49 protein-coding genes and 1 pseudogene are annotated in these 54,997 nt (G+C 73.2%); 27 read left to right on the forward strand and 23 right to left on the reverse strand.

The window, feature by feature from the left end; translation table 11 throughout:
• A partial coding sequence (locus DKT69_RS21570; RefSeq protein ID WP_109803334.1) for an MFS transporter occupies window positions 1–1,134 on the forward strand: 1,134 nt, incomplete at its 5' end.
• Between the two features lie 82 nt (window positions 1,135–1,216).
• Here the strand turns inward: DKT69_RS21570 and DKT69_RS21575 are convergent.
• Complete coding sequence (locus tag DKT69_RS21575) at window positions 1,217–1,981, reverse strand: DUF427 domain-containing protein (RefSeq protein WP_109803335.1); 765 nt, start codon at window positions 1,979–1,981, stop codon at window positions 1,217–1,219.
• A gap of 17 nt (window positions 1,982–1,998) precedes the next feature.
• Complete coding sequence (locus tag DKT69_RS21580) at window positions 1,999–2,400, reverse strand: DUF2267 domain-containing protein (RefSeq protein ID WP_109803336.1); 402 nt, start codon at window positions 2,398–2,400, stop codon at window positions 1,999–2,001.
• Window positions 2,401–2,420: 20 nt separating this feature from the next.
• On the opposite strand from DKT69_RS21580, the gene DKT69_RS38450 reads away from it, so the two are divergent.
• Both DKT69_RS38450 and DKT69_RS21585 read left to right on the forward strand, forming a co-directional pair.
• Window positions 2,421–2,567 (forward strand): hypothetical protein, encoded by a 147-nt coding sequence (locus DKT69_RS38450; RefSeq protein WP_161557918.1) that lies wholly within the window; start codon window positions 2,421–2,423, stop codon window positions 2,565–2,567.
• Complete coding sequence (locus tag DKT69_RS21585) at window positions 2,564–3,745, forward strand: CaiB/BaiF CoA transferase family protein (protein WP_109803337.1); 1,182 nt, start codon at window positions 2,564–2,566, stop codon at window positions 3,743–3,745. Before DKT69_RS38450 ends, DKT69_RS21585 begins: the two co-directional genes overlap by 4 nt.
• A gap of 31 nt (window positions 3,746–3,776) precedes the next feature.
• Here DKT69_RS21585 and DKT69_RS21590 read toward each other — a convergent pair whose 3' ends face one another.
• A complete protein-coding gene (locus tag DKT69_RS21590) occupies window positions 3,777–4,520 on the reverse strand; it encodes a L,D-transpeptidase family protein (RefSeq protein ID WP_109803338.1) in 744 nt (247 codons plus the stop codon).
• 111 nt (window positions 4,521–4,631) lie between these two features.
• Window positions 4,632–5,027, reverse strand: a complete 396-nt coding sequence (locus DKT69_RS21595) for a winged helix-turn-helix domain-containing protein (RefSeq protein WP_161557919.1) — start codon at window positions 5,025–5,027, stop codon at window positions 4,632–4,634.
• A gap of 644 nt (window positions 5,028–5,671) precedes the next feature.
• Between DKT69_RS21595 and DKT69_RS21600 the strand changes: the two genes are divergently transcribed.
• A complete protein-coding gene (locus tag DKT69_RS21600; RefSeq protein ID WP_161557920.1) occupies window positions 5,672–9,934 on the forward strand; it encodes a carboxypeptidase regulatory-like domain-containing protein in 4,263 nt (1,420 codons plus the stop codon).
• Between the two features lie 127 nt (window positions 9,935–10,061).
• Here the strand turns inward: DKT69_RS21600 and DKT69_RS21605 are convergent, their stop codons facing one another.
• Window positions 10,062–10,433: a hypothetical protein gene (locus DKT69_RS21605; protein WP_109803341.1), complete on the reverse strand. Its 372-nt coding sequence runs from the start codon at window positions 10,431–10,433 to the stop codon at window positions 10,062–10,064.
• Window positions 10,434–10,483: 50 nt separating this feature from the next.
• On the reverse strand, window positions 10,484–11,008 hold the full coding sequence (locus DKT69_RS21610; RefSeq protein ID WP_109803374.1) for a GNAT family N-acetyltransferase: 525 nt from the start codon (window positions 11,006–11,008) through the stop codon (window positions 10,484–10,486).
• A 135-nt stretch (window positions 11,009–11,143) separates the two neighbouring features.
• Between DKT69_RS21610 and DKT69_RS21615 the strand changes: the two genes are divergently transcribed.
• The 3 genes from DKT69_RS21615 (at window position 11,144) to DKT69_RS21625 (ending at window position 14,173) form a co-directional block, all read left to right on the forward strand.
• Window positions 11,144–11,896: a dienelactone hydrolase family protein gene (locus tag DKT69_RS21615; protein ID WP_109803342.1), complete on the forward strand. Its 753-nt coding sequence runs from the start codon at window positions 11,144–11,146 to the stop codon at window positions 11,894–11,896.
• Window positions 11,897–11,980: 84 nt separating this feature from the next.
• Window positions 11,981–13,294, forward strand: a complete 1,314-nt coding sequence (locus DKT69_RS21620; RefSeq protein WP_109803343.1) for an FUSC family protein — start codon at window positions 11,981–11,983, stop codon at window positions 13,292–13,294.
• 45 nt (window positions 13,295–13,339) lie between these two features.
• Complete coding sequence (locus tag DKT69_RS21625) at window positions 13,340–14,173, forward strand: RraA family protein (RefSeq protein WP_146231169.1); 834 nt, start codon at window positions 13,340–13,342, stop codon at window positions 14,171–14,173.
• On the opposite strand, the gene DKT69_RS21630 is transcribed toward DKT69_RS21625, so the two are convergent.
• From DKT69_RS21630 to dinB, 3 genes are all read right to left on the reverse strand, one after another.
• The gene (locus DKT69_RS21630) at window positions 14,056–15,630 is read right to left on the reverse strand and encodes an FMN-binding glutamate synthase family protein (protein WP_109803344.1); all 1,575 of its coding nucleotides are present in this window, start codon (window positions 15,628–15,630) and stop codon (window positions 14,056–14,058) included. The two genes, DKT69_RS21625 and DKT69_RS21630, sit on opposite strands and share 118 nt — an antisense overlap.
• A 167-nt stretch (window positions 15,631–15,797) precedes the next feature.
• Window positions 15,798–16,187 carry a VOC family protein gene (locus DKT69_RS21635; RefSeq protein ID WP_236648149.1) on the reverse strand — a complete coding sequence of 130 codons (390 nt, stop codon included), beginning with the start codon at window positions 16,185–16,187 and terminating at the stop codon, window positions 15,798–15,800.
• 37 nt (window positions 16,188–16,224) lie between these two features.
• A complete protein-coding gene (gene dinB / locus DKT69_RS21640; RefSeq protein ID WP_109803375.1) occupies window positions 16,225–17,412 on the reverse strand; it encodes a DNA polymerase IV in 1,188 nt (395 codons plus the stop codon).
• A gap of 263 nt (window positions 17,413–17,675) precedes the next feature.
• Between dinB and DKT69_RS21645 the strand changes: the two genes are divergently transcribed.
• The 3 genes from DKT69_RS21645 to DKT69_RS21655 all read left to right on the forward strand — a co-directional run bounded on the left by DKT69_RS21645 (window position 17,676) and on the right by DKT69_RS21655 (window position 21,731).
• Entirely contained in the window at window positions 17,676–19,016 is a 1,341-nt protein-coding gene (locus DKT69_RS21645) for a nicotinate phosphoribosyltransferase (protein ID WP_109803346.1), read from the forward strand.
• A 79-nt stretch (window positions 19,017–19,095) separates the two neighbouring features.
• Window positions 19,096–20,703 (forward strand): FAD-dependent monooxygenase, encoded by a 1,608-nt coding sequence (locus DKT69_RS21650; protein ID WP_109803347.1) that lies wholly within the window; start codon window positions 19,096–19,098, stop codon window positions 20,701–20,703.
• Window positions 20,704–20,792: 89 nt separating this feature from the next.
• Window positions 20,793–21,731, forward strand: a complete 939-nt coding sequence (locus DKT69_RS21655; RefSeq protein WP_109803348.1) for a MerR family transcriptional regulator — start codon at window positions 20,793–20,795, stop codon at window positions 21,729–21,731.
• A gap of 5 nt (window positions 21,732–21,736) precedes the next feature.
• Here DKT69_RS21655 and DKT69_RS21660 read toward each other — a convergent pair whose 3' ends face one another.
• The 8 genes from DKT69_RS21660 to DKT69_RS21690 form a co-directional block, all read right to left on the reverse strand.
• A complete protein-coding gene (locus tag DKT69_RS21660) occupies window positions 21,737–22,243 on the reverse strand; it encodes a DUF2231 domain-containing protein (RefSeq protein WP_109803349.1) in 507 nt (168 codons plus the stop codon).
• Between the two features lie 121 nt (window positions 22,244–22,364).
• Window positions 22,365–24,515, reverse strand: a complete 2,151-nt coding sequence (locus DKT69_RS21665) for an amylo-alpha-1,6-glucosidase (protein WP_146231170.1) — start codon at window positions 24,513–24,515, stop codon at window positions 22,365–22,367.
• A gap of 92 nt (window positions 24,516–24,607) precedes the next feature.
• On the reverse strand, window positions 24,608–24,748 hold the full coding sequence (locus DKT69_RS41640; protein WP_236648140.1) for a hypothetical protein: 141 nt from the start codon (window positions 24,746–24,748) through the stop codon (window positions 24,608–24,610).
• On the reverse strand, window positions 24,697–25,353 hold the full coding sequence (locus tag DKT69_RS21670) for an ABC transporter permease (protein ID WP_236648142.1): 657 nt from the start codon (window positions 25,351–25,353) through the stop codon (window positions 24,697–24,699). The genes DKT69_RS41640 and DKT69_RS21670 overlap by 52 nt, the downstream gene beginning before the upstream one ends.
• Before the next feature lie 165 nt (window positions 25,354–25,518).
• Window positions 25,519–28,719: a penicillin acylase family protein gene (locus tag DKT69_RS21675; RefSeq protein ID WP_109803351.1), complete on the reverse strand. Its 3,201-nt coding sequence runs from the start codon at window positions 28,717–28,719 to the stop codon at window positions 25,519–25,521.
• Between the two features lie 195 nt (window positions 28,720–28,914).
• Window positions 28,915–30,000, reverse strand: a complete 1,086-nt coding sequence (locus DKT69_RS21680; RefSeq protein ID WP_109803352.1) for an endonuclease/exonuclease/phosphatase family protein — start codon at window positions 29,998–30,000, stop codon at window positions 28,915–28,917.
• Window positions 30,001–30,114: 114 nt separating this feature from the next.
• Window positions 30,115–30,528, reverse strand: coding sequence for a VOC family protein (locus DKT69_RS21685; RefSeq protein WP_109803353.1), 414 nt, complete (start codon window positions 30,526–30,528; stop codon window positions 30,115–30,117).
• A 150-nt stretch (window positions 30,529–30,678) separates the two neighbouring features.
• Complete coding sequence (locus tag DKT69_RS21690) at window positions 30,679–31,812, reverse strand: peptidoglycan recognition protein family protein (protein WP_109803354.1); 1,134 nt, start codon at window positions 31,810–31,812, stop codon at window positions 30,679–30,681.
• Between the two features lie 280 nt (window positions 31,813–32,092).
• Between DKT69_RS21690 and DKT69_RS21695 the strand changes: the two genes are divergently transcribed.
• Window positions 32,093–32,296 (forward strand): DUF8847 domain-containing protein, encoded by a 204-nt coding sequence (locus tag DKT69_RS21695; RefSeq protein ID WP_146231171.1) that lies wholly within the window; start codon window positions 32,093–32,095, stop codon window positions 32,294–32,296.
• Window positions 32,297–32,305: 9 nt separating this feature from the next.
• Here DKT69_RS21695 and DKT69_RS21700 read toward each other — a convergent pair whose 3' ends face one another.
• The gene (locus DKT69_RS21700; RefSeq protein WP_109803356.1) at window positions 32,306–32,731 is read right to left on the reverse strand and encodes an SRPBCC family protein; all 426 of its coding nucleotides are present in this window, start codon (window positions 32,729–32,731) and stop codon (window positions 32,306–32,308) included.
• Window positions 32,732–32,803: 72 nt separating this feature from the next.
• Between DKT69_RS21700 and DKT69_RS21705 the strand changes: the two genes are divergently transcribed.
• From DKT69_RS21705 to DKT69_RS21760, 12 genes are all read left to right on the forward strand, one after another.
• On the forward strand, window positions 32,804–33,640 hold the full coding sequence (locus DKT69_RS21705) for a sigma-70 family RNA polymerase sigma factor (RefSeq protein ID WP_255420219.1): 837 nt from the start codon (window positions 32,804–32,806) through the stop codon (window positions 33,638–33,640).
• Between the two features lie 101 nt (window positions 33,641–33,741).
• On the forward strand, window positions 33,742–34,905 hold the full coding sequence (locus tag DKT69_RS21710; protein ID WP_236648143.1) for a LacI family DNA-binding transcriptional regulator: 1,164 nt from the start codon (window positions 33,742–33,744) through the stop codon (window positions 34,903–34,905).
• Complete coding sequence (locus tag DKT69_RS21715; protein ID WP_109803358.1) at window positions 34,902–35,834, forward strand: carbohydrate ABC transporter permease; 933 nt, start codon at window positions 34,902–34,904, stop codon at window positions 35,832–35,834. The genes DKT69_RS21710 and DKT69_RS21715 overlap by 4 nt, the downstream gene beginning before the upstream one ends.
• 1 nt (window position 35,835) lies before the next feature.
• Window positions 35,836–36,675, forward strand: coding sequence for a carbohydrate ABC transporter permease (locus tag DKT69_RS21720; protein WP_109803359.1), 840 nt, complete (start codon window positions 35,836–35,838; stop codon window positions 36,673–36,675).
• A gap of 45 nt (window positions 36,676–36,720) precedes the next feature.
• A complete protein-coding gene (locus tag DKT69_RS21725; protein ID WP_109803360.1) occupies window positions 36,721–38,016 on the forward strand; it encodes an ABC transporter substrate-binding protein in 1,296 nt (431 codons plus the stop codon).
• 2 nt (window positions 38,017–38,018) lie between these two features.
• Entirely contained in the window at window positions 38,019–39,152 is a 1,134-nt protein-coding gene (locus DKT69_RS21730; protein ID WP_109803361.1) for an ADP-ribosylglycohydrolase family protein, read from the forward strand.
• Window positions 39,149–40,603, forward strand: coding sequence for an ADP-ribosylglycohydrolase family protein (locus DKT69_RS21735; RefSeq protein ID WP_236648145.1), 1,455 nt, complete (start codon window positions 39,149–39,151; stop codon window positions 40,601–40,603). The genes DKT69_RS21730 and DKT69_RS21735 overlap by 4 nt, the downstream gene beginning before the upstream one ends.
• Window positions 40,600–41,538 (forward strand): ribokinase, encoded by a 939-nt coding sequence (locus DKT69_RS21740; protein ID WP_109803362.1) that lies wholly within the window; start codon window positions 40,600–40,602, stop codon window positions 41,536–41,538. The genes DKT69_RS21735 and DKT69_RS21740 overlap by 4 nt, the downstream gene beginning before the upstream one ends.
• On the forward strand, window positions 41,535–43,484 hold the full coding sequence (locus DKT69_RS21745; RefSeq protein WP_109803363.1) for an SUMF1/EgtB/PvdO family nonheme iron enzyme: 1,950 nt from the start codon (window positions 41,535–41,537) through the stop codon (window positions 43,482–43,484). The genes DKT69_RS21740 and DKT69_RS21745 overlap by 4 nt, the downstream gene beginning before the upstream one ends.
• Window positions 43,481–44,668: a CaiB/BaiF CoA transferase family protein gene (locus DKT69_RS21750; RefSeq protein WP_109803364.1), complete on the forward strand. Its 1,188-nt coding sequence runs from the start codon at window positions 43,481–43,483 to the stop codon at window positions 44,666–44,668. The genes DKT69_RS21745 and DKT69_RS21750 overlap by 4 nt, the downstream gene beginning before the upstream one ends.
• On the forward strand, window positions 44,668–45,489 hold the full coding sequence (locus tag DKT69_RS21755; RefSeq protein WP_109803365.1) for an HpcH/HpaI aldolase/citrate lyase family protein: 822 nt from the start codon (window positions 44,668–44,670) through the stop codon (window positions 45,487–45,489). The genes DKT69_RS21750 and DKT69_RS21755 overlap by 1 nt, the downstream gene beginning before the upstream one ends.
• A 69-nt stretch (window positions 45,490–45,558) precedes the next feature.
• On the forward strand, window positions 45,559–47,349 hold the full coding sequence (locus tag DKT69_RS21760; RefSeq protein WP_109803366.1) for a CehA/McbA family metallohydrolase domain-containing protein: 1,791 nt from the start codon (window positions 45,559–45,561) through the stop codon (window positions 47,347–47,349).
• 6 nt (window positions 47,350–47,355) lie between these two features.
• Here DKT69_RS21760 and DKT69_RS39995 read toward each other — a convergent pair whose 3' ends face one another.
• On the reverse strand, window positions 47,356–47,730 hold the full coding sequence (locus DKT69_RS39995; protein ID WP_236648146.1) for a hypothetical protein: 375 nt from the start codon (window positions 47,728–47,730) through the stop codon (window positions 47,356–47,358).
• Complete coding sequence (locus tag DKT69_RS40000; RefSeq protein ID WP_236648148.1) at window positions 47,675–47,989, reverse strand: TMEM175 family protein; 315 nt, start codon at window positions 47,987–47,989, stop codon at window positions 47,675–47,677. The genes DKT69_RS39995 and DKT69_RS40000 overlap by 56 nt, the downstream gene beginning before the upstream one ends.
• A gap of 170 nt (window positions 47,990–48,159) precedes the next feature.
• Here DKT69_RS40000 and DKT69_RS21770 point away from each other — a divergent pair.
• A pseudogene (locus DKT69_RS21770) lies at window positions 48,160–49,002 on the forward strand (SPFH domain-containing protein); the annotation flags it as partial.
• A 160-nt stretch (window positions 49,003–49,162) separates the two neighbouring features.
• Here DKT69_RS21770 and DKT69_RS21775 read toward each other — a convergent pair.
• From DKT69_RS21775 to shbA, 3 genes are all read right to left on the reverse strand, one after another.
• Window positions 49,163–50,773: a sensor histidine kinase gene (locus DKT69_RS21775; protein ID WP_161557921.1), complete on the reverse strand. Its 1,611-nt coding sequence runs from the start codon at window positions 50,771–50,773 to the stop codon at window positions 49,163–49,165.
• Window positions 50,774–50,942: 169 nt separating this feature from the next.
• Window positions 50,943–51,791: an anti-sigma-D factor RsdA gene (locus DKT69_RS21780; protein WP_109803369.1), complete on the reverse strand. Its 849-nt coding sequence runs from the start codon at window positions 51,789–51,791 to the stop codon at window positions 50,943–50,945.
• On the reverse strand, window positions 51,788–52,366 hold the full coding sequence (gene shbA / locus DKT69_RS21785) for an RNA polymerase sigma factor ShbA (RefSeq protein ID WP_109803370.1): 579 nt from the start codon (window positions 52,364–52,366) through the stop codon (window positions 51,788–51,790). Before shbA ends, DKT69_RS21780 begins: the two co-directional genes overlap by 4 nt.
• Window positions 52,367–52,531: 165 nt before the next feature.
• On the opposite strand from shbA, the gene DKT69_RS21790 reads away from it, so the two are divergent.
• The 3 genes from DKT69_RS21790 to DKT69_RS21800 all read left to right on the forward strand — a co-directional run.
• Window positions 52,532–53,548: an ABC transporter ATP-binding protein gene (locus DKT69_RS21790; protein ID WP_109803371.1), complete on the forward strand. Its 1,017-nt coding sequence runs from the start codon at window positions 52,532–52,534 to the stop codon at window positions 53,546–53,548.
• Complete coding sequence (locus DKT69_RS21795; protein WP_109803372.1) at window positions 53,545–54,315, forward strand: MlaE family ABC transporter permease; 771 nt, start codon at window positions 53,545–53,547, stop codon at window positions 54,313–54,315. The genes DKT69_RS21790 and DKT69_RS21795 overlap by 4 nt, the downstream gene beginning before the upstream one ends.
• A 1-nt stretch (window position 54,316) precedes the next feature.
• Window positions 54,317–54,997, forward strand: a 681-nt coding sequence (locus tag DKT69_RS21800) for an MlaE family ABC transporter permease (protein WP_109803373.1), incomplete at its 3' end; no start/stop codon positions are given.

Genomic DNA, 54,997 nt, shown 5'->3' on the forward strand with positions numbered 1-54,997 from the left:
GTGCTGCACTCCGGGCCCACCGAGGTGGCGGTGCTGGCGGCCGCGGGGCTCGCGGTGGGGGCGGCGGTGGCGGTGCCGCTGGGCCCCTGGATGGAGTTCCGGCGCAAGCGGCCGGTGATGGTCGCGATGGACCTGACCCGGTTCGCGGCACTGATGAGCGTCCCCGTCGCGTTCGCGCTCGGCTGGCTCAGATTCGTCCAGCTCCTGGTCGTGTCGGTCGTCGTCGCCGCGGCCGACATCACGTTCACGGCGGCCGGCGGCGCCTACCTGAAGGCGCTCGTACCGCCGCGGGATCTGCTCGTCGCGAACGGGCGGTTCGAGGCCACCAACTGGACCGCGACCGTGCTCGGACCGCCGCTCGGCGGGGCCGCGATCGGGCTGTTCGGCCCGGTGATGACGGTGGTGGCCGACGCGGTCAGCTACCTGCTCTCCGCGGTGGGGATCCGGGCGATCGGCGGCCGGGAACCGCGCACCGTGCGAACCGAGGCACCGCCGCGGCTGCGCGCCGGCGACCTGCTCGACGGGTGGCGGCACATCCTCACCCACCCGGTGCTGCGCCCGCTGTTCTTCAACACGATCCTGGTCAGCAGCCTGATCATGGCGACCTCGCCACTGCTCGCCGTCCTCATGCTCGGCCACCTCGGGTTCGCCCCCTGGCAGTACGGCCTGGCCTTCGCGGTGCCCTGCCTCGGCGGTCTGGTCGGCGCCCGACTGGCCCACCGACTGGTCGCGCGGTTCGGGCGGCACAGGGTCATGCTCACCGCCGGGGCGCTGCGCGCCTGCTGGTCGCTCGGGTTGGCCTTCATCCGCCCGGGCGTTGCCGGTCTCGTGCTCGTCATTGCCGTCGAGCTCGGGCTGATCACCTGCATGGGCGTGTTCAACCCGGTGTTCGCCACCTACCGGCTCGACCAGACCGCGCCGGACCGGGTCGCCCGCGCCCTGTCGGCGTGGTCGGTCACCAGCAAGGCCACCATCGCGGCCATGACCGCCCTGTGGGGCCTGCTGGCCGGTCTCACCAGCCCCCGGACCGCGATCGCGATCGCCGGTCTCCTCATCCTGACGACCCCGCTCCTGCTGCCCCGACACGACCATGTGCCGCAGCACGAGCGGGAACTGGCCCGGAGTCACACCTGACACAGCGCAGCTCGCCGCCCCGGTCCGAAGTGGTCCGCCGGCCCCTCTGTGGACCAAACAGGCACACCGGCCGTCGTGGGCGTCAGGAGAAGTGCGTCTTCGGTCGGGCCAGCCGCTCCCCGTCGACGATCAGGTCGACCTTCTCGTTGTAGAAGGCGACCAGGCCGGCGATCGGCAGGAGCGCGCCGGTGGGGAAGTCGTACGACCAGGCCAGGTCCGGGTGGACCGTGCCGTCGGCGCGGACGGACCAGTAGCGGCCGGTCCGCCCCTTGTACGGGCAGGAGGTCGTCGTCGCCGACGGCACGAGGTGCCGGAAGTCCACGCTCGTGCGGTTGAGGTAGTACCGGGTCGGCAGCCCGGTCTCGAAGAGCAGCACGGGCGACGTCGACTCGGCCAGGACGGTCCCGTCGAGCTCCACCCGTACGGTGCGGGTGGAGCGCAGCGCGTCCGCCCGGGCGTACGGGTTGCGGGGGTGCACGAAGACCTCTTCGTCCTCCTCGAACCAGCCGTCCATCGCGGCCCAGTCGAACCGGATCGTGTCCCGCAACCCGGGCAGCGCGTCGTCTCCGTACCATCGCCCGCACGACGGACGGGAGGTGTCGCCGACCCGCAGCCCGTGCAGCCGGGCGGTGCCGCGCCGGGACTGCTCCGTGCGCTGTTCGTCGACCAGGAGAGCACGGGCCACGTCGGCGACCGGGATGTAGTACTGGGGGTAGAACTGCCACTCCCACACGTACCGCGCGCCGGTGGTGTCCAGCACCTGCTCGCCGGCGACGAACGCGCGGATCCGGCGGGGCGCCGGCTCGACGCGGTCGACCTCCGCGATCGCCTTCGGATAGCCCGGCATCTCGCCCTCCGCCCGCGCTAACCGCGGGTGCGCTGCACGAACGGCGCGGTCGGGTCGGCCACCTCAGCGAACTCCGCCGGGAGTTGGGACACGACGTCGTCGTACCCCTCGGGTGCGAGGGCCTCGCGGAGGACGTCGAACACCGTGGTGACCCCGTCCTTCGCCTGTGTCACGTCGACGTCGGCGCGTCCGCTGACCCGTTGCACGAAGACGTCGAGGCCGAACCGCTCGGCGGTCTCGCCGGAGGCGAAGGCGTACGCCCGCAGTCCCTCCGGAAGCTGGCCGGCGAGGTCACGCGCCTCGCCGCCGTCGATCCGTTCCGCCAGGGTCGTCAGCGTGGCCCGGGTGAGGGCGGTCGCCTGCTCCGGTGACGTCCCTGAGCGTTTCGCCACCAAGCCGATGAACTCGTTGTCGTCCACCTTCAGGGCCTCTCTCTCGGATGGTCAGCGGCGTCTTCCCGCGCACCGGCACGTCAAACGAGGAAGGGCTGGCGGCCGGCGTCGACCTGCTCACTAGGGTGAGCGACGACGACAGGCGGGCGTTGCCGGTGACGCACCACGTCGTCGTGAAGGAGTGGGCCGCATGACCGGGTCTCTCGACGGGGTGCTCGTCGCCGACTTCAGCCGGGTTCTCGCCGGGCCGTACGCCACCATGCTGCTGGCCGACCTCGGGGCCGACGTGGTGAAGGTGGAACGGCCCGGCGCGGGGGACGACACGCGTGCCTGGGGTCCGCCCTACGACCCTGACGGCACCGCTACCTACTACCTGTCCCTCAACCGCAACAAGCGGTCGGTGACGCTCGACCTGACCGATCCGGGCGACCTGACCGCCGCTCGTCACCTGGCGCACCGGGCGGACGTGATCGTGCAGAACTTCCGCCCCGGCACGATGGAACGCCACGGCCTGGGTTACGCCGACATCGCCGTCGCCAACCCGCGTGCCGTCTACTGCTCGATCACCGGTTTCGGCTCCGGCGCGGGCGCCGACCGACCCGGATACGACCTGCTCGTCCAAGCCGTCGGCGGCCTGATGAGTGTGACCGGAGCCCGACCGGGCGAGCCGGTCAAGGCCGGGGTCGCCCTGGTCGACGTGATCACCGGGCTGCACGCCACCGTCGGCATCCTGGCCGCCCTGCGCCACCGCGAAGCCACCGGCGCCGGCCAGCACGTCGAGGTCAACCTGCTGTCGTCGCTGCTGTCCGCGCTGGTCAACCAGGCATCCGGGTACGTCTCAGCCGGCGTGGTTCCGGGCATCCTGGGCAACGCGCACCCCAGCATCGTGCCGTACGAGCTGCTGCCCACCGCCGATCGGCCGCTCGCGGTGGCGGTCGGCACCGACGCGCAGTTCGGCGCCCTGTGCCGGACGCTGGGCATCCCCGCCGTCGCCGCGGACCCGCGCTACGCCGGCAACGCCGACCGGGTACGCCACCGCGAAGCGCTCATCGCCACGTTGTCCGAGCGGACGGCGCTGCGGTCCGCCGACGACCTGGCCGCGGCGCTCAGCCGCCGCGGCGTGCCGTGCGGGCCGGTCAACGACCTCGCCGGAGCCTTCAGCCTCGCCACGGAACTGGGGCTGGCGCCGGTCGTGGACATCGACGGGCCGGAACGGGGGCAACCGGCGCGCCAGGTCGCCAACCCGATCACGCTGTCGGGTGCGCCCCCGGCCTACCACCGGCCACCGCCCCGGCTCGGTGAGCACACCGCCGAGGTGCTGGCCTGGCTGGCCGCCGGCGGGCCAGACGCCGCAGGCACCGAGAACGGCTGAGCGCCCAACCCAACCGGCCGGGTCGGCGCGGTCAGCGGTAGACGTGCACCGGTACGCCGACCCCGATGACCGACCACAGCCGGTTCATGGCCGGGATCGGCACCCGGACGCAGCCGTGACTGGCCGGGTAGTTCGGGACGGACGTGGCGCCGTGCACCGCATAGCCGCGGTAGAAGTAGTTCGGCCGCCACAGCAGGCCGAGGTCGCTCTGCCGCCAGCCGTCGATGCGGCGTTGGATGGTGTAGTTGCCGGTGGGCGTCGGGGTGCTGGACTTCCCGCTCGAGGCGTCCAGGATGCGTACCACCGACCCGCCGCGCGCCAGGTACAGCACCTGCCTGGTCAGGTTCGCCTCCAGCGAGTACCCGGAGTGCGTGTACTTCGGCTTCGGAACCACCGGGTGGCCGAGGGCTGCCCACGTGCGCGGCCCGACGATCCCGTCCCGGGTCAGGCTGTTCACCTTCTGGAAGGCGACGACCGCGTGATGCGTCGAGGGTCCGAAGATCCCGTCGGCGGAGCCCACGTCGTAGTGCAGGGCCGCGAGCCGCCGCTGAAGGTTGACCACCGCCGTGCCGCGCGAACCCTGCCGCAGGACGGGCTGAGCCGTCGTGGCGAGCGTCTGGGCGGCGAACGACGTGCTGGCCGCTGCGGCGCTGCCTGCCGCCGCCGGCGTGGCGGGAACGAGCAGGCTGGTGGCGGCCGTGAGGGCGGCCAACCCGAGCGCAGTGCGTGCGCCGGGGCGGCGTTGGTGGATGGTGTGTGGCGAGATGGGAACCATCGTCCCTCCCTTCCGAACTCCTGCACTTCACGGTAGTTCGGGGAGGCGAGGGGCCGCTGCCCTTTGGCGACCCTTGATACCGATATCGTGACGGTCGCGGCGGGGGCGCGCTTACTGTCGGCTGTGCGACGTGGTGCCCACCAGGGAAAAACCCACTCCGCGCACCGAGTCCACGGCGATGGTGGCGCTGGCGTCGCGTAGCTTCGCGCGCAGTCGTTTGACGGTGGCCCGGACGGCCGAGGCGTCGTTCAGGTAGTCCGCGCGCCAGATCCGCTCGTAGAGCTGCCGGTAGGTCCAGACCCGCAGTGGCGGGCTGGCCAGCGCGACGAGGACCTCCCGCTCCAGGCGGGTCAGTGGGAGTACCTCACCGGCCCAGCTGACCTGTTGCAGGTGTTGGTCGACTGTCAGTCTGCCCAACGCGACCGCACCTTTCGCCGGGCCGGCGGTGGCGGATGTCGCCGTGCCGTCGAAGAGCACGGCGCGGACTGCCTTCAGATCGGGAAACATCAACACGACTCCGCGGCCGCTCATCAGGCGAGCCACCTGCGCCCGCTTGTTGCGGCTGGCGGTCACGCAGAGTATGACCGGCTGTTCGTCAAAATCCCCCGCAGAACTGCTCATGCCCTGAAGGAAAGCAACTTGCAGGAGGCACCGTCAATATGAACCGTTGATCGTTCAAACCTGCGGCCCAATCTTGAACCGATATTGCCCCATTCCTGCCCGCCTTTTGACCTTGAAGGAAGATCACAGCACATCGACGATGATCGCAGGACGCCGCCTACCAGCGGTTTCCGCGTCCTGCACCCTCGGCGGGCCGAGGCACCCTTGCCCGCCGCCAGCGAGGAGGTCATCGTCCGATGCGCGAAACGCGAAAAGGAATGCTGAGGGCGGGCCCGGTGGCCGCGTTGGCTGCCCTGGTCCTGCTCCTCAGTCCCCTTCCGGCGGTTGCCGAACCCGTCGACACCGAATCCCCCGCACCCGCGGCCGCGAAAGCGGAGGTGCGCCAAGCGGTCAAGCATGACCTATCTCGAAAACTGCGCGACATCTCACCCAAAAACAATCGTGCCCAGGACTCCAAAACTGCGGCGCAACCGGCTCGCTCGCTGGATCGCCAAGCGGCGGACCGGGCAGCCAAGGCCGGAAGCGACGCCGTGCAACAGGGCGTCACCGCCAGCCAAATACCCGAGTTCACCGCCAACTTCGAAGGCGTCGGCAACGTCGACGGGGTGCTGCCGCCGGACACCAACGGCGACGTGGGCCCCAACCACTACGTGCAGATGGTGAACCTGCACTACGCCGTCTACAGCAAGACCGGCAATCTGCTGCTCGGGCCCCTGCCCGGCAACGCGCTGTTCGCAGGCTTCGGCGGACCGTGCGAGACCAGGAACGACGGCGACCCCGTCGTGCTCTACGACGAGACTGCCGACCGGTGGATGATCACCCAGTTCGCCCTGCCCGGCGGATCGGCCGGCAACCACCAGTGCATGGCCATCTCCCAGACCCCGGACCCGACCGGCGCCTACTACCGGTACGACTTCCTCTACCACCAGACCCGGATGAACGACTACCCCAAGTACGGGATCTGGCCGGACGCCTACTACATGACGACCAACGAGTTCGCGCCGTCCTTCGTCGGCGCCGGCGCGGTGGCGTTCGAGCGGGAGAAGATGCTCGCCGGGCAACCGGCCCGGATGGTCTACTTCCACCTCGGCCCGGACTTCGGCGGCCTGCTGCCCGCCGACTCCGAAGGGCTCGCCCCACCGGCCGGCGCACCGAACCCGTTCGTCATGTTCGACGACGACGCGTGGGGCATCTCGCCCACCGACCGGCTGTTGATGTGGGACTTCGCGGTCGACTGGGCCAACCCGGCGAACTCCACCTTCGGCAACAACCTCGCCCCCAGCCGCTACCTGGAGACCGCACCGTTCGACTCGAACATGTGCAACTACGCCCGCACCTGCATCCCACAGCAGGGCACCTCGGCGCGGCTGGACTCCATCGCCGACCGGCTGATGTACCGGGCCGCGTACCGCAACTTCGGCGACCACGCCTCGATCGTGCTCAACCACACCGTGGACACCGACGGCACCGACCACGCCGGCGTGCGCTGGTACGAACTGCAGAGCACCTCGCCCACCAACTGGCGGATCAACCAGCAGGGCACCTACGCCCCCGACGCCGAACACCGCTGGATGGCCAGCGGGGCGATCGACGTCACCGGCAACATCGCGTTCGGCTACTCGGCGTCGGGCACCACGTCGTACCCGTCGATCCGGATGGCCGGCCGGCTCTCCGGCGACCCGCTGGGCCAACTGGGGCAGAGCGAACGGACGCTGATCGCGGGCACCGGCGCGCAGACCCACTCGGCGGCCCGCTGGGGCGACTACAGTTCGATGTCGGTGGACCCGACCGACGGCTGCACCTTCTGGTTCACCTCCGAGTACCTGACCACCACCAGCTCCGCCACGTGGCAGACCCGGGTCGGCGCGATGAAGTTCCCGAACTGCGTCGCCGGGCCGCGAGGTGAGGTGACCGGCAAGGTCACCAAGTCCGGTGGCGCGCCGATCGCCGGCGCCGCCATCCGCGTCGGCGGCAGCGGCACCGTCACCGACGACCAGGGCAGCTACCGCCTGACCCTGCCGGCCGGGCAGCACGAGCTGACCGCGTCGGCGTTCGGCTACGCGCCGAAGACCCAGACGGTCACCGTCACCGACGGCGGCACCGTGACGGCGAACTTCACCCTCGACGCCGTGCCGATGCGCAGGGTCTCCGGCATGGTCAAGGACGGCTCCGGGCACGGCTGGCCGCTGTACGCGCGCATCGATGTCGCCGGCAAGCCGGGCGGCCCGGTCTTCACCGACCCCGCCACCGGCGCGTACACCGTCGACCTGCCCAGGGGCGAGTACGGCCTCACCGTCAAGGCGATGTACCCGGCTTACCAACAGGGCGCCGCGCAAGTCACCGTCGGCGACGGCGACCAGACAAAGGACTTCGGCCTCGCCGTCGAGAACACCTGCACCGCCGCCGGGTACCGGTTCAACTACGGCGATCCGCAGCTCACCGAGCAGTTCGACTCCGGTACCATTCCGCCGGGCTGGACCGTGACCAACCGCACCGCCAGCGGCGGGTGGGTGTTCACCGACCCGCGCAACCGGGGCAACCTCACCGGCGGCACCGGCAAGTACGCCATCGCCGACAGCGACGCGGCCGGCTCCGGCACCACGATCGACACCGACCTGGTCACCCCGGCGCTGGACCTGACCGCCGTGCCGTCGCCGGTGCTGAGGTTCAACAGCGACTACCGGGCACTCAACGGCTTCGCCAACGTCGACGTGAGCGTCGACGGCGGCACCACCTGGGTGACCGTGGCGAACTGGACCACCGCCAGCCGGCGCGGACCGGTGCTCGTGGAACTGCAGGTCCCGCAGGCCGCCGGGAAGGCCGACGTGCGGATCCGCTTCCACTACCGCGGCAGCTTCGCCTGGTGGTGGGAGGTCGACAACGTCTCCGTCGTCAACCGGGCCTGCGACCCGGTGCCGGGCGGCCTCGTCCTCGGCCAGGTGCTCGACGGCAACACCTCGACCGGCCTCAACGGCGCGACGGTGACCAGCGTGGACAAGCCCGCCGAGAAGGCCACCGCCGGGCCGACCCCCGACGACGGCAACCTCGGCGACGGCTTCTACTGGCTGTTCTCCTCCCTGACCGGGGACCACCCGTTCACGGCGGCGAGCGGCAACTACGGGTCCGCCACCGCCACCGTGAACGTCGCGGCCGACCGGGCCACCCGGGCCGACTACGCGCTCAAGGCCGGCCGGCTGACCATCACCCCACCATCGCTGACCGGCACCCAGACGCTCGGACAGAAGACGACGGTGCAGACGACGATCAGCAACACCGGCAACGCCCCGGCCAGCGTGGAACTGTCCGAACGGCGCGGCGGTTTCGAGATCCTCGGACCGCGCGGCGCGCCACTGCAGAACAACCTGGTCAAGGGCAGCGGCACCTCGATCGCCTGGCGGGGCGACAGCAAGGCCGGTGATCCGGTCGAACCGTCACCGTACGCACCGCCATGGGTCAACACCGCCAACTACCCGATCTCCGTCATGGACAACGCCGTCGCCGCGTACGACGGCAAGGTGTACTCGGTGGGCGGCGCCTCCGCCACCGCCAACCTCGCCAACAGCTACGTGTACGACCCGGCGACGAACATCTGGACGCGGATCGCCGACCTGCCCGCGGCACTCGAGAAGCCGGCGGCGGCGTTCGTCGACGGCAAGCTGTACGTGTTCGGCGGCTGGGACGCCGCCGGCAACCCGTCGGCCAAGGTCCACGTCTACGACCCCACCACCAACGCCTGGCAGACCCGGGCCACAGCCAACCCGGCACCGAGGGCAGCCCCCGGCATCGCCGTCGTCGACGGCCAGATCTACCTGGTCGGCGGGTGCGTGGACGGCACCTGCGCCAAGTCCAACGCCGTCGTCCGGTACAACCCGGGAGCCGACACCTTCACCACCGTCGCGCCGTACCCGGTCGCGGTGGCCTGGCAGGGCTGCGGCGGCATCAACGGCACGGTCTACTGCGCCGGCGGCAACGGGCCGACGACCCTGAAGAGCACCTACGGCTACAACCCGGGCAGCAACACCTGGACTCAGCTGGCCGACCTGCCGGTCGACTTCTGGGGCGTGGCCGCCGACACCGCCAACGGCCTGCTGCTGCTGTCCACCGGCGTCATCAACAACTCCACCATCGTCACCAACCAGGGCTGGGCGTACGATCCGGCGGCCAACTCCTGGTCGGCGCTGCCCAACGCCAACTTCGCCCGCTACCGGGCCGGGGCGGCCTGCGGGTTCGTGAAGGTCGGTGGATCGACCGGCGGGTTCACCCCGACGCCGGAGAGCGAACTGCTGCCCGGCTTCGACCAGTGCGCCACCGTCACCGACGTTCCGTGGCTGTCCGCGTCCCCGACCACGGCGACGCTGCAACCCGGGCAGAGCGTCACGGTGACCGTCACGCTCGACGCCGCGGCCGAGGGCGTGGCCCAGCCCGGCACCTACACCGCCCAGCTCGGGGTCAAGTCCGACACCCCGTACGCGGTGGCGCCGATCGACGTGACGATGGTGGTGCAGCCGCCCAAGGACTGGGGCAAGCTGGCCGGCACCGTCACCGGGGTCGACTGCCAGGGCAAGAGCGCTGCGCTGCGCGGTGCCACGGTCCAGGTCAACGGCAAGAAGGGATGGACGTTCACCCTCAAGGCCGACGCCAACGGCCGGTACGCCATCTGGGCACCGCAGGGTGCCAACCCGTTCCAGGTGATCGCGGCCCGGGACGGTTGGATCCCGCAGACCCAGACGGTGACGATCAAGGCGGGCAAGACGGTCACCACCGACTTCGCCCTACGCCCCGAGACCTGCTGACCGGGGTGTGAGATCACCGGGCCCGCGCCGATCGATCGGCGCGGGCCCGGCCCATGTACAACGGCTGGCGGACCGATCACACACGTGGGCGCTCCGGGCGCTTGTCCTGCGGCCCGGCGGTCGGTGGCTACGCCACCCGGGGCGCGGGCAGGATCGGCAGGGCGGTGCGGTGGTGCGTACCCGAGATGTCGCCGGTCTGGTCGACGGCCGGCGCCGGCCGCACGGTCCTGCCCGCGACGGCCGTCCCCGCCACGGGGCCGCCGCCGACCGGGGCGGACGGCGATGGTCCGGTCGGCGCCGCCGCCGCGACCGACGTCTCGATCTCGGTGAGCAGTGCCGTCAGCTTGCGCACGTCGTCGACGGGCATCCGGAAGGAGCCGCGGCACAGCATGCCGCTCCACAGGGACACCACCACCGCGCCGCGGTCCGGGTGGTAGCTGACGCGCATCGTCCGGTCGTCGCCGCGCAGGTCGGTGAACAGGTCACCGAAGCTGGGCATCGGTCGCACCTCTCCCATCCACCCAGCATGCCCCAACCCGATGCCGTGAACTAGAGGTCGGCGAAGGGCTTCACGTACGCGAACTCGCCCCGGATCGTGGGCTGCCAGGCGCCCAGGGGGCGGGCCATGAAGAACCTCGGCCCCCACGGACCCGGCGGCGTCACCCCCAACTCCACCGCCGGCCGGAACCCGAACCGCGGGTAGTACTCCGGGTGCCCGAGCAGCACCACCAGGGGTTCGCCGAGCGCGTCGGCGGCGCCCAGCACCGCGTGCATCAGCGCGGAGCCGACGCCGCGGCGCTGCCAGGCCGGCAGCACCCCGAGCGGTCCCAGCCCGAGCGCGACCGGCGCGCCGGCCACCGTGCCCCGGGTGCAGACCACGTGACCGACGACCTCGCCGCCCGAATCGGTGGCGACGAGGGAGAGCGCGGGCAGCCAGCCGTCGTCCGCGCGGAGCGCGTCGACCAGCGTCGCCTCGACGGGTACGGCTTCCGGGGCGTCGGCCTTGGCGAAGGCGGCGCTGTGCACGGCGCGGATGGCGTCGACGTCGGCGGGGGTTTCGCGTCTGATCAGCATCGCGGACACGATAGGCGCACCGGGACGGGGCACGCGCCCGATTTTCGGCGGCGGCCCGCGAGGGTCACCTCGACATGCCCGGCCGCAAGGCCGGGGGTAGCGTGCACGGCGGGACGATCACGAGGAGGTTTGCGGGTGGGAACGACGACCGTGGACGTGCCGACCAGCGACGGTGTCGCCGACGCGTACCTGGCCCGGCCGGACGGGGACGCGCCGTTCCCGGCGGTCCTGGTCTTCATGGACGCGTTCGGGCTGCGGCCCCGGCTGGCCGAGATGGCCGAACGGATCGCCACCCAGGGCTACGTGGTGCTGGTGCCCAACCTGTTCTACCGGGCCGGCCGGGCGCCGCTGGTCGACCTGTCGGGACTCGCCGACCCGGAGCGCCGGGGCGAGATCTTCGGGCAGCTCATGCCGTTCATCGGGGCGCTGACCCCGGACGTGGTCGCCCGCGACGCCGGTGCGTACCTGGACTTCCTGGCGGCGCGGGAGGACGTCGCGGCGGGGCCGGTCGCCATCACCGGCTACTGCATGGGCGGCACCAACGCCCTGCGCGCGATCGAGGCGCACCCGGACCGGATCGCGGCCCTGGCGAGCTTCCACGCCGGCCGGGTCGTCACCGACGCCCCGGACAGCCCGCACCTGGGCGTCGGGTCGGTCACCGGCGAGGTGTACTTCGCCCACGCCGACCACGACCAGTCGATGACCGCCGAGCAGATCGCCGCCCTGGAGAAGACGCTCGACGCCGCCGGGGTCACCTACCGCTCCGAGCGGTACGCGGGCGCGCCGCACGGCTTCACCATGGCCGACACCGCCATGTACGACGAGCAGGCCACCGAGCGGCACTGGGCCGCCCTGTTCGACCTGCTCGACCGCACGTTCCGCCGCTGACCCGCGCCGGTGGCGGGGCCGCCGCCCGACGCAGATGACCCGACCGGGCACGATTCACCCGCCACCGGCCGGGTAACCGCCGCCATGCCCGACGACCGCCCCGCCGCCGACTCCGTCCGGTCGCCGCTCGACGAGGTCGCCGAGCGGGGTGGCCGCGTGGTGGCCCGGGCCCGGCGGCAGGGCGGGCAGGCCGGTCGGATCCGGCTGCGCCAGCTGGAAGTCACCGTCGTGATCGCCGTGCAGTCGGGGCTGGCCGCGGCGCTGGCGGCGTTCATCGCCCAGCAGCTGCTGGGCCCCGGTGCGCACGTCTTCGCCCCGGCGGCGGCGGTCGGCACGATCGCCACCGCCATCGGTCAGCGGGCCCGCCGGACGTTCGAGCTGCTCGGCGGCGTGGGACTCGGCATCGTCCTCGGGGACCTGCTGCGCTTCATGCTGGGCTCCGGGCCCTGGCAGACCGGCCTGGTGGTCGCCCTGGCGATCGCCACCGCGCTGCTGGTCGCCGGCCGGGGTGGCGCCCTGGTCGGCCAGGCCGGTGGTACGGCGGTGCTGATCTCCACCCTCTCCCCGATGCAGCCCGGCCTGGAGGTGCCACGGATCTTCGACGCCCTGGTCGGCGCGGTGGTCGGCATCCTGGTGGTGGCCCTGCTGCTGCCGGTCAACCCGCTGCGGGTGCTGGACCGGGCGGCGGCGCCGATCTTCAACACCGTCACCGAGCAGTTGGGTGCGGTGGCGCGGGCCCTGACCGCGCGGGACGCCGACGCGGCGATCCGCGCCCTGGACCGGCTGCGCGGGGTGGAGGCCGACGTCGGGCGGCTCAACGAGGCGCTGAGCGGCGCCGGTGAGGTGGTCACCCTCGCGCCGGCCCGCTGGCACCGCCGGGCGCGGTACCAGCGGTACGCTCGCGGCGCGGAACACCTGGAACGCCTGATCCTGTACGTCCGGTCCGTGGCCCGCCGGTCCGCCACCGCCCTGCAGTACGGCGAGCCGATCCCGCCGTCGCTGCCGAAGGCCATCGACCGGCTCGGCGACGCGCTACGGCAGCTCCGCCGCGAGTGTCACGCGGACCTGGATCCCGAGCGCACCCGTCAGCTCACCCGGGAGAGCGCCGAGCTCGCTGGCCGGGCCTGGGCCGAGGGGGTGCGGTCCTACGGCGACGCGCTGATCACCGACCTGCGCACGGCGGACAGCGAACTGCTCCGGGCGACCGGGTGCGAGCCGGACGACGCCAACCGGATGGTGCGGCAAGCGGCCGGCCGGGGGCAGGCGGAAGTGCGACCGCCGGCACGGGGCCACCTGCACCGGCCGCACCCGCACCTCGGAGCGCCCCGCACCCGGCGGCACCGGCGGTCCCGCCAGACCCACGGCCGACGCCGGGGCCGGCGCAGTCCACGAGTGTGAAAGTGGCCCGCCACCGGATCCGGCCCCGCTGACTACGGTCGGGCCATGAGCCTCGATCCGCCCGAGTTGCGCCGCCGGTTCGCGTCACTGAGCACCGCGCACGTCGCCGACGCCTGCCTGCGGGCGGCGGTTCCGGTCCGCTGCGCGCCCGCCGCCGTACGGCCCGTCCAGCCGGGTGTGCGGCTGGCCGGCCGGGTCGCGCCCACCCGGCACGCCGGCAGCGTCGACATCTTCCTCGAGGCGATCGACCAAGCGGCCCCGGGCGACGTGCTGGTCGTCGACAACGCCGGCCGCGTCGACGAGAGCTGCGTCGGCGACCTGGTGGTGCTGGAGGCGCAGGCCGCCGGCCTGGCCGGCGTGGTGGTCTGGGGTCTGCACCGGGACACCGCCGACATCCGGGCGGTCGGGCTGCCGGTGTTCAGCCTCGGCGCGATCCCCACCGGCCCGCAGCGCCTCGACGCCCGTCCGGCCCAGGCGTTGATCTCGGCGGCGGTGGGGGAGTGGACGGTGGACGCCGAGGACGTCGCCCTGGGCGACGACGACGGCGTGCTCTTCGTGCCCGGGCGCCGCGCCGGTGACCTGCTCACCCTCGCCGAGTCGATCCGGGACGCCGAGCGGCGGCAGGCCGAACGCATCCGCGCCGGCGTCCCGCTGCGTGACCAGGTGCGCTTCGCGGCCTACCTCGCCGGGCGGGCCGAGGATCCCGCGCTGACCTTCCGCGCGCACCTGCGCGGTAGGCGGGGCGATCGAGGAGTGACGGGTCAGCCGACCGCGGTCGGCGACGGCGGGGCGCTGCCGCCCTGCGGGGCCTCGGCGGTCATCAGCCGGACGATCTCCGCCCGGTCGGCCGCCGACGGCAGACCCCACCCCGGCCGGTAGCCGTAGACCTCGCGCAGCGGGGTGGCGGCGGTCCGGCCGTCGAGGATCTCCACCGCGTCGGTGTCGATCAGGCCCGGGTGCTCGACCCCGCAGGCCTCGGCGACCTTGACCAGGTCCCGGCGCAGCGTACGGAGGTAGTTGGCGGCGCGTACGGACTTCAGGGTCGGGTCGAGGCCCCGGGCCAGCCAGGGGTTCTGGGTGGCGACGCCGGTCGGGCAGGTGTCGGTGTGGCACTTCTGCGCCTGGATGCAGCCGATCGCCAGCATCGCCTCCCGGCCGACGTTGACCATGTCGCAGCCGAGCGCGAACGCGACGATCGCGTTGTCGGGCAGGCCGAGCTTGCCGCCGCCGACGAAGACGGTCCGCTCGTGCAGGTCCTTCTCGGCGAAGGTTCGGTAGACCCGGGAGAAGCCCTGCTGGAACGGCAGCGACACCGAGTCGGTGAAGATCAGCGGCGCGGCGCCGGTGCCGCCCTCGCCGCCGTCCACGTTCACGAAGTCCACGCCGCGGCCGGTGTCCCGCATGAGCGTCGTCAGCTCGTCCCAGAAGCCCAGGTCGCCGACGGCGGACTTGATGCCGACCGGCAGCCCGGTCTCGGCGGCGAGCAGTTCCACCCAGTCGAGCAGGCTGTCACAGTCGGAGAACTCGGCGTGCCGGGACGGGCTGACGCAGTCCTGACCCTGCGGGATGCCCCGGGTCGCGGCGATCTCCGCCGACACCTTGGCCCCGGGCAGCAGCCCGCCCAGGCTCGGTTTCGCCCCCTGGCTGAGCTTGATCTCCAACGCCCGCACGGGCGCGCCGGCCATCAGCTCCTTCAGCCGGTCCAGGCTGAACCGCCCCCGCTCGTCCCGGCACCCGAAGTACGCGGTGCCGAGCTGGAACACCAGCTCACCGCCGTTGCGGTGGTACGGCGACAGCCCGCCCTCGCCGGTGTTCTGCAGGCAACCGGCCAGCGCGGCGCCCTTGTTCAGCGCCTCCACGGCGCGGCCGGACAGCGAGCCGAAGCTCATCCCGGAGATGTTGACCACCGAACCGGGCCGGAACGCCTTCGCCCGGCCCCGCGGCCCGCCGAGCACCTTGGCGCAGGGCAGCTCCACCTCGTGCCCGGCGGCCGGCGTCGACGGCGGCACCGCCCGGCCGAACGTCCGGTGCTTGATGATCGGATACCCGGGCGTGTACTCGATGTCGTTGTCCGTGCCGAAGCCGAAGTAGTTGTTCTCCTTCTTCGCCGAGGCGTAGATCCAGCGGCGCTGGTCCCGGGTGAACGGCCGCTCCTCGTTGTTGCCGGCCACGATGTACTGCCGCAGCTCCGGACCGATCGCCTCCAGCAGGTAGCGGGCCCGCCCGATGACCGGGAAGTTGCGCAGCAGCGCGTGGTCGCGCTGGAGCAGGTCGCGCGCGGCGAGGGCGGCGACGGCGGCGGAGACGACGGGTACGGCGCGACTGGCCCACTTCATGCCCGCCTCTCTCCCCGGCCGGCGCGGGCGCGAAACTACCGGGTGTCGTGCGCCGCCACCAGCCGCTTGAGCGCCTTGTTCCGCCAGGCGTGCTCGCGGGCGATCGCCCGCAGCCGCGTACTCATGATCGCCGATTGTGCGCCAGCGGCCTCGGCCGCGACGACCGGTTATCGGGCCGGGAGGTGCTGGACGAGCTGAATCGGATTGCCGTCCGGGTCGGCGATCCAGGCGATCAGCAGCCGGTCGAGCCAGGTGTGCGGCGCCGCGAGGGCGGGTGCGCCGTCGGCCGTGACCTTCTCGTACGCGGCGGTGGTGTCGTCGGTCCACAGGACGACCGCCGCGCGCTGACCCGACGGGACGGGGGCCAGGCCGTGGTCGTCGCGGGTGGAGTCGACGGACGCGATGCCGATCCGGTACCCGTCAAGTGTCAGATCGACGTGGATCGGCTCGCCCTCGGCGGGCACCCGGAAGGTCTCGGTGAACCCGAGCCGCGCGTAGAAGGCGGCCGCCCGGGTGACGTCCTCGCTGAACAGGATGACCTGCGGCGTGCGGAACATCGACACTCGTGGACGATACAACGACCGCTCAGTGATGTCAGTCCGGCAGGCGGGGCATCTCCAGGCCGGGGTCGCGGCCGAGCAGCACCGCCCGGGTCAGCGCCGACGAGCCGAACCGGTCCCGGACCGCGTCGACCGCGGCGTCCAGTTCGGCGCCCGGGTCGCGGTCGAACGGCAGCGGCGGCTGCTCGTGCCGGTCGTCGAGGTTGCCGACGGACACCCCGATCAGCGTGATGCCCCGGGCCTCGACCTCCGGCAGCGCCGCCCGCAGCAGCGCCCGCGCCGCCGCCAGCAGCGGCCCGGTCTGCGCCGTCGGCTTCACCAGCGTGTGCGAACGGGTCGCCCGGGTGTAGTCGGCGAACCGCAGTCGCAGCATCACCGTGCGGCCGGTCCGCCCGGCGGCGCGCATCCGTCGGGTCACCCGGTCGACCAGCCCGGCCAGGACGGCGTCCAGGTCCGCGGGGGAGTGCGGCTCCCGGCCGAGCGCGTGCTGGGCGCCCATCGAGGAGCGCCGCCGGCCGACCTGCACCGGGCGCGGGTCGCGGTTGTGCGCCAGGGCGTGCAGGTGCCGGCCGGCGCCCGCGCCGAGCAGCGACACCAGCGTCGCCTCGCCCAACCGGGCCACCTGCCCCACCGTGCGAATGCGCCGCTCGCGCAACTTCGCCGCGGTGACCGGGCCGACGCCCCAGAGCCGCTCCACCGGCAGCGGGTGCAGGAACTCCAACTCCCGGTCCGGCGCGACGACCAGCAGGCCGTCCGGCTTCGCCACCCCGCTGGCCACCTTCGCCAGGAACTTCGTCCGGGCCACCCCGACGGTGATCGGCAGGCCGACCCGTTCCCCGACCTCCCGGCGCAGGCGTACGGCGATGTCGAGCGGTGGGCCGGCGAGGCGGCGCAGGCCGCCGACGTCGAGGAACGCCTCGTCGATGGAGAGCCCCTCGACCAGGGGAGTGGTGCCGCGGAAGATCTCGAAGACGGCCCGGCTCGCCGCCGTGTAGGCCGCCATCCGCGGCGGCACGACGACCGCGTCCGGGCAGAGCCGCCGCGCCTGCCGCCCACCCATCGCGCTGCGTACCCCGCGCGCCTTCGCCTCGTAGCTGCACGCCAGCACCACGCCACCGCCGACGATCACCGGCCGGCCGCGCAGCCGCGGGTCGTCCCGCTGCTCGACCGACGCGTAGAACGCGTCCAGGTCGGCGTGCAGGATGGTGGCGTCGCCCGACACGAACACATGTTCGCACGGTCGTCTCGCCGAGCTCCGCTGACCTGCCGAAACAGTGACCGTCGGCGGTCCGGAACGCCCGGCGTCGCGGACGCGGGGGCGGCGGGCCGGCCCCGGTCGCAACCGGGGTGCCACGAGCTCCGACGACGATGTTCCATTTCCCGCACGCACCGCCACCGGATCACACACAGTGGGAGCGAGGCCGGGCGGGGATCGGGTCGACGTCGCCGGTCCGCCGGTGACGGCGCCGGGCGGGTGGAGGTGGCATGACCGGGTTGCGTACCGACCTGTACGAGCTGCGGATGGCGGCCAGCTACCTGCGCCGGGACATGGTGGCACCCGCCACGTTCAGCCTGTTCGTCCGCCGCCTGCCGCCCCGGCGCGGTTTCCTGGTGGCCGCCGGGCTGGCCGAGGCGCTGGCCTTCCTGGAAGGCTTCGCGTTCGACGACGCCGAGCTGGGCTACCTGCGCGACGTCGTCGGCCTCGACCAGCCGACCGTGGCGGCGCTCGCCGGGCTGCGGTTCACCGGCGACGTCCGGGCCGTGCCGGAGGGACGGGTGGTCTTCGCCGACGAGCCGCTTCTCGAGGTGACCGCGCCGATCGCCGAGGCGCAACTGGTGGAGACCGGCGTGCTGAACCTGCTCACCTTCCACACCACGGTGGCCAGCAAGGCCGCCCGCTGCCGGCTCGCCGCCGGGGACGCGGAGCTGGTCGACTTCGCGTTCCGCCGTACGCACGGGATCGAGGCCGGGGCGGGCGTGGCGCGGGCGTCGGCCATCGCCGGCTTCGCGGCCACCAGCGATGTCGAGGCCGCCTGGCGCTACGGCCTGCAACCGTCCGGGACCATGGCCCACTCGTACGTCGAGGCGTTCCCCGACGAGCGGGCCGCGTTCCGGGCGTTCGCCGCCGACTTTCCCACCAACCCGGTGTTCCTCGTCGACACCTACGACACGCCCGCCGGTGTGCGGGCCGCCGTCGACGTCATCACCGAGCTGGGCCTGACCGGGCCGCTCGGTGTCCGGCTCGACTCGGGCGATCTCGCCGCGCTGGCCCAGCAGACCCGCGCGATCCTGGACGGCGCCGGGCTCACCCAGGCGAAGATCGTGGCCAGCGGCAGCCTCGACGAGGACGTGATCGCCACGCTCGTCGCCAAGGGCGCGCCGATCGACGCGTACGGCATCGGCACCCGGATGGGCGTCTCCTTCGACGCGCCGTCCCTCGACAGCGCCTACAAGCTCGTCGCCTTCGGCGACCGGCCGGTGCTCAAGCTGTCGCCCGGCAAAGCCACCCTGCCCGGCCCGAAGCAGGTCTTCCGGGACCCCGCCGGGGCCAGCGGCGACGTGGTGGGGCTGCGCGACGAACCCCCGCCGGCCGGCCGCGAGCCGTTGCTCGTACCGGTGATGCGCGGCGGACGTCGCCTCGAGCCCGCCGATCCGGCCGGTGAGGTGTGCGCCGCGCGCCGCCGGTTCGACGCGGACCTCGCCTGGCTGCCCGAGGGGGCGCGGCGGCTGGCCGACCCGACGCCGCTCACCGCCACGGTCAGCCCGGGGCTCGCCGAGCTGCGCGACCGGGTGACCGCGCAGGCGGGGCGGGGCGGTGCGTACTGAGCCGCCGGTGCGGCCCCGGGGCGTCAGCCGCACCCCGGCGGAGCTTTCCGCATCCGGGGCCGGGCCGTAGGTTGAGGCCATGACCGCCTCGGTGGATGTGCTGATCGTCGGCGCCGGCCCCACCGGCCTGGCCCTGGCGGCGCAACTGGCCGCGCACGGCGTTCGGCCCCGCCTGGTCGACCGCAGCCTCGACCGGGTCCACGAATCACGCGCCCTGGCCATCCAGCCGCGCACCCTGGAGGTGCTGGCGCGGTTCGGCGTCACCGACCAGCTCGTCGCCGAGGGCAACCCGGCGGTGCGGCTGCACCTGCACGCCCGGAACCGGGTGCTGACCGTGCCGATGTTCGACCTGGGCCTGCCCGACACCGCCTACCCGCACCTGCTGTTCCTCTCGCAGGCCGAGACCGAACGCATCCTCGCCGATCACCTGCGGACCTCCGGCGTGCGCGTCGAGCGCGGCGTGGAACTGGTCGACCTGCGGAGCGCGGCCGACCAGGTGACCTGCCGGCTGCGCCACCGCGACGGCCGGGAGGAGACGGTCGGCGCCCGGTACGTGGTCGGCTGCGACGGCGCGCACAGCGCCGTTCGCCGCGCCGCCGACATCGCCTTCGAGGGCAGCTCCTATCCGCAGACGTTCGTGCTGGCCGACGTCGAGGCCGACGGTCTCGCCACCGGGGCGGCCCACGTGTTCCTCTCCGACGCCGGGATGCTGTTCTTCTTCCCGCTCGGCCGGCCGGCCGGCTGGCGGCTGCTGGTGATGCGACCACCGGCCGACCCCACCCCACCGGACGCGGCGGTGACCCTCGAGCAGGTGCAGGCGCTCGCCGACGGGTACACCGGCGGGACAGTGCGGCTGCACGACCCGGTGTGGATGACCAACTTCCGGCTGCACCACCGCGCGGCCCGGCGCTACCGGGCCGGGCGGATCCTGCTGGCCGGCGACGCCGCGCACATCCACAGCCCCGCCGGCGCCCAGGGCATGAACACCGGCATCCAGGACGCCATCAACCTCGGCTGGAAACTCGCCCACACGCTGCCCGGCGGCGCCGGGGCCGGGCTGCTGGACACCTACGAACCCGAACGCGCCCCGATCGGGCGGATGGTGCTGCGCTTCACCGACCGGGCGTTCACCGTCGCCACCTCCACCAAACCGCTCGTCCGGTTCGCCCGTACCCGCATCGCCCCGACCGTCATCCCGCTGGCCGCGCGAGCCCGGGCCGGCCGGGCGTTCGTGTTCCGTACCGTCGCCGAGCTCGACATCCGGTACCGGCGCAGCCCGCTGTCGGTGGAGGGGCCGCGCCCGCCCCGGCGTGGACCCCGGGCCGGCGACCGGCTGCCCGACGCGCCCGTGGTGGGCGACCGGCAACCGACCAGCCTGCACCGGGCCACCGCCGCCCCCGGCTGGCACCTGCTGCTGTGCGGCCCCGGTCGGACCTGGCCCGCCGGACCGGTCGAGCAGCTGTCCCGCGGCCGTGGCGGTCTGCTCACGGTCCAGCGCCTCGGCGCCCACGACGAGCCCGGCGCGCTGCACGACGCGGAGGGACACGCCCTGCGCCGGCTCGGCCTCGACGCCGCCGCCGCCGCGCTCTACCTGGTCCGACCGGACGGCCACGTCGGGTTCCGGTCCGGCGCCGACGGCTGGCCCGCGCTGGTCGACTACCTCGACCGCTGGCTGCCACCCTCCTGAGCAGCCGGCGCCGCGCGGAGACCCCTGAACGGACCGGGCAGCACCGGAGGGGTTGCGTCTCCCGTAGGGGGAGACGCGAGGGTGGAGGCATGAACGGCGACACTGCCTACTCGATCGGTGAGCTGGCCCGACGGACCGGGCTGACGGTCAAGGCCATCCGCTTCTACTCCGACCGCGGGATCGTGCCGCCGAGCGGCCGCAGCCCGGCCGGCCACCGCCGGTACGGCATCGAGGACCTCGCCCGCCTGGAGCTCGTGCGGACCCTGCGCGACCTGGGACTGGACCTGACCACCATCCGGAAGGTCGTGGACCGGGAGGTGACGCTTCCCGAGGTCGCCGCGGCGCACGCCGAGGCGCTGGCGGTGCAGATCCGCATGCTGCGGCTGCGGCGCGCGGTGCTCACGGCCGTGGCCAGGCGCGGGTCGACCCCCGAGGAGATGGAGCTCATGCATCAGTTGGTCAAGCTCTCCGAGGAGGAACGCCGCCGTCTCGTCGGCGAGTTCCTCGACACCGTCTTCGGCGGCCTGGCGGCCGACCCGGGATTCGTCGGGATCAGGCGTTCGATGACCCCCGAACTGCCCGACGAACCCGGGGCGGAGCAGGTCGAGGCGTGGGTGGAGCTGGCCGAACTGTCCCGGGACCCGGACTTCCGCGCGAGCCTGCGCCGGATGGCCGAGCAGCACGCGGCCGAGCGCGCCCGGAGTGACGATCCGGTCGTGCGCCGCGACGCCGCCGCGCTCGTCCGTGACCTGGCCGGCCCCGCCCTGGCGGCCGGCCTCGATCCGGCCTCGCCCGAGGCCGATCCGGTCGTCGCGGCGGTCACGGCGCGGTACGCGCGGCTCTCCGGTCGCCCCGACGACGTCGACCTGCGGCGCCGGTTGTCGAGCCTGCTGGAGACCGCGAACGACCCGCGCCGGGAGCGGTACCTCCGGCTGCTCTCGGTGATCAACGGCTGGACGGCCCCGGACAGCCTGGCGCCGGCGCTCGACTGGTTCATCCGCGCCCTGCGCGCCCGGACTCCTCGGTAGGCCGGTCAGACGCCGCGGGCGCGGGGCCGGCCGGTGGACCGGCGCGACAGCGAACTCGGCGCGTTGACGCCCGCCTCGTCGCTCACGCTCATCCCCAGCCGCTCGACCAGTTCACCGCCGAGCCAGCCGGTCACCCCGGCGAGCAGGACCCCGGCGAAGCTGCAGATCAGCGCCAGCGCGTTCGGGTCCCAGTTGTCGGCGGCGCGGCGCAGCAGCCAGCTCACCGCGAACAGCAGCAGGACCACCACGTTGCCCAGGCCGTGCGCCGTGCCGACCCGCTTGGCCCGGGTGCCGGTGGGGATGGCCCGCCAGTCGATCAGGCCGAACACGGCGGCGACCAGGCCGCCGACGATGCCGGCGCCGATCGTGTACGCGGCGGAGATCTGGAACCCCGGCCGGTCGGTGATCAGGTACAGGATGTCGAAGATGACCGAGGTGGCGAGCAGGCCCAGCGGGAACACGATCAGGGTGGGGTGGATCGCGTGGCCCATGGCCTTGGCGCGACTTTCCATGGCAGCACTCCTGTCTCCCCCCAGGCGCCGCCGGATTCCCCGTCCCGGCGGCAATACACCTGCGGGTGACGCCGCCGCCCGCGCCCGGGCAGGCCCGGCCGGCCCGGTGCCGGCGCGACGGTCAGCGCCGGTGCCGGGTGGAGAGCGCCAGCAGCGTCGGCCGGCGGACCACCGCCAGCCGGTCCCCGCGCGCGCTGATCGACGTCCGCCCGCCCCGGCGGCGGCGCACCGTCAGGTCGACGGTGGCCCCACCGACCTGCACGCCCTCCAACCTGAGATCGGGCAGCCACTCGGGCAGGTGCGGATCGACGAAGATCGTCCGTAGCGGCGCGGCCGGGCGCAGCGCCAGCAGCGCCTGCACCAGCGCGATGATCGAACTGGCCGACCAGGCCTGCGGGGAACACGAGTTCGGGTACACGCCCGGGTGCGGGTGGGCCGCGTCGCGGGGCAGGCCGCTGAGCACCTCGGGCAGGCGGTGCTCCTCGAACAGCGCCGCCGCGGCGAACATCCCTTCCGCCAGCCGGTGCAGGTGTGCCCAGCAGCCGTACCGGGCCAGCCCGAGGCCGATCGTGCCCGCCTCCACCGGCCAGACGCTGCCCCGGTGGTAGCTGAACGGGTTGTACGCCGGATTCTCCGCCGACAGCGTCCGCACCCCCCAGCCGCTGAACATGTCCGGCGCGAGCAGCCGGCCGGCGACCACCGGGGCGACCCGCGCCGGCACGATGCCGGTGGTGAGCAGGTGCCCGTCGTTCGAGTTGACCGAGCGCACCGGGCGCTTGTCCGGCCCCAGCGCCATCGCGTAGCAGCCCCGCTCGGGCAGCCAGTACGCGCGGTGGAAGCGGCGGCGCAGGGCGTGCGCCCGGGCCACGAGGGCGGCGCCCCGGGCGGGGTGACCGGCCGCGGTGAACACCACGGCGGCGTGCCGCAGCGCGGCGTACCAGTAGGCCTGCAGCTCGCTGGTCGCGATCGGGTTGGGCACCACCCGCCCGTGCTCGTCGACGACGGCGGTGTCCGAGTCCTTCCACCCCTGGTTCTTCAGCCCCGCAGGGGAGCGGCGGTGGTATTCGAGGAAACCGTCCCCGTCGACGTCGCCGTACCGCTCGATCCATTCCAGGGCGCGCCGCGCCGTCGGCAGCAGCTCCCGTACGGTGCGCAGGTCACCGGTCCAGGCGAGGTACTGCCCGAGGAAGACCAGGAAGTCCGGCGCGGTCGACCAGTCGCCGTAGTAGCTGGTGAACGGGTCCAGCCCGAGCACGGAGACCGGTCCCCGGCGGGCCTCGTGCAGCGGCTTGCCGGGCTCCTCGTCCCGCCAGTCGTCGACCCGCCGCCCGAGGTGGTCGGCGTTGAGCCGGAGGCTGTCGGCCAGCATGGTCGGCCCGGCCAGCAGCGCCTGCCAGGAGGCGGTCATCGTGTCCCGCCCGAAGATCTCCTGGTAGATCGGCAGCCCCGCCATCGGCGCCGTCGGCCCGGCCGGCTCGCCGAGCGGCAGCACCGACAGGTCCTCCACGGCGCACCGCCAGGCCGCCGTGACGTCGAAGTTGCTGCTGCTCAGCCGGGTCAGCTCAGCGGCCAGCCGGGCGCGCGCCGATCCGGCCGGGTCGGCGGGCTCGGTGAACGTCGCCGGCGGCGCGGCCAGCCGTTCACCGTCGAAGATCGGCTCCACGACCACGTCCAGCCGGGCGGTGCCGTGGGGCGGCACCACGACCTCGACGGCGAAGGCGCTGTCGGCGTACCGGACGGGGACGCCGTCGGCGCGGACCTGGACGGCCACCGCGCGGTCGATGTCGTCGCGCAGATAGCTCAGCCGTAGCTCCCCGGCCGCGGCGTCCCAGCTCGCGCCGATTCCGCCTTCCTGCACCCGGCGACCCCGCTCGGCCTCGCCGGTGTCCGCGAAGTCGGCGCCGAGGCGGAGCTCCACCGCCATCCGCAGCGGCTGCTGCGCGTAGCTGACCACGGTGAGCCGGGTACGCAGCCCGTCGCCCACGAACCGTTCCGTCAGCAGGTACGCCGCCCGCGACGGCATCGCCTCACCGTCGGCCAGCTCGGCGTACGAGAGCTGGGCGTGCCCCTGCACGTTCCCCGTGCTGAACGGGACCGGCTCGCGGCCCTCGACGGTGATCCGCTCGACGCTGAGCACCCGGGTGTTGCGGGCGAAGAAGCCCTGCGGGTCGGTGCCGGTGATCCGGCCCCGCGCGTCGGTGACCAGGGTGCTCCACCCGCTCGCCACGTACAGCAGGTCGGGCCGTACCCGCAGGTTACGGACCCTGGTCATCGCGCACGCGGCCGTTGCCCGGTCATCCCGCGCCGGTACCCCTTTGCCGAGCCGGTACACCCGCACGCCTCGATCGTCGACTGCGCCACCCGTCACGGCTCGGCACGGGCCCGGGCGCGGACGAGCAGTTCGACGGCGAGCGCGATCGCCACCGCCTCCACCGCCAGCAGGGTCAGCAGGATCAGCAGCTGGGTCGCCCCGGCCTGGATCGGTCCCGCCCCGCCGAGCAGCACCCCGACGAACGCCCCCGGCAGCGTGACCGCCCGACCGTGCGGGTCTGGTCCAGCGCCGGGATCAGCGCCTGCCCGGCGGCCGGCCGGCAGATCTCCAGCGCGGCGTCGCGGGGGAGCAGCCCCAGGGCCAGTCCCGCCTCGTACTCGCCGTGCCGGCTGCGCAGCTCGTCCAGCGTCCGCCGACCGGCCAGGCTCGTCGCGGTCATCGCCCCGCCGATCAGGATGCCCGCGGTCGGCAGCAGCACCAGCGGCGTCGCGGGCAGCGCCCGGCTGGCCAGCAGTACGCCGAGACTCGGCACCACCCCGGCCGCGATGGCCAGCGGGGCGACCCGGGCGGGGCAGCCCGCCCCGATCCGCCGGCGCGCGGTGACGCTGGCGACCACGTACATGAGGAGGATGAACGCGCCGGTGCTCCACCAGTGGCGCAGCACGGCGACGATGACCAGCGACACGACGCCGAGCTGGACGGTGGCCCGGGCGGCCGCGCCCAGGATCGCGCGCGCCCGGCCGAGACCGCTCAGCCGGAGCACCGCGGCGGCCGCGAGGGTGAGCCCGACCAGGGCGGCGACCAGCGCCGGCCCGATCGGAACGGTGCCGCCGCTCATCGCCCCGCCGGGCGCGACCGCTCGTCGCGGGTGATGTCGTCGGCGCCGGACACCGGATGATCGTATTCGTGCCACCCGGCCGGCGCGCCCGATCCGCCGGCCGCCCGCCGGGCGGGAGGTGCCGGACCGATCCCGGATCCCGTCACCTCCCGCCCGGCGGGCGGGTCACCGGGCGTAGACCTCGACCTCGTGGAGCGAGAAGCCGTACGAGGTGGCCCGCTTGACGCCGTACACGCGCACGTAGCGGGCGGTGACCGGGGCGAAGGTCACGTTGTCGACGCCGCCGTTGCCGGTCGTGGTGCTGAACGCCGTCCGCCAGGTGGCGCCGTCGGTGGAGACCTCGACCCGGTACGCGCTGCCGTACGCGGCCTCCCAGCGCAGGATGACCCGGTTGACCGTGCGGCCGGAGCCGAGGTCCACCCGAATCCACTGGTTGTCGGCGTAGCTGCTGCTCCACCGGGTGCCGAGGCTGCCGTCGACCGCCTTGTCCGGGGTGTGGCTGGTGAGGAACTGGGTGCTCGACGCGGTGGCGGCGCGCCCCTGGGCCAGGTTGGTGACGTCGTCGCCGCGGCGCGCCGGGAACGAGACGACCTGCTGGTAGGTGGGCCGGTTCTGCCAGGCGATCAGGGGATGGCTGATGCCGCCGAGCCCCGACTGGGCGATCGCGTCCGCGCACCACTGGTCGCCCGCGGCGCAGGACGAGTCGCCGGGGTAGACCGTGGTGGACGGCAGCGCGGCCGCCTGGGCGAGGGTGTCGAGCAGCGCCTGCCGGCAGGCGCCGAGGTTGCCGTTGCCGCAGTACGTGCGGCCGAGGCCGCCGGTCACCGGGTCGCCGAGGACGGTCCGGATGTCCTTGTCGACGTAGCCCCACCAGCCGTACTGGAACGACGAGCCCTTGTGCGGCTGGCCGGCGGCCGCCCAGACGGCGGTGCCGTCGCGTCCGCCGTTCTGGCCGCCGGACGGTGCCTCGTTCACCTCGATGGCGTCCACCAGGGCGCCGTAGAGGTCGGCGCCGAGTCCCGGCTTGAATTCCGCCGCGGCGAGCAGCGGCCACCAGGCGTCGAAGATCCGAATCGCGTCGGCGTGCTGGTAGACCCGCGAACCGGCGGTGGTCTCCGCGCGGCGGAAGCCGGACTGCTGCCAGGCCCGCAGCTTGGCGATCGCGTCGGCCAGGGTCGGATCGGTGACCGGTTGGCTGGTGACGGCCCGGAGCAGGTCGCCGAGGACCTGCTGGCCGCGCAGGTCGGTGACCGCGGCGTCGGCCATGATCCGTACGACGGCGGCCCGGTCGAGCTGCTGCCCCGCGATCGCGGCGCGCACCGGGCCGTCGAGGAGTTGTGCCCGGTGTACCGATCCGAAGCTGAAGTTGCCGTCCGCGGCGCTGTAGTCGTACGCCTGCTTGTTGTTCCAGCTGACGTAGTAGTCCTGGTTGACGGACCGGGGGTGGGCGCCGGCCGGGGTGTAGGTCGCGGTGTTCGTGTCCGGGTTCCAGCCCTGCCACTCGTAGCCCGCCTCGGCCCGGGTGGGCAGGTTCGGGTCGGCCCCGGACGGCCGGACCGGGTTGGACCCGGAGTTGAAGTACGCCGCCTCGGTCGAGTTGACGTAGAACCAGTTGAAGGCGTAGCCGATGTTCGCGGCGGCGTCCTGGAACGCGGCGGCGGAGCCCATCGCCGCGGGGTCGTTGTACGCCTGGAAGCCGATCGCGGAGTCGGCCTCGTGCCGGTAGGTCGACCGGAGCCGGGTGAAGGCCGTCGGCTGCCCGTTCACCATTCCCCGGTACGCCACCAGCCCGTACCTGGTGCGCAGGGCGCGCAGGGTGTACGAGCCGGCCGGGGTCGAGTCGGCCAGGGTCGGCGACCAGGAGTTGGTGTGCGCCAGCACCTCCATCGCCAGGCACTGGCCGTGGTAGAGGTAGCGGTTCGACTGCAGGGTCGGGGCGCTGCCGTCGGTGGTGCACAGCGGCAAGGCGTATGTGTCGGTGATGTCCTGCGCCGCCGAGGTGGCGCTCCACGCGTAGTCCTGCCCGCGTCCGAGCAGGACGTAGAGGCTCAGGCCCGCGAACGAGGCGCCGCGGGCGCTGATGCCCGGCCCCTGCAGTTCCTGCAGCATGAGCAGTTGCGGCGCGAAGTAGCCGGTCTGTGGGCCGAAGACGGCGATGGGGTTGCCGCTGACGGTGTGCCGACCGGAGATCACCACGGCGTTGGACATGCCGTGCGACCGGAGTGCGCCGAGCCCGCTGAGCAGTCCCTCGGTCGTGGCGCTCCGGGGGCTGGTCGCCGTCGCGGTGCCGGCCGAGGCGGTCGGCTGGTAGGCCAGGGGTTCGGCGGTGACCGTACCGGCGTCGGGCAGCACCACGCCGGGCGCGCCGGCCGGTGCGCCGCCGTACGGGAAGCTCTGCCCGTCGTGCAGGGTCAGCACGGTCTCCGGGTCGTTCTGCTGCCGGAACGCCTGCCACACCTGGTCGCCGGCGGTCGGGCCGAACTTCGCCCGGGCGGCGACCCGCACCAGCGCCGACTGCATCTCCGCGCCGCCGCCCCCGCCGAACAGCCCGCCGATGACGCCGGCCGTGGCGATCAGGTCGGTCATGGTGAAGTGCTGCGGGGCGCCGTTGCCGGTGAGGTTGTACTCGCCGGGGCAGTTCGCGTTGGCGACGCACTGGTCGATGTAGGTGTTGACGCCCGCGATGTAGTCGCCTACGTCGGTGTGGAGCTGCTGGCCGCGGGTTCCCTTCTGCCGTAGCGCGTCGACCTGGGCCTGCAGGTCCGCCTCTGTGTACGGGGAGTTGGCCCAGATGCTCTGCTCCAGTTCCCGGTTGCCCGGCGCCCCGCCGGCGAATGAGCTGAGCCGGCCACGGCCGGCGTGGCGGAGCAGGTCCATCACCCAGAGCCGGTCCTGCGCGCCGGCGTAACCGGCGCCGAACATGGTGCCGGAGCGGGTGGTGCCGGTGACGTGCGGTACGCCGGTGGCGGAGTCCCGCACGATGGTCACGTCCGCGCGGGGGCGCACGGTGCTTTCCACTTGCGCGTCGGGTACGCCGAACGAGGCGTCGTGGTAGAAGCGGGCGATCTGCTCGTCGGTGAGTCCCGCGTAGCCGTACACCAGGTTCGCGTACTCGTCGAGCTGGTCGCTGGAGTGGGCGGGCCGGGTGCCGAGGACCTGGTGCGCCAGGATCGCGGCGAGCGTGGCGTTGCCGTTCTCGCCCGGCGGCAGGATGTCGGCGCACTGGCCGAGGCAGTGGTCGTTGCCGGCGAACGTGGTGGCGGCGACGGCTGGTGCGGGCGGGACGACGGTCAGGGCGGTCGCGGCGGCGGTCACAGCCGCGGCGGTCAGCGCCGCGACGCGGGTGCGGATGGTGGGACGGGGCATGGCGGTGCCTCCGGGAGCTCGGAGTCGGGGCCGGGGTACGCCCGACTGCCGATGCCGACGTCTCGCCCTCCGTGCCCGGGCGTCACACCCGGAGGTGAGATTAACTCATATCGATCCCTCGGCAAGGATCTCCGATTCGCACCGCCCGGGATAGCCGTTGTTCACCAAGCGCCAATGCCGACACTTCGGTCCCGTCTACCGCAGCGCGAGCACCGCCTGATGACCCAGGTGATCCGACGCCCACCGGCCGTCGGGGGTCTGTCGCTCGGTGCCGAAGACCTCGCTCGCCACCGGGGCGACCGCGCCCCGGACCATGACCATGTCGATCCGGTGCTCGACGTCGTCGGCCGGCTCGGTCAGATCGTCGCCCAGCCCCGCGGTGTATCCGGGGTCGCCGGGGTGCAGGATCGGCCAGGTGTCGACCAGTCCGCCGGCCACCAGGGTGAAATACGCGAGCCGGTTGTTCGGATCGGGCAGCTCGGGACCGGTGTTGAGATCCCCGACGAGGATCACCCTCCCGGGTACGTTCAGCGGGCCCCGGAGCAGCTCCTGCGCCTGCAGCACCCGGACGCCGGGGTGGAACGCCTCCAGGTGGGTGTTGACGAACCGGAACGCCCGGTTGCCCAGCACCGCGTCCACGGCCGTCCAGCCGCGCGTGCTGGTGGCGGTGCCACCCGTGGCCGGAAGCGGGAACACCAGGTTCTGGACGAAGTTCCCCGACGACGTGTCGGTCACCTTCACCCGGCCGCCGTGCCGCACCAGGACGACGTCGCGCATGGTGAGCCGGACGTCCACGTTGTACGGCGCGCCGGCCGGGGCTTCCAGATCCGCCTCGTCCTGCACCACGGCGACGTCGTACGGGTGGCCGGAGCCAGCCAGTTCGGCCATCAGCAGCGCCAGGTAGTCGTACCGGACCTCGGTGGCCGGGGCCGGGTCGCCCATCCGTCCGGTGCGCCAGAGCGCCACCTCCTGCAGGCCGACCAGGTCCGGCTTGCGTTCGCGGATCTCCTCGGCGAACAGCGCGGCCCGGGCGGGAAAGTCGACCAGGTCCACATGCCGGAGCAGGGCCGAGTTCGCGGCCAGGAACGCCGGCAGCGTCGGCGCCCCGATCGACGGCGTGAGGTCCCCGCCCAGGTAGAGGTTGCGGGTCAGCACGTCGACCTTGGGCCCGGCCTCCGCGTGCGCGGGTGGGGCGACCAGCCCCAGGGTGGCCGCCACGACGGCGGCCGCGGCGACCAGCCGGGTCAGGCGTCGACGGTGCGAGGGGATCCTGCCGTCCATGAATCTGGTCCTCTCCGGCCGGGTGTCCGCGTCGGTGCGAATGCTCCGTACGCTAACGCCGGCAGGACCATCGTGGACACCGCCGTTCGGGCGACCTCCCCTGGCCGGGGCGGGTCAGGCCTGGGGCCCGGCGATGTTGACCATCCAGCCGATGCCGAACCGGTCCACGCACATGCCGAACTCGTCGCCCCACATCTGCTTCTCGAGTGGCATCGAGACGGTGCCACTCTCCGAGAGCTGCTTCCAGTAGCCACGCAGCTCGTCGGCGTCGTCCCCGCTGAGGCTGATCGCGATGTTGTTGCCCGGCTGGTATTCCATCTCCGGCGGGGTGTCGGAGGCCATCAGCGTGAAGCCGCGGTCGGTCTCCAACATGGCGTGCATGACCTTGTCGGCCACGGCCGGATCCGGGTTGCCGAACTCGCCGAACGTGCTCAGCGTCAGGTTGCCGCCGAACACGTTCTGGTAGAACTCCATGGCCTGCCGCGCGCTGTCGCGGAAGCTGAGGTACGGGTTGAGCCGAGACGCCATGAGGCCCTCCTTCGTCGTCTTTGACGAGGGTCATCGTCGCAGCCCCGGATGACATGGACAACGACGTACGACGGGCGAGTCGCGCGCCGCACGAGCTGGCGGTGGAGGTGGCGCCGTTGCCACCTCCACCGCTTCCCCGCCGGTACGTCGTCAGTTCTGCTGGAACGACTGACGCACCACACCACCCACCAGGGCACACCAGGTGGTGGTGCTGACCTTTCCGTTCGCGTCGAGACCGTGCAGCTCCTGGAGGTCCTTCAGGGCCTTCTTGGTCACGTAGTCGTACTCGCCGGTGATCGCGACCTCGGCGTAGCCCTTGGAGTTCAGCATGAACTGCAGCGCGCTGACCGGGATGCCGGTGGCGTCCTTGTCCAGCTCCGGCGCGAGGGTCTCCCAGGTCGGCGCGGTGAGCGTGGCGTCGATGTCGACCGGGATGCCGTTGCGGGCCTGCCAGTCCTGCACGGCGGCGACGGTGGCGGCGTCGAAGACGCCGGTGACCGGCACGGTGTAGCCGCGGAAGGTGAGCAGGTACTGCGCGACGCGGACGACCGGGCCGCCGACGAAGCGCCAGATGTCCGGCCAGCGGCGGGCCGGCACGTCGGCCAGGTCGGTGCCGAGCTTGGCGAAGACCCGCCGGCGCAGGGCGGGGAACTCCCGGTAGAACATCGCGCCCGGGCACTGGGTGGCCCGGAAGTCCCAGTGGCCGAAGATGTCGTGGGCGTGCAGGCCGTACTGCTGGCAGACGGTGGTGCAGAGCTTGACCAGCGAGTCGAGCAGCTCGTGCGGCGGCGTCTCGGTGACGTAGGTGCCCTCGTTCTCGATGCCGATGGCCCGGCCGTTCTCGCCCGGGCAGTGCGCCGAGATCATCTGCCGGTCGCCGGCCTGGAGCCGCTCCAGGCTGCCGTGCCGGCCCTCGAGGACGTGACCGCCGCGGCTGACCGTGAAGTGCTGCCCGGTGTCCGACCAGTGGTTGACGTCCAGGTGCAGGTCCTGGCAGTCGCGGGCGAGCTGCTTGGCGTGTTCCTCCGAGTAGTCGGTGCTGTTCGGGAACGCCATGTGGTGCACGATGATCTTGTTGGTGGCGATCGCGCTGATCGACAGCGGGTCCGCCGGCGGGCGGGCTCCCCACTCGTCACAGCTGATGATCCAGTCGAGGTCCGCGCCCGGCGCGGCCTGAGCCGCCGCCGGGAAGGCGAGTTCGCTGCCGACGACCGCGACCGCGGCGGCGCCGAGGCCGGCCCGCAGCAGCGTGCGGCGGTCCAGCTCAGGGTGGTTGAAGTGCATGTCGTCTCCTTCGCGGCGGCGAGGATCGGCGAGTGAAAAGGAACTTCAGACGCCGCGCGTGAGACGGAGGATATTGCCATCGATGCGGGAAGGTCCAGGGGGGACGGCGAGAAGAATCGTCGTGTCCGCCCGCCACCCGCCCAGCTGAGAGGAGCGAATGCGTGCCGGTGTGGTCAACTCGGACGGTGGCGGATGACGTCACCGAGCCCGCCGGAAAGACGAAGGGGCCGAACTTCGGCATTCGGGGTGCACATCGTGGCCGGACCGGGATGCTGCACGTATGCGAGACGTAGCTGATGTGCCGATCGTGGGCGGACCGGCCGACGGACGCACCGCCACGGTCGAACTCGACGAGCACGGGGAACCGCCGTCCGAGCTGCATCCGGGCGAAATCGACGTCGTGGGTGACGGCCTGTACGTGTGCCAACCGGTCACCGGCTCCGGGCCGCCCTGGTCCTACCAGTGGCAGCCGGCGACCTCGTGACCGCGGGGCCTAGCGGCCGTTCTCGAGGAGTTGCTTGAGGTTCTGGTAGCTGGTCGGCGCCGCCTGCCGCGCCTGCCGGCGTACCAGCGGGACCAGCGCCACGCCGAGCCCGTGGCCCGCGAAGTCGAGTGTGAACGTCACTCGGGATCTGGTGCCGTCCCCGATCGGCTCCACGCTGACCGTGGCGTGCGGACGGATGGGCCCGTCGGTGCCCCGGGCGCCCCAGCGGTGCGGCGGATCGTTGTGGGTGATCTGCTGCGTCATCGTGCGCTCGGCACCCCTGATCCTCCGGGTCGTGGTGAACCGTGAGCCGTCGAGAAGGCGCACCCGCACCACATCGTGCTGCCACTCGGCGAAACGCGAAGGATCGGTGGCGTAGGCGAAGACCTCGTCCGGCGGACGCGCGATCTCGATCGTGGAAACCAGTGGTGCCATCGCTCCTCCTTGTTACCAGTGGGTGCTCGTACCCGTCAGTGGTAAGACGGAGGACGCGGCGGAAGGGTAACGGTGGAGGATTTCGAGGCGCACCGAGGTCACCTGCGGGCGGTGGCCTACCGCATGCTCGGCTCGCGAAGCGAAGCCGACGACGCGGTCCAGGAGGCGTGGGTGCGGACGGCCCGGTCGGACACCAGCGAAGTCCAGAATGCCCGTGCTTGGCTCACCACCGTGGTGGCACGCGTGTGCCTGGACATGCTGCGGTCGCGTACGGGGCGTCGGGAGGTTCCCCTCGCCGCACCGTGCCCCGTCGACGGCCCGGACCCGGAGCAGGAGGCGGTGCTGGCCGACTCGGTCGGGCTCGCGCTGCTGGTGGTGCTGGACACGCTGACGCCCGCGGAGCGAATGGCGTTCGTGCTGCACGACATCTTCGCCGTGCCCTACCGCGAGATCGCACCGATCGTCGGGCGCTCGACCGACGCGACGAAGATGCTCGCCAGTCGCGCCCGTCACCGGGTGCGGGCCGCCGAGATGCCCGACAGCGATCCAGCCCGGCAGCGGAAGGCCGTCGATGCCTTCCTCGTCGCCTCGCGCGACGGCGACTTCGCGGCGCTGCTCAACCTGCTTCACCCTGAGGTCAGCGTCAGCGCCGACGGCTTCGCGGCGCCCTCCCGGAGCCCGATACGGCTGCGCGGCGCCCGTGCCGTCGCCCGACAGGCGCTGTTCTTCTCGCACCGGGCCGAGCATGCCCAGGTCGGGCTCGTCGACGGCGTCCCGGCGCTCCTGGTGAAACGCCATGGACGTCTCGTCACGGTGATGACCTTCGAGATCAGCCACGACAAGATCACGGCGATCGAGGTGATCGCCGAGCCGCAGCGCCTGGGCCGGCTCTCCGTCGAAGCAGGTTGAGCGTGGTTGGAAACGTTTTCGTAACGAGCCCTTGACCTGACCGTCGGCTCAGGCGCAGACTCCCGGAAACGTTTACAGCAATGAGGTGGAGGTGCCAGGGCGTGGGTCGTAAACGTTTACAGGAGTCGGCCGACGGCCGGCCGACGGTGCACACCGTCGCCGCCCGGGCCGGCGTCTCGATCGCCTCCGCCTCCCGCGTGCTCAACGGCGTCGGGGGCAGCCCCGAGACCATCCGCAAGGTCCGCGCGGCGGCGGCCGAGGTCGGCTACGTCCCCAACGCCATCGCCCGCTCGCTCCAGTCGCAGCGCACCGGCCTCGTGGCCCTCGCCGTCGAGGACATCGGCAACCCGGTGTACGTCGAGATGATGCGCGCCATCGAGTCGGTGGTCGCCGCCTCCGGCCGGCAGCTGCTGGTGCACGCCACCGCCGGTCAGGTCGCCAAGGAGACGGCGCTGCTGCGCCGGCTGGCCCACCGCTACGTCGACGGGATGATCGTCTCGCCGATCCGGGTCACCGACGACCACCTGGCCGCGCTGGTCGACAGCCCGGTGCCGGTGGTGGTCGTCGGTCAGCTCGGCGCGGACGCCCCGGTCGACAACGTCCGCACCGACTCGCGCACCGGCGTGGGGCTGGCGGTCGACCATTTGGTCGCCGCCGGACGCCGGCGGATCGGCTTCGTCAACGGCCCGCTCGACACCGTCCCCGGCGCCGCCCGTGACGCCGGCTTCCGGACCGCCCTCGCCGGTCACGGCATCGAGCTCGACGAACGGCTCGTCGAGGTCGGCGACTTCCAGTACGCCGCCGGCCGCGCCGCCGCCGAACGACTGCTCGCCCGGGCCCGCCCCGACGCACTGGTCTGCGCCAACGACCTGATCGCCGTCGGGGCGCTGCACGCCCTGCTCGCCGCCGGTCGCCGGGTCCCCGAGGACGTCGCGCTGGTCGGCATGGACGACACCGAGCTGGCCCGGATGATGTTCCCGCAGCTCTCCAGCGTCTCCCTCGGCTCGGCCGAACGTGGACGACGCGCCGCCGAGCTGCTCCTGCAACGGATCACCGACCCGGCCCTGCCGCCCCGCCGCGAGCAGGTCGCCCCCCACCTCGCCGTCCGCGCCTCCAGCGCCGCACCGCGCCCCGTGCTCGCGCCGTTCCGGCGAGCCGATGCCCGGACGGCGGAAGGAGCCCTGCCGCTCGTGCCCGGCCAACCGGACCAGGAGCCGACGGCGCCGAAGCCACCCGCACCGCGTACCCCGGAGGTGACCGCATGACCACCGTGGCCGAACGGCCGGACGTCGCGCGCGCCGAGGGTCCGCGCGCCGCCCGGTCCCGCTCCGACCGGATGGGCATCTACCTGCTGCTCCTGCCGTCGCTGCTGCCCATCGTGGTGCTCTCGGTGTTCCCGCTGCTGCGCGGCATCTACCTGGGCTTCACCGACGCCCGCGCCGGCCGCAACGTCGAGGTCAGCTTCACCGGGCTGGCCAACTACCGGGAGCTGCTCGGCGACGAGCTGTTCTGGAACTCGTTCAAGATCGGCCTGCTCTGGGCGGTCGGGGTGACCGTGCTGCAATTCGTGCTCGCCCTCGGGCTGGCCCTGCTGCTCAACCAGCAGCTGCGCTTCCGGGGCGCGGCCCGGGTGCTCGCCGTGGTGCCCTGGGCGATGCCGCCGGTGGTGGTCGGCATCCTGTGGAAGCTGGTCTACCACCCCGACGCCGGCCTGCTCAACGAGTTCTTCCACCGGGTCGGCGCGGACGGGTTGCGCACCAACTGGCTCGGCGACTTCAGCACCGCGCTGCCCGCGGTGATCATCGTGGGCGTCTGGGCCGGCATGCCGCAGACCACCGTTGTGCTGCTGGCGGGGTTGCAGGGCGTGCCGCGCGAGCTGCACGAGGCGGCCGCGGTGGACGGCGCCGGCACCTGGCACCGGTTCCGCAACGTCACGCTGCCCGCCCTCGCGCCGGTGATCGTCGCGATCACCTCGCTGGACTTCATCTGGAACTTCAACTCGTTCGGCCTGGTCTACGTGCTGACCGCGGGCGGGCCGGGCGGCAAGACCATGCTGCCGATGCTCTTCGCCTACGAGGAGGCGTTCCGCTACGGCAACTACGGCTACGCCGCCGCGCTCGGCAACGCCATGGTCTTGATCATCGTCGCGCTGCTCGCGGTCTACCTGCGGCGCCGACTCCGGGAGGCGAACTGACATGTTCGGAAAGCCGAGCCGCACCGGGCGCACGTTGCAGTACGTCGCCCTGACCGGCTACCTGATCTTCCTCGGGTTCCCGCTGGTCTGGCTGGTCTCCACCGCGTTCAAGCCGCCCCGGGAACTGGTCCAGCTGCACCCCACGCTGATCCCCGCCAACCCGACCGTGCAGAACTTCGTGCAGGCCTTCACCGAGCAGGAACTCGGCCGGGCCGCGCTGAACAGCCTCCAGGTGTCGCTCGCCTCGGCGGTGCTCACCGTGCTGGTCGCGCTGCCCGCCTCGTACGCCCTGGCCCGGTTCCGCACGAAGCTCGGCACCGCGGCGCTCGGCTGGGTGCTGCTGTCGCAGCTGTTCCCGTTCGTGCTGCTGATCATCCCGATCTTCCTGATCCTGCGCGAGGTCGGGCTGGCCAACACCCACGCCGGGCTGGTGCTGATCTACGTGGTCTGGGCGCTGCCGTTCGCGCTCTGGATGCTCCAGGGCTTCGTCCGCAACATCCCGCGCGAGCTGGAGGAGGCGGCCAGCGTCGACGGGGCCAGCCGGCTGCAGATCCTGCGCCAGGTGGTCTTCCCGCTGCTCGCGCCCGGGATCGTCGCCACCGCGCTGTTCTCGTTCATCTCCGCCTGGAACGAGTTCTTCTTCGCCCTGGTGCTGCTCAAGACCCCGGAGCTGGCCACCCTGCCGGTCACCCTGGCCCGGTTCGTCGGGATCGAGGGCACCGCTCGGCTCGGTCCCCTCGCGGCCGGATCCCTGCTCGCCACCCTGCCCAGTCTGATCTTCTTCGCTTTCATGCAACGCCGGCTCTCCTCCGGCTCGCTCGCCGGCGCCGTCAAGGGCTGACGAGCGGCACCACATCCCCCACCCACCACCAAGGAGGTAACCCCCATGCTCCGTAGCAGATTCCGTCGACTCGCCGCGGCCGCCGCGGTCGCGGTCGTCGGCCTCGGCGCCCTCACCGCGTGCGGTGACGGCGGCGGCACGGACGAGGCGTCGTCCGGCCCGGTCAAGCTGCGCTTCCTCAGCCTGGCCTGGCAGAAGGAGTCGCTGCAGGCCAACAAGGACCTGGTCGCCAAGTGGAACAGCGAGCACCCGGACATCCAGGTCGAGTACGTCCAGGGTGACTGGAACTCCGTCCACGACCAGCTGCTCACCTCGTTCGAGGGCGGCGACGCCGCCGACATCGTGCACTACGAGGCCTCCGCCATCGGCGAGTTCAGCAAGCAGGGCTACCTGGCCGACGTCTCCAAGCTGCTCAGCGACGACTTCAAGGGCCAGATCGACCCGGGCGTCTGGGACACCGCCACCTTCGAGGGCAAGGTCACCGGCGTGCCGTTCCTGCTCGAGTCGCAGGTCGTCATCGCCAACAAGAAGCTGCTCGACGCCGCCGGCGTCGCCGTGCCACCGGCCGACGGCGGCTGGACCTGGGACGAGTTCCAGGCCAACGCGCAGAAGCTCACCAAGCCCGGCCAGTACGGCGTGGCCTGGGCGCTGAAGTCGCCCACCAACCGGGTGATGAACCTGGCGCTGAACTACGACGGCAAGTTCTTCTACCCCGACGGCGGCAAGACCGAGGTCAAGGTCGGCGACGCGGAGAGGGAGGTGCCGAAGCGGATCCACGACATGCTCTACGCCACCAAGTCGGCCTCCCCGGAGGCGCTCGGCATGAGCGGCGCGGACACCCTGCCCGGCTTCTTCGGCGGCAAGTACGCGATGCTGCCCGGCTCGGTGTCGCTGCGCCAGCAGATGGTCGAGCAGGCCCCCGCCGGCTTCGACTGGGTCACCCTCCCGCCGATCAAGGGGCTGTCTACCAAGCAGGCCGCCAACCCGCAGACGCTGTCCGTCTCGGCGGACAGCAAGCACCAGAAGCAGGCCGCGCAGTTCATCGAGTGGTTCCTCAACCCGACCAACATGGCCACCCTCGCCAAGGGTGACTGGCTGGTGCCGACCGGCAAGCAGGCCAACGCGGAGCTGGTCAAGGCCACCAGCGGCAAGCAGGGCTGGGACGTCGCCGCGGACAGCGCCGCCGACCTGACCGTCGCCCCGTTCCAGAAGGTCGACGGCTACCCGGAGTGGAAGACCAAGTACGCCACCCCGGCCCTTCAGCAGTACTTCGCCAACAAGATCACCCTGGACCAGCTCGGCACGCAGCTGGTCGACGGTGGCAAGCAGGTTCTGAGGTAACCATGTCACTCTTGCTCGACACGTCGGTCGGTTGCCTGGTCGGCGCCGCGGTGGGCGACGCCCTCGGCGGTGCCACCGAGACAGCGCTCCCTGAGCAGATCCGCGCCCGCTACGGCGGCTGGGTCGAGGGCGTCGTGCCCCCGTACCACGCCGACTGGGCCACCGCGCGGCCACTCGCGCCGTACCACAAGGGCGACGGGCACATCACCGACGACACGTTGATGACCCACGCCCTGGTCCGGGCGTACGCGGCCAAGCGGGACCACCTCGACGCGTACGACGTGGTGGAACTGCTCGTCCCCGACCTGATCGAGCGGGTGGTGTACATCCCGGACCTGGAGCGGGACGGGGTGACCTTCCACCGGCTGGCCGCGGCCGAACGGTGGCTGGTCACCCGCCTGCACCACGCGCACGCCGACCCCCGCGAGGCCGGCGTGGGCAACATCGTCAACTGCGGCGCCGCCATGTACATGGCCCCGGTCGGCATCGTCAACGCCGGCGACCCGGCCGGGGCGTACGCGGAGGCGGTGGAGATCGCCGGGGCGCACCAGCACAGCTACGGGCGGGAGGCCGCGGCGGTCTTCGCCGCCGCGGTCGCCGCCGCCGCGGCCCCCGGCGCGGGCGTCGACGACGTCCTCGGCGCGGCGCTCGACCTGGCCCGCGACGGCACCCGCGCCGCCATCGACGCGGTGGTCAAGGAGGCCCGGGGGTACGACGACTGGAAGGCCGCCATCCCCGCGCTGCGCGCCGCGGTCGCCCCCTACGACACGGTGGGGGAGGAGTACCGCAGCCCCGGCCTGGGCGCCCGCCGGCCCAGCCGGCTGCACGCCATCGAGGAGCTGCCGGTGGCGCTGGGCATGCTGGTGGTGGCCCAGGGCGACTACCGGTCGGCGGTGCTCGGCTCGGTCAACTACGGCCGGGACGCCGACTCCACGGCCACCATGGCCGGCGCGATCGCCGGGGCGCTGGGCGGCGTGGCGGCGGTGCCCGCCGAGTGGTCCACGGTGGTGGCCGAGGCGTCCCGCACCGACCTGGTCGAGCCGGCGCGGGTACTCGCCGCGGTCGCCACCGAGGTCTTCGACCGGGACCGGCAGCGCTTCGCCCGGCGCGCCGAGCGCTTCGGCGGCCTGGCATGACCGCTGCGGGTGTCCCGGCCACCGGCACCGCGCCGGCCGCCGGGGCGGGCGGCCCTGCCTCCCGTCCCGGCGCGGCCGGCGGGCTGCGACTGACCTGGGTGCAGCCGGAGGACCTGCTGCCGCACGAGCTGGCGGCCAGCCGGGACGAGGGCCGCAACGTGACCGCCCTCGCCGACCGCTGGACGGCGGCCGGCGGCGACGCCACCGCCCCGGTCAGCGGGGCCTCGGCCGTGCCCGCGTCGCCCGAGCTGCGCGCCCTGGCCGTCGACCTGCTCGACGCCGCCGACGCGCTGCCCGGCCCCGACACGGCCGACGAGCCCGACGACCTCGACGCCGTCCGGGCGACCTGGCCGACGGCCTGGCACCTGCCGACCACCGCCACCCGGGACCGGCTGCACGGGGCCTGGCTCGGCCGGGCCGTCGGCTGCCTGCTCGGCAAGCCGGTGGAGAAGATCCCCCGACCCGGGATCCGGGAGATCCTCACCGCCACCGGCCGGTGGCCGCTGCGCGGGTACTTCACCGCCGAGGGGCTGCCGGCCGAGGTGGCCGCCCGCTGGCCGTGGAACCGGCGCAGCGCCCCCACCAGCCTGGCCGAGAACATCGCCGGCATGCCCGAGGACGACGACCTCAACTTCGCGCTGCTGGCCCTGCGGATCCTGGAGACCCACGGCCCGGACTTCACGAGCGCCGACGTGGCCCAGGCCTGGCTGGACTGGCTGCCCGCCGGGCGGGTCTTCACCGCGGAGCGGGTCGCCTACCGCAACCTGCTGCTCGGCCACGCCCCGCCGCAGACCGCCCGCCGACACAACCCGTTCCGGGAGTGGATCGGCGCTCAGATCCGCACCGACGTGTACGGCTGGACCAACCCCGGCCGCCCCGACCAGGCCGCCGAGGCGGCCTGGCGGGACGCCGCCGTCAGCCACGTCCGGGCCGGGGCGTACGGGGCGATCTGGGTGGCCGCGCTCGCCGCGGCGGCGCCGGTCGCCGGGAGCATCGACGAGGTGCTGGACGCGGGCGAGTCGGTGCTGCCGCCGGGCAGCAGGTTCACCGCCGCCGTCCGGGAGGCGCGCGCCCTCGGCGCCGGCACCGACGACTGGGAGAGCATCGTGGACACCCTCTACCAGCGGCACGGCCACCTGCACTGGGTGCACGTGCGCAACAACGCCGCGCTGGTCGCGGCGGCGCTCGCGTACGGGCGCGGCGACCTGGAGCGGTCCATCTGCGCCGTGGTCAGCGGCGGCTGGGACACCGACTCGACCGGCGCGACGGTCGGCGCGGTCACCGGGGCGCTGACCGGCGCGTCCGGGCTGCCGGCGCGCTGGGTCGCCCCGCTGCGCAACCGGCTGGCCAGCAGCATCGCCGGTTTCGACGGGATCGGCTTCGACGCCCTCGCCGACCGTACCCTCGCCCTGGCCGACGCCCGGGTGCCGGCGGACGGGGGCGCGGCGTGAGCGCCCGGGTGATCGTGGTCGGCAGCGCCAACCTGGACCTGGTGGTGACCACGCCGCAGCTGCCCAGGCCCGGTGAGACGGTGCTCGGCGGCGACTTCCGCACCGTGCCTGGAGGCAAGGGCGCCAACCAGGCGGTGGCCGCCGCCCGGGCCGGAGCGGACTGCGACTTCGTCGGCGCCGTCGGCACCGACGACTTCGGCATGCTGCTGAGTGACAACCTGATCGCCGCCGGCATCGACGTACGGGGCCTGCGCACCGTCGACGGGCCGTCCGGCGTCGCGCTGATCGCCGTCGACGGCGCGGCCGAGAACTTCATCGTCGTCGCCCCCGGCGCCAACGCCGCCCTCACCACGCTGGACGCCGCCGACCGGACGGCGGTGGCCGGCGCCGACGTGCTGCTGCTCCAGCTGGAGGTGCCGCTCGCGGCGGTCCGGCAGGCCGCGGAGTGGGCCCGCGCCGACGGCACCACGGTGGTGCTCAACGCCGCCCCGGCCCGGCCGCTGCCGGCCGAGCTGCTCGACCTGGTCGACGTGCTGGTGGTCAACGAACACGAGGCGGCGGTCGTCGGCGGGGTCTTCACCGAGGAGCCCGGCGCGCTGCTCGACGCGCTCGTGACCCTGGTGCCCCGGGTGGTGCTGACCCTGGGCGCGCGCGGCGCCGCGTACGCCGACCGGGCCGGGACCCGGATCGAGGTCCCGGCCCCGAAGGTCGACGCGGTGGACACCACCGCGGCCGGTGACGCGTTCACCGGCGCGCTCGCCGTCGCCCTCGCCGAACGCGGCGGCACCCTCACCGCCGGCACGGCGACGGCGGTGCTGCGCTGGGCGTGTGCCGCCGGTGCGGCCTGCGCGCAGCGCCCCGGCGCGTCCACCGCCCTGCCCTCGCGGGCCGCGATCGACGCCCTGTACGCCGTGACCTACGGAGATGCCGCGTGAGCTTCAATCCCTACGTGCCGCGGCCGATCGACCGGCCGACCGACGTGCCGCTCGGCTCGCACGCCGACCTGACCACCCTCGACGAGGCGAAGATCTTCGCCGCCCCGGACGACCCGGCGGACTGGCCCGCCTGGCGGGAGCAGCTCGCCCGGTGGCGGGCCGACGCCCTGGCCCGCCTCGCCTACACCGGCAGCCACTACGACGAGATCACCGGCGACTGCTTCTCCGTCTGCCTCGCCTGGCTGTGGGACGAGACCCTCTACGACCACGAGCGGGGCGTCTTCACCGTCGAGGCGTTCCTCGACGCCGCCCGGCGCGACTTCGGCGGCTTCGACGGGGTGGTGCTGTGGCACGCGTACCCGGTGATCGGGCTGGACGACCGCAACCAGTTCGACTGGTACCGGGACGTGCCCGAGCTGCCCGAGGTGGTGCGCGCGTTCCAGGCGCACGGCGTCCGGGTGTTCGTCGACTACAACCCCTGGGACACCGGCACCAGGCGGGAACCCGGCACCGACGCCGAGGAGGTGGCCGCGCTGGCCGCCGGCCTCGGCGTGGACGGGGTCTTCCTGGACACCCTCAAGGAGGGCGCCGGCGAGCTGCGCAAGGCCCTCGACGCCGTACGCCCCGGCCTGGTCCTGGAGGGGGAGAGCCGGGTGCCGCTGGCGCGGATCGAGGACCACGCGATGTCCTGGGCGCAGTGGTTCGCCGACTCGACGGTGCCCGGGGTGCTGCGCGCCAAGTGGTTCGAGCGGCGGCACATCCTGCACCACACCCGCCGCTGGCACCGCAGCCACCTCGACGAGCTGCACTCCGCCTGGCTCAACGGCTGCGGGGTCCTGGTCTGGGAGAGCGTCTTCGGCGTCTGGGTCGGCTGGAACGACCGGGACAAGGCCGTGCTGCGGGCCATGCGCCGGGTGCAGGCCAGCCACGCCGCCTGGCTGGGCGCCGAGGACTGGGTGCCGCTCGCCGACCGCGCCGGCTCCGGGCCGGTGTACGCGTCCCGCTGGACGCACGACGGCGAACCACTGTGGACGGTGGTCAACCGGGGCGACGACCACGACGGGCCGTGGCTGCTCACCGAGCCGCGCCCGGGCCGGCGCTTCGTCGACCTGATCACGGGCGCGGAGTTGACCGTCACCGAGACCGGCGACGGCCGGGTCACCGTCGGCGGCCCGCTCCCGGCCGGCGGGATCGCCGCCGTGGTCGCCGCCGACACACCCGTCGCCCGGCACGAGTCGCCGGCCGGCGATCCGTCCTTCCCGGCCCGGGTCGCGGTGCGGGCCCGCACCCCGTGGGCGCCCCTCGCCGCCCTGCCCGACGGCATGGTCACCGTCGATGGCGGCCGGCACGACCTGCTCGTCCGCCACCGGGTCCGGGAGACCGGGCTGTACGGGGAGGCGCCCTACGTCGACGAGTGGAAGCCGCTGCCGCCCCGGCTGCACCACACCGGCACCCTGCGCCGCCCGGTCCAGCTCGGCCGCTTCGCCATCGACACGCGCGAGGTCACCCACGGCCAGTACGCGCGGTTCCTCGCCGCCACCGGCTACCGACCCGTCCGACCGGAACGGTTCACCGCCGGCCGGGGACCGGCCGACGCCCCGGTCACCGGCGTGGACCTCGCCGACGCCCGCGCGTACGCCGACTGGGCCGGGCTGCGGCTGCCCACCGAGGACGAGTGGCAGGTCGCCGCCGAGGCGGGGCTGCTCAGCCGGCGGGAACCCCTCGTGTGGAACCTGACCGAGAGCGAACACTCCGACGGGCGGACCCGCTTCGTGATCCTCAAGGGCGGGTGCGCGTACCGGGCGGAGGGTTCCGACTGGTACCTCGACGGCGGCCCGCAGCCGCCCGACGTGTCGGTGAAGCTCCTGCTCACCGGGGCGGGACTGACCCGCTCCGACTCGATCGGCTTCCGCTGCGCCGCCGACCTGCCCGGGGACGACCGATGAGCGGGCCGCTGCACGGGGTCAAGGTCGTCGACCTGGCCACCCTCTTCGCCGGTCCGCTCGCCGCCGCGTTCCTCGGCGACTTCGGCGCCGACGTGGTCAAGGTGGAGCACCCGGCCAAGCCCGACCCGTCGCGCGGCCACGGCCCGGCCAGGGACGGTGTCGGCCTGTGGTGGAAGGTGCTCGGCCGCAACAAGCGGACCGTCACCTGCAACCTCTCCGACCCGCAGGGCGCCGAGCTGCTGCGCCGGTTGATCGCCGACGCGGACGTGCTGGTGGAGAACTTCCGCCCGGGCACCCTGGAACGCTGGGGGCTCGGCCCGGACGAGCTGCACGCGGTCAACCCGCGACTGGTCATCGCCCGGATCAGCGGGTTCGGTCAGCTCGGCCCGTACGCGTCCCGACCCGGGTTCGGCACCCTCGCCGAGGCGATGAGCGGCTTCGCCGCCGCCACCGGTGAACCCGACGGGCCGCCCACCCTGCCCCCGTTCGGGCTCGCCGACTCGGTCACCGCGCTCGCCGCCGCGTACGCGGTCATGCTGGCCCTGCGCGGCCGCGACCTCACCGGCCGGGGCCAGGTGGTCGACCTGGCCATCATCGAACCGATCATGGCGATGCTCGGCCCGCAGATCACCTGGTACGACCAGCTCGGCTACGTCCAGCCCCGGCTGGGCAACCGGTCCAACAACAACGCCCCGCGCAACACCTACCGGTGCGCGGACGGGCGGTGGGTGGCGGTCTCGACCAGCGCGCAGAGCATCGCCGAGCGGGTGCTGCGACTGGTCGGCCGCCCCGAGCTGATCGACGAACCGTGGTTCGCCACGGGCAGCGGCCGGGCCGCGCACGCCGACGAGCTCGACGCCGCCGTCGGCGCGTGGGTGGCGAAACGCGACCGGGACGAGGTCGTGGCCGCGTTCGAGGCCGCGCAGGCCGCCGTCGCTCCCGTCTACGACGTCCGCGACATCCTCGCCGACCCGCAGTACGCGGCGTTGGGCACCGTCGTCACCGTCCCCGACGAGGACCTCGGCGAGGTACGCATGCAGAACGTGCCGTTCCGGATGTCCGCCAGCCCCGGGGAGATCCGGCACGCCGGTCGGGGGCACGGCCAGGACACCGACGAGGTGTTCCGGGCGCTCGGCGTCACCGACGACGAGTTGGCCGCGCTGCGCGAGCGCGGGGTGATCTGATGCTGCTCACCTGGCTCTACGTGCCCGGCGACCGGCCGGACCGGTTCGCCAAGGCCGTCGCCTCGGGCGCCGACGCGGTGATCCTCGACCTGGAGGACGCCGTGGTGGCCGGGCGCAAGGCGTACGCCCGGGAGGCGGTCGCCGAGTTCCTCAGCGAGCCGCAGGCGGTGCCCGTGCAGGTCCGCGTCAACGAGCTGGCCGGCCCGGACGTGGACGGCGACCTGGCCGCGGTCGCCGGCGCGCCCGGGCTGGCCGGGCTGCGGCTGCCCAAGGTGGAGTCCCCGGCGACCGTCGCCGCGCTCGCCGCCCGCGTCGACACCCCGCTGCACCCGCTGATCGAGTCCGCCGTCGGGCTGGAGGCCGCGTACGACATCGCGGGTGCGCACCCGGCGGTGGCCTCGCTCGGGCTCGGCGAGGCCGACCTGCGCTCGGACCTGGGCGTCGCCGACGACGACGGCCTGCTCTGGGCACGCGGCCGCGTCGTGGTCGCGGCCCGCGCGGCCGGCCTGCCGCCGCCCGCCATGTCGGTCTACGCCAACGTCGCCGACCTCGACGGGCTGGCCGCCTCCTGCGCGGCCGGTCGGCGGCTCGGCTTCCTCGGCCGCGCCGCGATCCACCCGCGCCAGCTCCCGGTGATCGCCGAGGCGTTCCGCCCGGCCGAGCGCGAGGTGGCCCGGGCCCGGGAACTCCTCGCCGCGGTCGCCGACGCGCAGGCCCGCGACTCGGGCACGGTGGTGCTGCCCGACGGCCGGTTCGCCGACCGGGCGATGGTGGCCGCCGCCCGCCGCGTCGTCGACCTGGCCGCCCGCTACGCGGCCTGACCCGCCACCACCGAGCCCGAGCAGGTCGACCGTACGCTGACCCCACCGACGGGCAGGATGGGAGCGGGAATGGGCGAGGGACAGCCACGGCTCAACCGGCGCGGCCTGCTCGTCGCCGCCGGGGGCCTCGCCGTCGCCGGCGTCGGCGTTCCCGTCAGCCTCGCCGCCACCGCCGACCCGCCACCGCTGCCGTTCCCGCCGCACGGCCGCCGGCCGGTCAGCATGGCGATGCACATCCACGCCTCGTTCAGCGAGGGCATCGCCAGCTACGCCGCCCACCTCGACCAGGCCCGCCGCAACGACGTCGACGTCATCTGGTGGACCGACCACGACTTCCGGGTCGCCGCGCACGACCACCGCCGGATGGTGCACTTCGACGGCGCGGAGGAACTCGAGGGCGGGCTGGCCTGGACGTGGAAGGCGTCCACCGAGGGGCGGCTGACCACGTCGGCCGCCGACTTCGTCGACAGCCCGCACGGCACCGAGGACCCGGCGAAGGCCCTGCGCCTCACCGCCACCGGCGCGGGCATCCTCTGGTACGCCGGTCAGGCCTGGAACTGGACGCACACCGGCAACATCTCCGACACCACACTGCACCTCGACGTGCTGCCGGAGACGTCCGGGCCGGCCGCGGTGCTGCTCGTCGAGATCGCCCTGTCGCACCACCCCGCCCGCGGCGGCAGGCCCGCCGGCCAGCACATCCTGCGCTACCGCATCGCCGCCGGACGCGCCGGTCACTCGACCGACGGCCTGGTCGGTACCGTTGACCTGCCCGCCCCGCCCGGGCAGTGGCGGCGGCACAGCCTCCCGCTGCTGGCGGACGTCCGGCGGCTCTGGCCCGACCTGGTCGCCGGGGACAACTCCCTGCGCGGTCTGCGCCTCGGCGTCAGCGTCGCGTCCGCGCGCGGCAGCTTCGTCGTCGACCGGCTGGCCTTCGACCGGACCCGCCGCGCCGGGCAGGCCGGCGAGGACCTCCGGACCGAGGTGCTGCGTGCGTACGACGGCGCTTACCCGGAGGTCACGCACCATCGGGCGTACGAGGTGTCGCTGGTGCGGCACCTCAACTGGTTCGGCGGCGACCAGACCCTGCCGGAGTTCCCGTCGCCGCCGTACCGGGACAACGACGTGACCCGCACCGAGCGGATGATCGACTTCTTGCACTCGCACGGCGGCGTGGTCTGCTGGAACCACCCGCTCGACGTGGAGAGCCGCCAGTCGCTGGCCCGGCTGATGGTGGAACGGAACAACCTCGGCGCCGACCTGGTCGAGATCGGTCGCGGTCCCGTCGACGACCACCTGTGGGCGCTCGACGTCGCCGCCCGCAACGCCGTCTTCTTCACCGCCGTCGGGGTCACCGACGACCACGACGGCACCGACTGGCGGGGCCGCGGCGACCGGCACATCACGTACGTCTGGGCGTCGTCCACCGACCGGGACGACCTGGTGGCCGCGCTGCGCGCCGGCCAGGCCTGGTTCACCGACCTGGCCCGCTACCGGGGCGCGCTGGACCTCGAGGTCGACGGCCGGACGGCGATGGGGGCGGTCGCCGTCACCGACGCGTCGGAGCTGACGGTACGTCTGCTCGCCACCGACCTGCCCGCCGGCGCGTCCCTGGAGGCCGTCATCGGGACGGTCGACCTGGCCGGCATCCGTGACCTGACCCCGGCGACTCGCACCACCCGGATCTCCGGCCGGCAGCTTAGGCAGGGCTGGTACGACCTGCGGGTGACAACAGGCGACGGCAGCTACGTCCGCACCCAGGTCCGGGGGAGGGACGGGGCGCTCCTGGGGGCGAGCAACCCGGCCTGGTTCCTTTCCCGAATGCAGACCCGCGACATACCGCCGGCCCGCCGCCTCTGATCCTGGTCACGCCTGACCGCCACCGTCGTGCTGCGGCTCTGTACCGGGGATCTCGCCCGAGATCGGCAGCCAGTAGAAGGGAATGAATGCGGCGATCACAGCCACGCCGAGAGCGGGAAGCAGGGCGCCCAGCAGGGTTCCGGTGGCGATCCAGGCAAGGGCGAGCCGGAAGCGCCGGCTGATGGCTCGCGCACCAGCGGAATCGATGGTGGTGGCGAGCAGCCGGCGACTATGACGCGTGTACTCCCAGATAGCGTTGAATAAGATGGCTGCCAATTCGAACGCGATGCCGTGGAAGACGACGGCAGTGCGTTCTCCCTGTCCCTCACGGAACGCCTTGGCCAAAACGGAGGCGGCGAACGGCAGGAACGCGATGTCCATCAGCAGCACCGGTGTTCAGAAACAGCACCACCCGGTCGGCATGACGGATGTGGTCGAACATGACGTGATGATTGGCCCACACCTGCCCGATCAACATGAAGGTGACGACGTAAGCCAGGTAAGATGGCCAGAGCGTGGCGAGACCGTGAAACAGGTGCCGGGTGTCCTGCGGCGGACGGATCTCGAGGACGAGCAGAGTGACGGCGATGGCGATGACCGCATCGCTGAAGGCCACGACCCTCGCAGGCTCGCGCTTCATGCCGAACCGTGTTGACCTTCCTGGTTCACGACTAGGTTCTTTCACCGCCTAAGCGTGAGACATCAGGGCGTCGCCCGCGCCGAACTCCTTGGCGAACGCGAGGAGTGAACGCTCCCGGAACGGGTAGGCGCGGCGCCGGGAGGCGGGCGCCTCCGGGATCGAGGGGGACCATGGGAGCCGCCGCCGTCGTCGCGCTGGTCATCATCGTCGCGATCGTGGTGATCGTGCTGGCGCTGAGCGTCCGGCTCGTGCAGCAGTACCAGCGCGGTGTCGTGTTCCGCTTCGGCCGGGTGCTGGACCGGATCCGTCAGCCCGGTTTCCACCTGATCATCCCGGTCGTCGACCGGATGGTCCGGGTCAGCATGCAGACCACGGTGATCGGCGTGCCCGCGCAGGGCGTCATCACCCGGGACAACGTCACCCTCACCGTCGACGCGGTCGTCTACTACCGGGTGGTCGACCCGGTGAAGGTGCTGGTCAACGTGCGGGACTACCCGTCGGCGGTGCTCCAGGTGGCCCAGACGGCGCTCCGGTCGGTGATCGGCAAGGCCGACCTCGACACCCTGCTGCGCGACCGGGACCGGATCAACGCCGAGCTGAAGTCGGTGATCGACGCGCCCACCGAGAAGCCGTGGGGCCTGCTGATCGAACGGGTCGAGGTGAAGGACGTGTCGCTGCCCGAGGGGATGAAGCGGTCGATGTCCCGCCAGGCCGAGGCGGAGCGGGAACGCCGGGCCCGGGTGATCGCCGCCGACGGCGAGTTCCAGGCGTCCCGCCGGCTCGCCGACGCGTCCCGGGCGATGGCGGACACGCCGGGGGCGTACCAGTTGCGGCTGTTGCAGACGGTGGTGGACGTGGCGGCGGAGAAGAACAGCACCCTGGTCATGCCGTTCCCGGTGGAGCTGCTGCGCTTCTTCGACGAGGTGGCCCGCGGTTCGCGGGAGGCGGCGCCGTCCGCCGGCCGGGGCGGCAGCCGGGAGCCGGGGGTGTCCGGCGGGCCGGGCCCGCGGGAGCAGGCGACGCCGGTCGGCCCGGTGCTCGGCCCGGTCACGGAGAACGTCGCCGCGGCGGCGGCCGACGGCGACGGGCGGCGCGGCCGGCCCACCGACTGACGGGACAGCGTATACCGGCTGTCTGTATACCCCGCCGCCTGAGCCGCCGGTGGTTCCGCCCTCAGGCCGGGACCGCCGGCGCCCGCTCGCCCGCCTGCTCCGGTACGACCGCGGCGGCCGGCTTCGGCAGCGTGAAGGTGAACCGGGCGCCCTCGGTGTCGCTGTCGTCCAGCACCAGCGTGCCGCCGTGGTACTCGACGATCTTCTTGCAGATCGCCAGCCCGATGCCGGTGCCGTCGTAGCTGCCGCGCGGGTGCAGCCGCTGGAAGATGAGGAAGATCTTGTCCGCGTACCGCGGGTCGATGCCGATGCCGTTGTCCGCCACGCCGAACGTCCAGCCGGTCGCGTCCTCCGCCACCGTGACCCGGATCCGGGGCGTCCGGTCGGGGCTGCGGAACTTCACCGCGTTGCCGAGCAGGTTCTGCCAGAGCATCGTGAGCAGGGTCGGGTCGCCGTGCACCACCGGCAGCGGATCGGCGACGACCTCGGCGTCCGCCTCGGCGATCGGCCCGGACAGGTCCGACTCGGCCCGGGCGAAGACCTCCGCGAGGTCCACCTCCCGGTCGTCGCTGTAGACCCGCCCGATCCGGGAGAACGCCAGCAGTTCGTTGATCAGGTCCTGCATCCGGGTCGCCCCGTCGACCGCGTAGCTGATGTACTGCCGGGCCCGGTCGTCGAGCTGGTCGTCGTACCGGCGCTGGAGCATCTGGCAGAACGACGCCACCTTGCGCAGCGGCCCCTGCAGGTCGTGCGAGGCGACGTAGGCGAACTGCTCCAGGTCCTCGTTGGAGCGGCGCAGCTCGGCGGCCTGCTGCTCCAGCGCGTCCCGGTCCCGCCGGCTGGTCATCAGCGCGTCCACCACTCGCCGCCGCATGGTCTCCACGTCCGCGGTCAGCCGGGCGATGTCCGCCGGTCCCTCCGGCCGCAGCCGGTGGTCGAATTCGCCGTTGGCGACGTGCCGCACCGAGGCGCCCAGTCGGCCCAGCGGGCGCAGCACCGCGGCGCGGACCAGCACCGAGATGACGACGCTGGACAGCAGCAGCGCCCCCAGGATCGCCACGAAGAGCACGTCGCGCACCGCCCGGGCGTCGTCCAGGTTCCGGCGCCCGGCCGCCTGCACCCGGTCGAGCCGGCCCTCCAGGGCGGTCAGCGCGGCGCGGGCGGCGTCGAAGGCGAGCCGGCCGCGCTCCACCACGGGGGCCAGCTGCTCCGGCGGCGTCCCGGCGCGCCGCGCCCCGATCAGCCGGGTGGCGAACTCCGTCCGCCATCGGTCGGCCAGCCGGATCGCGTCGTCCAGCTCGCGCCGCGCGTCCGGCTCGTCGGCGAGCAGGCCGCGGGTCCGGTCCACCGTCGCGCGCTCGGCCGCCACCCCCGCCTCGTACGGGCGCAGCAGCTCCGGGTTACCGGTGGTCACGTACCCCCGCACGGCCGCCACCTGCTCCAGCAGGCCGCTCTCCAGCCGGCCGACGGCGGCGCGGGCCGGGGAGATCCGGTCCGCCAGCCGGTTGGACACCGCCGCGGTGTGCGACAGGGCCGCCGCCCCGACCGCGCCGCCGGTCAGCACCAGCACGCTCATCGCCAGCATCATGACGCTCAGCCGGCGGCTCGTCGTCATCCGCGAGGGCCGGCCTGCGCGGTGGGTCCGGCCCGCCGCCGTCGTCGCGCTGCTCACCGGCAGCACACTAACCGAGAGCGGGCGCGCCGTCCCGGGACAGCGTCGGGCGGCGTCACGGGTCCGGTCCGGTGCCGCCACGCACTCCACCATCCTCGGGGCCGGCGAGCCGGAGCCGGCGGCGGTCGTCGCCGCCGGCGAGCCGGTGCGCCGGACCGGCGGCAGGCGGTCAGCCGAGCAGGCCGCTGGTGGGCAGGGGCAGGGGCAGGCCCGGCCGCGGCGGCAGCAGCGACGGGCTGGTAGTCGGCGACAGCAGCCGTGGCAGCGGCGGCACCAGGTTCCCGCCGCCGCCGGTGGGGGAGGCGCCCGTGGATCCTTTGCCCGGCTTCGGCGGCGCCGGGGCGTGCGTCGTCGCGCGGCCGGTGGGGCCGGTCCGCGGCGCCGACGGCGCGGCCGAGACCGGAGGCGTGGCCGGCGGCGTGGCGTCGGTCCGCGCGGCGACGAGCCGGCGGGTCAACGCGTCGAGTTGCTCGCGGAGCCGGTCCGCGGCGGCCGGGTCGGTGATGCCGGTCAGCTCCTGGCGGGCCTGGTCGACGAGCCGCTGGGCCTCGTCGAGGCGGCCGGCGGTCAGCGCCGCGCGGGCCCCCGCGATGGTCTCCTCGACGCCGCGCACCTCGGCCTGCTGCGGATGGAGCAGCTTGGTCAGGGTCCACAGCGGGCTGCTCGGCCCGGCGGTGCGGCTGCCGATCCCGAGCCCCGACACCAGCGCGATCAGCGCGACCACCGCGGCGGCCAGGCGCAGCGTCCAGGGGCGGGTCCGGCGGGAGCGGACGGCCGGTCGCAGGGGCACCGGCGGCTCGGGTGTCCCGCCGTCACCGGTCGGCGTGGGCGGGCGCACGTCCGCCGGCGGGGGCGCGTCGTCGGCGATGTCGGCGTGCCAGGCGGCGAGCATCGCGGCGAGGTCGTCGTCGGTCGGCGCCTCCTCGCCCCGGCCGAGGGCGTCGAGCAGCAGGTCGTCGCGGGCGATGACCTCGAGGTCAATCGCCTGCTCGCCGCCGCCCGGCGTGCGCTCACTCATGCCGCCACCTCGTCCAGAGCGTCCCCGGCAAGCGTACGGAGCCGGGCCAGGGCGCGGGACTGGGCCACCCGTACGGCCGCCGCCGTCATTCCGACGATCAGTCCCACCTCGTCGGCGGGCAGCCCCACCGCGACCCGCAGCAGGATGATCTCCCGCTGCGCCTCCGGCAGCTTCTTCAGCAGCACCGACAGCCGCCGGGCCAGGTCGGTGGCGACGGCCTGCTGTTCCGGGCCGGGAGCGGCATCGGGCTGCTCCAGCGGGGCGTCGATGGGGGTGACGGCGGAGTCGCGGATGGCGGCGCGCTGCGCGTCAGCCACCTTGTGCGCGGCAATGCCGTAGACGAAGGCGGCGAAGGGCGAGCCCTGGTCGCGGTAGCCAGGCAGCGCCCGCAGCACGGCCACGCACACCTCCTGGGCGACGTCGTCGGCCGTGGTGTACGCCCCGCCGACCCGCCCGAGGCGCGCCCGGCAGTACCGGACCAGGCCGGGTCGTACATCGGTGAGCAGCTCAGCCATCGCCCTCCGGTCGCCCTGGACGGCCTGGCGGACCAGCTCTGGATCGACTGCTCGAATCATGGGGTTGCGAGACACCTTCGTTACCGACGGGTTAACCGCACCGTACTGAGTCCGGCTGGTTTCCGCACCTCTCACGTTGGGTAGCGGGGCGGCACCGAAAGTTATGTGTTGCGACTTGACGTACCGCGGCGATGTCTCTGTCAGGAAGCAGCGACGGGAGGGTCGATGGGCGTCGAGGTGGCCGTGCAGGGACTGACGAAGTCCTTTGGTGGCCAGCCGGTCTGGTCGGACGTCACCCTGACCCTGCCGGCGGGCGAAATATCCGTTCTGCTGGGGCCCTCCGGCACGGGGAAATCGGTGTTCCTCAAGACCCTGGTCGGCCTGCTCCGGCCCGACCGCGGCTCCATCGTGATCGAGGGCCAGGACCTGCCCCGCCTGTCCGAGCGGAAGCTGTACGAGGTGCGCAAGCTGTTCGGCGTGCTGTTCCAGGACGGCGCGCTGTTCGGCTCGATGAACATCTACGACAACGTGGCGTTCCCGCTGCGCGAGCACACCCGCAAGTCCGAGTCGCAGATCCGCGCCGTGGTCACCCAGAAGCTCGACATGGTCGGCCTGGTCGGCGCCGAGAAGAAGCTGCCCGGCGAGATCTCCGGCGGGATGCGCAAGCGGGCCGGGCTGGCCCGCGCCCTCGTGCTCGACCCGCAGATCATCCTCTTCGACGAGCCGGACTCCGGGCTGGACCCGGTGCGCACCGCCTACCTCAACCAGCTCATCATCGACCTCAACCAGCGCACCGAGGCGACGTTCCTGATCGTCACCCACGACATCAACACCGCCCGGACCGTGCCGGACAACATCGGCCTGATCTACCACGGGCACCTGGCCATGTTCGGCCCCCGGGAGATGCTGCTGTCCAGCACCGAACCGGTGGTGCGGCAGTTCCTCAACGCGCAACGGGTCGGGCCGATCGGCATGGCCGAGGAGAAGGACGCCGAGGAACTCGAGGCCGAGGCGCAGGCCGGGGTGGAACTGCCGCCGCTGCCGCCCATCCCGCTGCAGCTCCCGCCGACCGACGGACTGCCCCGGCGGGCCGAGCGCCCACCGGGCGAGTGGTGCCGGGAGTACGGCGTCACCCCGCCGCCGGGGTCGTTCGAGGGCCGCCTGGACGCGGAGCGACCCACCATCGAGCTGGGCCGGCACCTGGCGATGGACGGGCGCCAGCAGCGGGAGGTGACCGGATGAGCGCCCCGGTCGGCGCCCTGCGCCGCTCCGGCGACTTCTTCGCGTTCTGCCTGGACACCCTGCGCGGCCTGGGCCGCCGGCCGGTGCAGGTCCGCGAGTTCGTCCAGCAGGCGTGGTTCATCAGCTCGGTGTCGATCCTGCCGGCCGCGTTGGTCTCGATCCCGTTCGGCGCGGTCATCGCCCTGCAGCTCGGCTCCCTGGTCCGGCAGCTCGGCGCGCAGTCGTTCACCGGCGCCGCGTCGGTGCTCGCCGTCGTCCGCGAGGCGGGCCCGATCGTCACCGCGCTGATCATCGCCGGCGCCGGCGGCTCGGCGATCTGCGCCGACCTGGGCTCCCGCAAGATCCGCGAGGAGCTGGACGCGATGCAGGTCCTGGGCATCGACCCGATCCAGCGCCTCGTGGTGCCCCGGGTGCTGGCCTCGATCCTGGTCGCCGTCCTGCTCAACGGGCTGGTCAGCGTGGTCGGGGTGACCGGCGGCTACACCTTCAACGTGGTCATGCAGGGCGGCACGCCCGGGGCGTACCTGGCGAGCTTCCAGGCCCTCGGGCAGCTGCCCGACCTGCTGGTCGGCGAGGTCAAGGCGGCGCTGTTCGGCGCCACCGCCGCGCTCGTCGCCTCCTATCAGGGGATGAACGCCAAGGGCGGCCCCAAGGGGGTCGGCGACGCCGTCAACCAGAGCGTCGTCGTCACGTTCATGCTGCTGTTCGCCCTGAACTTCGTCGTCACGGCCGTGTACTTCCAGGTCGTACCGCAGAAGGGGAGCTGACGTGGTCGTGCTGCGCTACCTCGACGACCTGGGCGGACAGCTCGCCTTCTACCTGCGCGCCTTCGCCTGGACGCCGCGCACGCTGCGCCGCTACAAGCGTGAGGTGGTCCGGCTGCTGGCCGAGGTCAGCTTCGGCTCCGGCGCGCTCGCCGTGCTCGGCGGCACCGTCGGCGTGATCTGCTTCCTCACCTTCTTCACCGGCACCGAGGTCGGCCTGCAGGGCTACCAGGCGCTCGACCAGATCGGCAGCAGCGCCTTCACCGGCTTCGTCTCGGCGTACTTCAACACCCGGGAGATCTCGCCGCTGGTGGCGGCGCTGGCGCTGTCGGCCACCGTCGGCTGCGGGTTCACCGCCCAGCTCGGCGCGATGCGGATCTCCGAGGAGGTCGACGCGCTCGAGGTGATGGGCGTGCCGTCGCTGCCGTTCCTGGTCACCACCCGGATGATCGCCGGGTTCATCGCGGTCGTCCCGCTGTACGTGGTGGGCCTGCTCTCCAGCTACCTGGCCACCCGCACCATCGCCGTCGGCTACTTCGGACAGTCCGCCGGCACCTACGACTACTACTTCCACCTCTTCCTGCCGCCCGGGGACGTGCTCTGGTCCTTCGGCAAGGTGCTGGTCTTCAGCGTGATCGTGGTGCTGGTGCACTGCTGGTACGGCTACACCGCCAAGGGCGGGCCG

The organism is Micromonospora sicca, from assembly GCF_003172935.1.
Classification (GTDB): Bacteria; Actinomycetota; Actinomycetes; order Mycobacteriales; family Micromonosporaceae; genus Micromonospora; species Micromonospora sicca.

Excerpts from the sequence above, each read along its gene's own strand:
- DKT69_RS21725 (WP_109803360.1), top strand. The coding sequence starts at position 36,721 with ATGCTCCGTAGCAGATTCCGTCGACTCGCCGCGGCCGCCGCGGTCGCG.
- DKT69_RS21575 (WP_109803335.1), bottom strand. The coding sequence starts at position 1,981 with ATGCCGGGCTATCCGAAGGCGATCGCGGAGGTCGACCGCGTCGAGCCG.
- DKT69_RS21680 (WP_109803352.1), bottom strand. The coding sequence starts at position 30,000 with ATGGACGGCAGGATCCCCTCGCACCGTCGACGCCTGACCCGGCTGGTC.
- DKT69_RS21670 (WP_236648142.1), bottom strand. The coding sequence starts at position 25,353 with ATGAGCGGCGGCACCGTTCCGATCGGGCCGGCGCTGGTCGCCGCCCTG.
- DKT69_RS40000 (WP_236648148.1), bottom strand. The coding sequence starts at position 47,989 with ATGAAGCGCGAGCCTGCGAGGGTCGTGGCCTTCAGCGATGCGGTCATC.
- DKT69_RS21730 (WP_109803361.1), top strand. The coding sequence starts at position 38,019 with ATGTCACTCTTGCTCGACACGTCGGTCGGTTGCCTGGTCGGCGCCGCG.
- DKT69_RS21595 (WP_161557919.1), bottom strand. The coding sequence starts at position 5,027 with ATGTTTCCCGATCTGAAGGCAGTCCGCGCCGTGCTCTTCGACGGCACG.
- DKT69_RS21750 (WP_109803364.1), top strand. The coding sequence starts at position 43,481 with ATGAGCGGGCCGCTGCACGGGGTCAAGGTCGTCGACCTGGCCACCCTC.
- DKT69_RS21610 (WP_109803374.1), bottom strand. The coding sequence starts at position 11,008 with ATGCTGATCAGACGCGAAACCCCCGCCGACGTCGACGCCATCCGCGCC.
- DKT69_RS21735 (WP_236648145.1), top strand. The coding sequence starts at position 39,149 with ATGACCGCTGCGGGTGTCCCGGCCACCGGCACCGCGCCGGCCGCCGGG.
- DKT69_RS21755 (WP_109803365.1), top strand. The coding sequence starts at position 44,668 with ATGCTGCTCACCTGGCTCTACGTGCCCGGCGACCGGCCGGACCGGTTC.
- DKT69_RS21655 (WP_109803348.1), top strand. The coding sequence starts at position 20,793 with ATGAACGGCGACACTGCCTACTCGATCGGTGAGCTGGCCCGACGGACC.
- DKT69_RS38450 (WP_161557918.1), top strand. The coding sequence starts at position 2,421 with ATGGTCAGCGGCGTCTTCCCGCGCACCGGCACGTCAAACGAGGAAGGG.
- DKT69_RS21620 (WP_109803343.1), top strand. The coding sequence starts at position 11,981 with ATGCCCGACGACCGCCCCGCCGCCGACTCCGTCCGGTCGCCGCTCGAC.
- DKT69_RS21790 (WP_109803371.1), top strand. The coding sequence starts at position 52,532 with ATGGGCGTCGAGGTGGCCGTGCAGGGACTGACGAAGTCCTTTGGTGGC.
- DKT69_RS21585 (WP_109803337.1), top strand. The coding sequence starts at position 2,564 with ATGACCGGGTCTCTCGACGGGGTGCTCGTCGCCGACTTCAGCCGGGTT.
- DKT69_RS21700 (WP_109803356.1), bottom strand. The coding sequence starts at position 32,731 with ATGGCACCACTGGTTTCCACGATCGAGATCGCGCGTCCGCCGGACGAG.
- DKT69_RS21660 (WP_109803349.1), bottom strand. The coding sequence starts at position 22,243 with ATGGAAAGTCGCGCCAAGGCCATGGGCCACGCGATCCACCCCACCCTG.
- DKT69_RS21780 (WP_109803369.1), bottom strand. The coding sequence starts at position 51,791 with ATGAGTGAGCGCACGCCGGGCGGCGGCGAGCAGGCGATTGACCTCGAG.
- DKT69_RS21760 (WP_109803366.1), top strand. The coding sequence starts at position 45,559 with ATGGGCGAGGGACAGCCACGGCTCAACCGGCGCGGCCTGCTCGTCGCC.
- DKT69_RS39995 (WP_236648146.1), bottom strand. The coding sequence starts at position 47,730 with ATGGACATCGCGTTCCTGCCGTTCGCCGCCTCCGTTTTGGCCAAGGCG.
- shbA (WP_109803370.1), bottom strand. The coding sequence starts at position 52,366 with ATGATTCGAGCAGTCGATCCAGAGCTGGTCCGCCAGGCCGTCCAGGGC.
- DKT69_RS21685 (WP_109803353.1), bottom strand. The coding sequence starts at position 30,528 with ATGGCGTCTCGGCTCAACCCGTACCTCAGCTTCCGCGACAGCGCGCGG.
- DKT69_RS21715 (WP_109803358.1), top strand. The coding sequence starts at position 34,902 with ATGACCACCGTGGCCGAACGGCCGGACGTCGCGCGCGCCGAGGGTCCG.
- DKT69_RS21630 (WP_109803344.1), bottom strand. The coding sequence starts at position 15,630 with ATGAAGTGGGCCAGTCGCGCCGTACCCGTCGTCTCCGCCGCCGTCGCC.
- DKT69_RS21795 (WP_109803372.1), top strand. The coding sequence starts at position 53,545 with ATGAGCGCCCCGGTCGGCGCCCTGCGCCGCTCCGGCGACTTCTTCGCG.
- DKT69_RS21635 (WP_236648149.1), bottom strand. The coding sequence starts at position 16,187 with ATGTTCCGCACGCCGCAGGTCATCCTGTTCAGCGAGGACGTCACCCGG.
- DKT69_RS21650 (WP_109803347.1), top strand. The coding sequence starts at position 19,096 with ATGACCGCCTCGGTGGATGTGCTGATCGTCGGCGCCGGCCCCACCGGC.
- DKT69_RS21690 (WP_109803354.1), bottom strand. The coding sequence starts at position 31,812 with ATGCACTTCAACCACCCTGAGCTGGACCGCCGCACGCTGCTGCGGGCC.
- DKT69_RS21590 (WP_109803338.1), bottom strand. The coding sequence starts at position 4,520 with ATGGTTCCCATCTCGCCACACACCATCCACCAACGCCGCCCCGGCGCA.
- DKT69_RS21605 (WP_109803341.1), bottom strand. The coding sequence starts at position 10,433 with ATGCCCAGCTTCGGTGACCTGTTCACCGACCTGCGCGGCGACGACCGG.
- DKT69_RS21665 (WP_146231170.1), bottom strand. The coding sequence starts at position 24,515 with ATGACCAGGGTCCGTAACCTGCGGGTACGGCCCGACCTGCTGTACGTG.
- DKT69_RS21645 (WP_109803346.1), top strand. The coding sequence starts at position 17,676 with ATGACCGGGTTGCGTACCGACCTGTACGAGCTGCGGATGGCGGCCAGC.
- DKT69_RS21720 (WP_109803359.1), top strand. The coding sequence starts at position 35,836 with ATGTTCGGAAAGCCGAGCCGCACCGGGCGCACGTTGCAGTACGTCGCC.
- DKT69_RS21675 (WP_109803351.1), bottom strand. The coding sequence starts at position 28,719 with ATGCCCCGTCCCACCATCCGCACCCGCGTCGCGGCGCTGACCGCCGCG.
- DKT69_RS21695 (WP_146231171.1), top strand. The coding sequence starts at position 32,093 with ATGCGAGACGTAGCTGATGTGCCGATCGTGGGCGGACCGGCCGACGGA.
- DKT69_RS21625 (WP_146231169.1), top strand. The coding sequence starts at position 13,340 with ATGAGCCTCGATCCGCCCGAGTTGCGCCGCCGGTTCGCGTCACTGAGC.